The organism is Azospirillum sp. NS33 (assembly GCF_059703765.1).
In genome coordinates, this window is record NZ_BAAKJB010000025.1 from 57411 (window position 1) to 107375 (window position 49965).

A 49965-nucleotide genomic window follows, 5' to 3' on the forward strand; every position below is an offset into this window, starting at 1 on the left:
CCGGCCGGCGCCGGGCGGTTCGGCCAGCCGCAGGGCGACGGTCAGGCCGGCGAGGCCGGAGCCGACCACCACCACGTCGGCGTCGTCGAGGGCGGGCATGGGCGATCTCCGCGGCGGGGGGGGCGGGGCTCAGCGCGGCTTGACCGCCAGCATCCGCTCGACCGAGCGGCGGGCCCGGTCGGCCAGCGCCGGCGCGATCTCGACCCGCGGCTCCAGGGTGACCAGGGCGCGGTGGATGGCGGCCAGGGTGATGCGCTTCATGTGCGGGCAGAGGTTGCAGGGGCGGACGAACTCGGTCTCCGGCACCGACGCGGCGATGTTGTCGCTCATCGAGCACTCCGTGACCATGAAGACCCGCGGCGGGCGGTCGCGCTCGATCATGTCGACCATCCGCGCGGTCGAGCCGACGAAGTCGGCCGCGGCCAGCACGTCGGGCGGGCATTCGGGATGGGCGATGACCACCAGGTCGTCGAACCGGGACCGGAACTCGGCGATCTCGGCGCCGGTGAAGCGCTCATGCACCTCGCAGTGGCCCTTCCAGGCGATGATCTCGACGTCGGTCTGGGTCGCCACATGCTTGGCAAGGTACTCGTCGGGCAGCATGACGACCCGCGGCGCGTTCAGGCTCTCCACGACCTCCACCGCGTTGCCCGACGTGCAGCAGATGTCCACCTCCGCCTTCACCGCGGCCGCGGTGTTCACGTAGGCGACCAGGGGCACCCCGGGGTAGACCGCGCGCAGCGCCCGGACATCGGCGGCGGTGATCGACTCCGCCAGCGAGCAGCCGGCGGCGGCGTCGGGGATCAGCACGGTCTTGCCCGGGTTGAGCAGCTTCGCCGTCTCCGCCATGAAGTGCACGCCGGCCATGACGATGACGTCGGCGTCGCTCTCGGCGGCGCGGGCCGCCAGGGCGAGGCTGTCGCCGACGATGTCGGCGACGCCGTGGAAGATCTCCGGTGTCTGGTAGTTGTGGGCCAGGATCACCGCGTTGCGCTCGCGCTTGAGCCGCTGGATCGCGTGAACCAGCGGCGCATGGAAGGGCCACTCGATCTCGGGGATCACCCGGCGCACGCGCTCGTAGATTGGCGCCGTGGCGGCGCGGACCTCGTCGGTGTAGGCGAGGGCGACGGTGTCGTCACGGGGCAGCGCGGTGTCCATGGCATTATGCTCCCGTTGAGGAAAAGCGGTTATTCTCTCAACGAGCATAATGCATGCCCACGGCCTGTCAAGGCCGCCACGCGTGGCGGTCAGGGGTCGCCGGGCAACCCGGCGCGGGTGCTGGTGCGCTCCAGCACCGCCCGGCGCAGGAATCGGTAGAGCTCGGCCGGGCGGCCGCCGGTCTGGCTCTCGAAGGTGCCGGTCGGCTCGACCAGGCCGCCGGCGATCATCAGGCGGCGGAAGTTCTGCTTATGCAGCCGGGTGCCGGACAGGGCCTCGACCACCCGCTGGAGCTGGTGCAGGGTGAAGGTGGGGGGCAGCAGCTCGAACACGATGGGCCGGTACTTCAGCTTGCCGCGCAGCCGCTCCAGCGCCGTGGCGAGCACCCGCCGGCCGTCGCGGGCCATCGGCCGGCCCAGCGCCCGCGGCATGTCGCGGGGCGTCGCGGCACCGGGCCCGCCGGCCGACGCCTCGAGCTGGCGGTCGCGGTGCGCCTCGACCACCAGCCCCGCCTCGTAGAGCAGTTCGTAGCGCTGGAGCACGCGCTCGCCGTCCCATTCCGCGTCGTCGAGGCCGAACGCCAGGCCCGCGCGCTCCGCCCGCCGCCCGCGCGCACCCGCGTCGGGGGCGGCCTCGATCCAGCGGCGCAGCGCCGGCACGACGACCGCGTCGAGGACCGGCGGGCGTTCCTCGCGCCAATCCTCCCACGGGAAGTGATCGTAGAGGTCGCGCCACTGCGCCTGCGCGTCGCCGCCCAGCGGGCCGTCGCGCACCAGCGCCAGATAGCCCACGGTGATGGCGCGCGGCCCGCCGAACAGCTCGTGCGGGTCGCGGTGGCGGTCGGCGAAGGTGTAGAGCTGCTCGACGTAGCGCAGGGACAGGCCCGACAGCCCCTCGGCCACGGCGCGCACCCCGTCCTGCAGGGTGCGGAAGGCGGCGGGATCGAAGGGGGCGCCGGGCAGGGCGTCACGGTGGGGCGGCGGCAGGGTGCCGCCGCCGACGCCGGGCGGCGCCTCGAACCCGCTGCGCACCTCGACCACCCGGGGAACGGCGCCGGCCACCGCCACGATCACCACCGTCAGGCCGAGGCGTGGATTTGCGCTCACGAATGGTCCCCATCTTGGCCGCCGCCGCGCCGCGACCATAGCCCCGGCGGCGCGGTGCCGCCAGCCGCGACATGTGGTCGCAAGGATGCGGTGCGGTGGGTTGCCGCGCGACACCGCTGCGCGGATCGGTTACGAGAGGCGCCCCGCCCCCCTGACGCCAGGATGTGATCGACCATGGAAGATACCCGCGTGACCCTGATGGCCCTCGGCCTGCTGGTGGCCGTCCTCGCCGTGCTCGGCGGCCTGGTGTTCGCCGCGCCGACCGCACTGGTGGTGCTGGCGACCGCCGGTGCCTGGGCCAACCTCGCCTGGCTGCTGGGCGTCACCATCGGCCGCCCGGTCTGATCCCCGTGGCCCCGGCGCCGGGGCTGGACAGGACGCCCGGGGGGCGATAGACAGCGGCCACCGCGATCCGCCCCCCGACTGGTCCCTCCGGAGGCCGCCATGGACACCGCCCTTCCCGTCGTCCGCACCGTCGCCGACCTGCGCGCCACCGTCGCCGCCTGGCGGCGCGAGGGCCTGCGCGTCGCCCTCGTGCCCACCATGGGCGCCTTGCACGATGGCCACCGGGCGCTGGTGCGGCATGCCGGGTCCCTGGCCGACCGCGTGGTCGCCAGCGTCTTCGTGAACCCGACCCAGTTCGCCCCGCACGAGGATTTCGACCGCTACCCGCGTGACGAGGCGGGCGATGCGGCGACGCTGGCCTCGGCCGGTTGCCACCTTCTCTACGCCCCCTCGGCGGGCGAGATGTACCCGGAGGGGTTCGCCACCGCGATCAGCGTCGGCGGTCCGTCGCAGGGCCTGTGCGGCGCCGTGCGGCCCCATTTCTTCGGCGGCGTGGCGGTGGTGGTGACGAAGCTGTTCCTCCAGGCGCTGCCCGACGTCGCCGTGTTCGGCGAGAAGGACTACCAGCAGCTCCAGGTGATCCGCCGCTTCGCCCGCGACCTCGACATCCCGGTGCGGGTGGAGGGCATGCCCACGGTGCGCGAGGCCGACGGGCTCGCGATGTCGTCGCGCAACGCCTATCTCGACGCCGACCAGCGGGCCCGCGCGCCGGAACTGCAGCGCGCCCTCGCCGACGCCGCCACCGTCCTGTCCGGCGGCGGCCCGGCGGCGGCGGCGCTCGACGCCGTGCGCGCCCGCCTGACCGCCGCCGGGTTCGGCGCCATCGACTACGTGGACCTGCGCGACGCGGCCACGCTGGCCCCGCTCGACCGTGCCGACCGGCCGGCACGCCTGCTCGCCGCGGCCTGGATGGGCAAGGCGCGCCTGATCGACAACGTGCCGGTCCGGCCGGCCTGAACCGTGCCCGTCCGGGCGGCCCGGGCGGTCACGCCGGCTCGCCCAGCAAGGCCCGGCGCAGCGCCGCCGCGGACACCGGCTTGTGCAGGACCAGGCAGCCGGGCACGGCGGCGTCCTGGAGGGGCAGGGCGCCGGTCTCGCCGGTCAGCAGGATGGTGCGGACCGGCGGGTCGAAACGCCGGCGCACCGCGTAGAGCAGCCCGGCCCCGGTCGCCCCGTCGCGCAGGCGATGATCGGCCAGCACCACGTGCGGCCGGTCCGGGGCCATCGCGTCGAGCCGCGCCCGGGCGTCGGCCGCCGACGCCGCCTCCAGGGTGGCGTAGCCCCACCGGCCCAGCATGGCGACCAGGGCCGCGCAGACCAGGGGATCGTCCTCGACCACCAGGACCAGGCGCCCGGCCCCCTCGGGATCCGCCGGCAGGGGCGGCGGCGGGACGGGCGGCGCCATGCCGGAGACGGCCAGCGCCACCCGGACGGTGAAGGTCGAGCCCTCGCCCAGGCGCGAGCGCACGCCGACGGGGTGGTCGAGCATCATCGACAGGCGGCGGACGATGGCCAGGCCGAGGCCGACGCCACGGTCCTCCCTCGCCCCCGCCGGTCCGCCCGCCGCACCCGGATCCGGCGCCGACTCCGGCCGCGGCTCCGGCGGCTGGCCATGGTCGACCTGGTGGAACTCGTGGAAGATGGTCTCCAGGCTGCCCTCGGGGATGCCGATGCCGGTGTCGCGCACCGCCAGCGCCACGGCGTCCTCCTCCTCCGCCACGGTGACCGCGACCGCGCCCCGCTCGGTGTAGCGCAGGGCGTTCTCCACGAGGTTGCGCAGAATGCGCCCCAGCAGCTCCGGGTCGCTCGCCACCACGGCGTCGCAGCGCGCCACGCTCCAGCCCAGGCCGCGGGCGGCGGCCCGCGGCGCGTAGGCCTCGTCCAGCTCGTCCAGCAGCCGGGCGATGGGAAAGGCGACGGTGCGCGGCAGCACCGCCCCGCCGTCCAGCTTGGAGATGTCCAGCAGACGGTCGAGCAGACTGCGCAGCGACTCCAGGCTCTTCTCCAGGCGCATCAGCACCTCCAGCCCGCGCCCGACGGTGACGTGGGGGACCAGCGCCTCGGCGAACAGCACCGCCGATTGCAGCGGCTGGCGCAGGTCATGGCTGGCCGCGGCGAGGAAGCGCGTCTTGGCCTGGCTGTCGCCTTCCGCGGCACGGCGCGCCACCGCCTCCGCCCGGGCGCCGACCAGCGCGCGCTCGTGGGCACGCCGTTCCGACAGGTCGGCCGCCATGGTGACGAAGCCCGACGGGTCGCCGCCCGGCCCGTGCAGCGGCATCACCGTCACCGACACCGGCAAGCGACCGCCATCCTTGTGCCGATAGGTCCAGTCGCGCCGGTCGGGCTGGCCGCGCCGCGCCCGCCCCAGCACGGCCTCGACGCCGGCGGCGACGGGGGTGCCCAACTCGCGGCCCAGCCGGGCGGCCTCGGCGGCGATCTCGGCGGGGTCGTGGATGGCCAGCAGGCCGGCGCGGCCGACCAGCTCGCCGCGGGCGTAGCCGAGACCGCGCTCGGCCGCCGGATTCAGGTCGACGATGATTCCCGTCTCGTCGGTGACGACGACGATGTGAGGGGTGGCCGCGTACACGGCCGCACCGGCCGTCGCGGCGGGCGCCGCCGGCTCCGGTTGCCCGCGGGAGCGGGCGCGGTTGGCACCGTCGTCGTCGTCGGGCATCGCCGCCTGTCCTCGTCGTCCGCACGCCGGCTCCGGCGCGCGGACATCCCTTTCGTAGGGCAGCCCCCGGCGCGATGCAAGCCAACGATGCATGACCTTCGGTCGCACGCCGGTTCCCGCGTCATTGCCAGGCGGCCGCGGCGGCCTATACTCGCGCCAACCAACCGGTCAACACGGGGAGAATCGAGATGCCGCTGGACGCCGCCGAGAGCGCCGCCCGCCTCGGGCTGAAGGATCCGTCGCTGCTGCGCTTCCAGGCCTTCGTCGACGGGGGCTGGGTCGACGCCGACAGCGGGGAGACGGTGCCGGTCACCGACCCGGCCGGCGGCGCCACCATCGGCACCGTGCCCAACATGGGCGCGGCGGAGACGCGCCGGGCCATCGCGGCGGCGGCGCAGGCCTGGCCGGCGTGGCGCGCGCGCACCGCCAAGGAGCGGGCGGCGGTGCTGCGGCGCTGGCACGACCTGATGATGGCCAACCAGGAGGACCTTGCCCGCATCATGACGGCCGAGCAGGGCAAGCCGCTGGCCGAGGCGCGCGGCGAGATCGCCTACGCCGCCGCGTTCCTGGAGTGGTTCGCCGAAGAGGGCAAGCGGGTCTACGGCGACACCATCCCCACCCACAAGCCCGGCACCCGCATCCTCGTGCTCAAGGAGCCGATCGGCGTCACCGCCGCCATCACCCCCTGGAACTTTCCCGCCGCCATGATCACCCGCAAGGCCGGGCCGGCGCTGGCCGCCGGCTGCCCCATGGTGATCAAGCCGGCGACCGCGACCCCGTTGACGGCCTTCGCCATGGCCGAGCTGGCGGCCCGCGCCGGGGTGCCGGCCGGCGTGCTGTCGGTGGTCACCGGCTCCGCCCGGGCCATCGGCGGCGAGATGACCGGCAACCCGACCGTGCGCAAGCTGTCCTTCACCGGTTCCACCGAGATCGGCAAGCAGCTCATGGCCCAGTGCGCCGGCACCGTGAAGAAGGTCTCGCTGGAACTGGGCGGCAACGCCCCCTTCATCGTCTTCGACGACGCCGACCTCGACGCCGCGGTGGCCGGCGCCATGGCCTCGAAGTACCGCAACACCGGGCAGACCTGCGTGTGCGCCAACCGGCTGCTGGTGCAGAACGGCGTCTACGACGCCTTTGCGGAGAAACTGGCGGCCGCCGTCGCCGCCCTCACCGTCGGCCCCGGCCTGACCACCGAGGGGGCGCAGCAGGGGCCGCTGATCGACGCGGCCGCCGTCGCCAAGGTCGAGGACCACATCCGCGACGCCCTCGACAAGGGCGCGCGGGTCGTGATCGGCGGCAAGCGCCACGCCCTGGGCGGCACCTTCTTCGAGCCGACGGTGCTGGCCGATGTCACCCCCGCCATGACGGTGGCCCGCGAGGAGACCTTCGGCCCCGTCGCCCCGCTGTTCCGCTTCGCCACCGAGGACGAGGCGCTGGCCATGGCCAACGACACGGAGTTCGGGCTGGCGGCCTATTTCTACGCCCGCGACGTCGGCCGCGTCTGGCGGGTGGCGGAGCGCCTGGAATACGGCATCGTCGGCATCAACGAGGGGATCATCTCCACCGAGGTGGCGCCGTTCGGCGGCATGAAGGAGAGCGGCACCGGCCGCGAGGGCTCCAAGTACGGGATCGACGACTTCCTGGAGATCAAGTACCTGTGCATGGGCGGCGTCGACCGCTGACGGCGGGCGCGGGGCGACGGGCGGGGGCACGCGCCCCCGACGTCGGTGTCGGTACCCTTGCCGCGCCGCGCGTGGGATTTGACCGCCTCCGGTTATCCATCTAAAATGCCGGCAATGCGCTTCCGGCACCCCGCACGCCCGCATCGCGGGCGCCGGGTTGCGTGGCGACAGGTTGCGTGGCGACAGGTTGCGTGGCATCGGGGTGCGGAGGAGGGTGGGGTGCGCATCGTCTGGCGCCGCCGCAACGGCGATGAGGCCGAGCTGAGGGTGCCCCTGCTGGTCGCCGGCATGCTGGCCGTGCTGGTGCTGGTCGGCGGCACCGGGGCCGCGGTGGTCAAGGCGGTCCAGGCCCACCGCATGTTCGCACCCCCCGGACAGGCCGGCCCCAACTACGCCACGCTTCCCGAGATGTCCTTCGTCATGCCGGGGGCGCGGGCGATGGACCTGCGGGTCAAGATCGAGCTCGACGCCGCCATCGATCCCGCGGTGACCGATTCCTTCGCCACCCGCATCGCCGACCGTCTCGGCGACCGCATGCGGCTGATCGACGTCGACCGCCTGCGCGGCGCGGAGGGCGCCAAGCTCATCAAGAGCACGGTGACCGCCGTCGTCGACCGCGAGATCCGGCCGCTCAGGGTGCGAGACGTGCTGCTGGAAAGCCTCGTCATCCGGTGACGCGCCGGCGCACGCCGGGACAAGGCGGTGCCATGCCCCCTCGGCGGCCCCTCGGCCCGACGGGCGCGGGCGAATTAGATGCGCGCCCATTAACCAAACTTAACCAATTGTCGCTAGAACGGGAAGCGCGGCGGGGACGGTGATCCCGCCAAGGGTCCAATCCGCGAAACCGAGGTCATGGCAGACAGCAACGTACTGGAGGCCGAACGCGATCCGGCCGCCGCCGCAACGCCCCCGCTGACGGTGGTCGTGGACGAGCTGGAGCGTCCCCCCCACAGCGCCCTGCAATGCCTGGTCGCGGTGGCCGGCCACCACGGCGTCTCCACCACCGTCGACCGGCTGGTCCACGACAATGTTCTGCCGGCGGCCGAACCGCCGACCCACGCGCTGCTGCGCCTGGCCCGGAGCATCGGCCTGCAGGCCAAGGCCCGGACCCTGACCTGGAAGGCGCTGGTGGGGCTGGGCAAGGTGTTCCCGCTGCTGGCCCGGCTGGCCAACGGCAACACCGTCGTGGTGGTTGGCCCGTCCCTCCAGGACGAGGTGGTGAAGGTCGGCGTGCTCGACCCGCTGGCCGACAAGCGCAACATCTTCTTCCTGGACGAGGCCCAGTTCTGCGCCCAGTGGACGGGCGAGGTGGTGCTGCTCAAGCGCGCCTACCGCCTGACCGACGAGAACCAGCCCTTCGGCCTGGCCTGGTTCGTGCCCGAGATCCTGAAGCAGAAGACGGCGTTCCGCGACATCGCCCTGGCCGCCGTGGTCCTGCACCTGCTGGCGCTGTCGGTGCCGATCTTCTTCCAGCTGGTGATCGACAAGGTGCTGGTGCACCACGCCATCGCCACCTTGTGGGTGCTGGCCGCCGGCGTCGCCGGGGCGCTGGCCTTCGAGGCGGTGTTCAGCTTCCTGCGCCGCTACCTGCTGCTGGCCGCCACCAACCGCATCGACATGCGGCTGTCGCGGCGCACCTTCAGCCACCTGCTGGCCCTGCCCATCGACTATTTCGAGAGCACCACCGCCGGCGTCACCCTGCGCCACATGCAGCAGGTGGAAAAGATCCGCCAGTTCCTCACCGGCCGCCTGTTCCTGACGGCGCTGGACTGCACGGCGCTGTTCCTCTTCGTGCCGATCCTGTTCCTCTACTCCGGCAAGCTGTCGGCGGTGGTCCTGGTGTTCGGCGTCCTGATCGCCGCCGTGGTGGTGGCCCTGATCGGGCCGTTCCGCCGCCGCCTCCAGGCGCTCTACGACGCCGAGGCGCAGCGCCAGGGCATGCTGGTCGAGACGATCCAGGGCATGCGCACGGTCAAGACCTCGGCCATCGAGCCGGTGCAACGGCGCAAGTGGGACGACCGCACCGCACGCGCGGTGCAGCTCCACCTCAGCGTCGGCCAGATCTCCAACGGCGCCCAGGCGGTGACCACGCTGCTGGAGCGGCTGATGCTGGTAGCGGTGGTCGCCATCGGCGCCCAGGACGTGTTCACCGGCGGCCTCAGCGTCGGCGCCCTGATCGCCTTCCAGATGCTGGCCGGCCGGGTGGTCGGTCCGCTGGTCCAGGTGGTCGGCCTGGTCCAGGAGTACCAGGAGACGGCGCTGTCGGTGCGCATGCTGGCCCAGGTCATGGGCCGCCCGCCCGAGCGGCGCTCCGGCCAGTCCGGCCTGACGCCGCAGCTCAAGGGCGCGCTCGCCTTCGACCGCGTGACCTTCCGCTACGGCCTCAACCCGGTGCCGGCGCTGGACGCCGTCAGCCTCGACATCGCCCCTGGCTCGGTGGTCGGCATCGTCGGCCGCTCCGGATCCGGCAAGACCACCCTGACCCGGCTGATCCAGGGTCTGTACCCGGTGCAGCAGGGGGTGGTGCGCTTCGACGGCGTCGACATCCGCGAGATCGACCTGCCGCACCTGCGCCGCTCCCTGGGCATCGTGCTGCAGGAGAATTTCCTGTTCCGCGGCACGGTGCGCGAGAACATCGCCGTCACCCGCCCCGACGCCCCGTTCGAGGAGGTGGTCGCCGCGGCCCGGCTGGCCGGTGCCGACGAGTTCATCGAGAAGATGCCCCAGGGCTACGAGACGGTGATCGAGGAGGCGGCGGCCAACCTGTCGGGCGGCCAGCGCCAGCGCCTGGCCATCGCCCGCGCCCTGCTGCCGCGCCCGCGCATCCTCATCCTCGACGAGGCGACCAGCGCCCTCGATCCCGACAGCGAGGCGATCTTCCTCGACAACCTCCAGGCCATCTCGGCGGGGCGGACGGTGCTGATCGTCTCCCACCGCCTGTCCACCATCGCCGGCGCCGACACCATCATCGTCATGGAAGGCGGCCAGATCATCGATCAGGGCCACCACGCCGATCTTCTCCCCCGCTGCTCCACCTACAGGCACCTATGGGCTCAACAGAACCGCCACGGCTGACCCGGTCCGACAAGCCCAGCAAGCTGGAGCTGGAGTTCCTGTCGGAAGCCGACGCCATCGAGGCGCGCCCGCTGCCGCTGCTGGCCCGCATGACCCTGTACGCGCTGGTCGCGCTGATCGCCGCCGGCGTGGCCTGGGCCGCGGTGTCGGAGATCGACCGCGTGGTCACCGCGCGCGGCAAGCTGGTCACGACCCCGGCGACCATCGTCATCCAGCCGCTGGAGACGGCGGTGGTGCGCGACATCAACGTCAAGGTCGGGCAGGTGGTGCGCAAGGGCGACCTCCTGGTGACGCTCGACAGCACCTTCACCACGTCGGACGTCTCCCAGCTCAAGACCCGGTTGAACAGCCTGGACGCCCAGGTCGCCCGGCTGGAGGCCGAGCTGGCCGGCGGCGGCGACGCGGCGCTGCCGGAGGACACCCCCGACGAGCGGCTGCAGAAATCCCTCTACCGCGAGCGCCAGGCCTTCCGGGCCGCCAAACGCAAGCTCTACGACGAGAACGTGGGCCGCATCGGCGCGCTGCAGCAGAGCAACGTGCGCGACCAGGCGGTGCTGCGCGAGCGCGTCCAGGCGATGGCCGAGGTGGAGAGCATGCGCGAGGAGCTGCACCAGCGCCAGACCGGTTCCAAGCTGCTGATGCTGGAAAGCCGCGAGCAGCGCCTGGAGGTCGAGCAGGAGCTGCAGCGCGCGCTCAACAAGGACTTCGAGCTGCGCCAGGAGCTGGCGGTGGTCGAGGCCGAGCGCCAGAGCTTCGAGCAGGAGTGGCAGCAGAAGGCGCTGGAGGAGCTGGTCACCGCCAAGCGCGAGCGCGACAGCATGTCCGAGCAGCTCGCCAAGGCGGAACGCCGGTCGGAGCTGGTGGTGATGACCGCCCCGTCCGACGCGGTGGTGCTGGAGCTGGCCAAGCGCTCCCGCGGCTCGGTGGCGCGCGAGGCCGAGCCGCTGGTGACCCTGGTGCCTCTGGACGCCCCGCTGGAGGCCGAGGTGCAGATTGAGGCGCGCGACGTCGGCTACCTGCGCGCCGGCGACACCGCGCGGATCAAGATCGACGCCTTTCCCTTCCAGAAGCACGGCACGGTGCCGGGCTCCCTGCGCACGATCTCCGAGGACGCCTTCGCCCGGGAGCGCACCGCCGTCGGCGCGGAGCAGGGCAGCGAGGCCTACTACATGGGCCGCCTCGACCTCGGCGGCATCGCCCTGCGCGGGGTCGGCGCCGATTCCCGTCTGCTGCCGGGCATGACCCTGTCGGCGGAGATCTCGGTCGGCAAGCGCACGGTGCTCAGCTACTTCCTCTACCCGCTGCTGCGCGGCCTGGACGAGAGCATCCGCGAGCCGTGATGGGGGCCCGCGCTGCTGGGCAAGGAGCGCGGGCGTTCATCGTCGTGGCGCCGGGCGTGTTCCGCCGGCGTTTCCGGATCCGGGTGTGGTGAGGGAGTGGCTGTGGCGCGGCGACCACCGGGCGAGGCGGCGGACAACATTCCCCTGGCGGTGGGCGCGATCCTGCTGACCGTTCTGTCGCTGTCCCTGGGGGACGCGCTGATCAAGCTGACGAGCGGCCGTTTCGCCATCTGGCAGATCTTCGTTCTTCGTTCCCTCCTGGTGATTCCCGTCCTGCTGCCGGTCCTCGTCCGGACGGTGCCGCGGGGGCGGAGGGCACCGCGCGCGGCGGCGTGGGTGGTCCTGCGCAGCCTCCTGCTGGCGGCGATGTGGATCGCCTATTACGCGGCGCTGCCGCTCATGCCGCTGGCCGCGGCCGCGGCAGCCTATTACACCGCACCGATCTTCATCACCGTGTTCGCCGCCGTCTTCGGCGGCGAGCGGGTGACCGGCCTCGGCTGGGTCGCGGTGATCGGAGGGTTCCTCGGCGTGCTGCTGATCCTCCGGCCGGACGCCGGGGACGTCGGCATCGCCGCCATCCTGCCCTTGCTGTCGGCGATGCTGTACGCGGCGGCGATGATCCTGACGCGCGTCCGCTGCCGGAACGAGCACCCGGTTGTTCTGTCGCTGGCGTTGCACCTCGCCTTCGTCCTGGTCGGCGGCGTCGCCACCGCCGTGGTGGCGATGGTGCCGGACGCCGCCCGGGATGGGTTCCTCCTGGCGGGGTGGTCGCCGATGGGACCGTCCGAGTGGACGTCGATGGCCATCCTGGCGGCGGCGATCCTGGTCGGCAGCGTCGGCGCGGGGATCGCCTACCAGAACGGCCCGCCGGCCATGGTCGGGGTGTTCGACTACGCCTATGTCGGGTTCGCCGTCCTGTTCGGCATTCTCTTCTTCGCCGAGGTTCCCGACGTCGTCTCTCTGTTCGGGATGGCTCTGATCGTCGGCGGCGGACTTCTGTCGGTGCCATCCGGTCGCCGAACCGGAACGCCACGCCCAGGGACGTGACCCCGGCGGCGGCCCACCGCTTGCGGATGCTGGTCCGTCAGGGCGTCCCCGCCGGTGCGGGGCGGCCGACGGCGTTCCACCCGGCGGGGGTGAGGCACAGCACCTCCGGCCCCTGCCCGGCGGGGTTGGGCTCCAGGCGCACCAGCTCGCGGTCCTCGAACCACGCCCAGCGGCCGACCTCGGCGGTGGTCGGCTGCCAGCCGTCGGCCATCCGCTCCAGCACCGCCCGCTCGCCGTCCGGCATGCGGAAGCGGGGCTTGGCCACGGCGGCCGGCGCGGCCGCGCCGGCCCCGGCCGTGGCCGCCGGGGCGTCGTGCCCGGCGCGGGCGCGGATCCACGCGGTCTGGTGGGCGCGCAGCGCCGCCTGGACGGCGTCGAGCTGGTCCTGTGTCGGGCAGCGCAGGAAGGTCTCCACCAGGGCGCGCAGGGCGTCGGGGGAGGGTGGGGCGTCGGGACGGGGCATCGATCGGGACTCCAGCTACAGCCAACCGGTCCGCCGGAAGCGGACGTAGAGGATGCCGCACACCGCGGCGACACCGGCAAGCACGGCGAAATAGCCGTAGCGCCAGTGCAGCTCGGGCATGTGGTCGAAATTCATGCCGTAGATCCCGGCCACCGCCGTGGGGATGGCCAGGATCGCCGCCCAGGCGGCCAGCCGGCGCGTGACGTCGCCCTGGCGCATGGTCGCCAGCATCATGCTGGCGTCGAAGGCGAAGCGCAGCACCTCGCGCAGGGAATCGATGGCCTCGTTGACCCGGGTCACGTGGTCGTGGACGTCGCGGAAGTAGGGTGCCACCTCCGCGTCGATCATCGGCATGTGGAACCGCTCCAGCCGCAGACAGACCTCCAGCAGCGGCGAGGCGGCGCGGCGCAGGCTCTCCAGGTCGCGGCGCACCTGATGGATGCGCTCCACCTCCGCCGCCGTCGGCGGGCGCCGCAGCAGCCGGCCCTCCAGCCGCTCGACCTCCGCCTGCAGGGTGTCGAGGATGGGGAAATAGCTGTCGACCACGAAGTCCATCACCGCGTAGAGCACGAAGTCGGCGCCGTGGCGCAGCAGGGCCGGCGAGGCCTCGCAGCGCGCCCGCACCGGGGCGTAGGACGCCGACGCGCCGTGGCGCACGGTGACCACATGGCTCTTGCCGGCGAACACGTGGGTCTCGCCGAAGACGACGCGGCCGTGGGCAAGGCCGGCGGTGCGCAGCACCAGGAAGAGCCCGTCGCCGTACTGCTCGATCTTGGGGCGCTGGTGGGCGTGCAGCGCGTCCTCGATGGCCAGCGGGTGCAGGCCGAACTGCTGGCGCAGCGCCTCCAGCTCCGGCTCCCCCGGCTCGTACAGGCCGATCCACACCAGGTGCCCCGGCCGCTCGGTCCAGGCCCGCCCGTCGGCCACGGCGATGTCCGCCAGCCGCCGCCCCTCGGCGTAGACGGCGGCCGCGACGACCCTGCCCCCCGCGTGGTCCACCGAGCGAGCCCCCGAGGGAGCCACCGGGTCCGGGGCGGCGGCAACAGGCGATGCCGGGGGATGGGGATGGGGAGGGGGATGGGCTGGGGTGCGGGGCATGGGCGACTGTAGCGCCGCCTCCGGCGCGACGAAAGGGGCGCCGACGCTGTTGCACCGGGAGATCACCACAAGGACGCCGCCCATGATCCGCCCCGTCCGAGGCGTGGCCAAAGCCGCCGCGCCGCTCGCCGCCCTGCTGCTGGCCGCGGCCTGCGGCCAGACCCCGCGCGCCGACGCCGGCGCCCCACCGGCCGCCGCCGTGGCCCGTCCCGACGCGCCGGGCGTCGCGGATGGCGGGCCGGCGGGACCCGGCGTGGCGGAACGCCGTCAGGGCTGGGACCGCACCGACCCGGCGACCCTGCCCGGCCCCCTCGAGGGCCTGGGTCCGGACGCCACCGGCGGCACCTGAGCCACGCCACGATCGCCGAACGAGCGGTTTACGAGCGGCCCCCCGGCGCCCATTCTCCCTAGACGGGGCCGCGCCGGCCCACCACAGGAGAGCGCCCATGTTCGAGCACGGGGACCTCGGCAAGATCACGCCGGACGAACAGGCGGACGCCCTGCGCACGCTGATCGCCGTCTTCGCCACCTCGATCGCGCGGCCGGGCGTGGTGCCCCGCAACGCCGTCAGCGCCGAGATCCTCGACATCGTCGACGAGGTGCCGGCCGACGCCGCGGAATCGGTGGCCCAGCTCTTCTCGGTGATGGCGCTGCGGCTGCGCCGGCGGTCCGCGCCGCGTGGCACGGTGTTCCGCCAGACGGTGGAGACGGCTCTGCTGGCCCATTCCCACACCGGCTCGGCGCCGCCGGACGGCGAGGCCGCCTACCTCGCCGACGACCTGCCCGACCTGGTGGCCATCGACGCCGCCTGCGGCGGCCAGCTCGCCCGGCTGGCGACGACGCCGGCCCGTCGGCGCCGCGCCGCCCTGACCGCCGAGGCGATCGCCGCCGGCTTGGCCGACGCCGAGCGCCGTGGCCTGCTGGGCGGCGTCGACCGCTCCGCCGGCGATCTTGCGGTGGTGGAGTTCCTGCTGCGCGCCGCCGCCCAGTACCTCGCCGCCACCGGCGCCCGCCAACCCTGAACGCCCGGCGCCTAGCGCGGCGGTCCACCGAAGCGGTGGCCCGGCACCGTGAACAGGCCCGCCCGGAGGCTGGCGGCGGTGTGCTCGGCCCGGGCCATGGCGCGCGCCGCCATGGCCGGCGGCAGCACCTCGCGGGCGGTGGCGTCGAACAGCGCCAGCCAGCGGTCGAAATGGGCGGGCTCCAGCGGCAGCACCGCGTGGCGCATGAACATGCCGCCGCCGCCGCCACCACCGCCGCCATGCCCACCGCCATGGCCGCCCCCATCCCCGGCATGACCGTCGACCGGGAGATGGCGGCGCCAGAAATCGCGGATCACCGCGAGGTGTCCGTCCCAGTCGTCGATGGCGTCGGCGAACACCGGGGCGAGCAGCGGATCCCGCCGCGCCCGGTCGTAGAAGCGGTCGACCAGTTCGGCGATGGCGGCCTCGGTGACGGTGGCGGCGGTCGGCGGCATGGGCGGGGCCTCGCGGACGGGACGACGGGATGGCACCAGCATAGACCGGGGCCGCGCCGATCGGGGCGTCCGCGGCGATTCGTCGCGTGCGGCGCTGGAGGGCCGGGCGTGGCCGCCCCCCTGGCGACTCCACGAGGCCCCCCTGGCCGGTGCACGCCGGCAGCGATTGTTCGTATTCACCATAATTTTGCGCGAAATTCCATGGACCCCGCTCTCTTTGAGGTTCCATGCTGCAGGAGTGCTCCTGTAGAGTATCGAGCGCGGAAGGCGCGGAAAGGGGATCGTTCATGGCCCAGCCGAAGAGAGGACCGGATCCGCGCGAGGCGGACATCGCCAAGCAGATGGCGCGCAAGCTCGTCGCCGACATCATCGACATGCGCCGTCACCGCGACGCCGGGCCGCCCAAGACCCTGCCGCAGTTCCGCGACATCCGCACCAAGCACCTGGAGATCCAGGGGCTGATCGTCTCCATCGGCGAGCGCATTCCCCTGGCCGGCTCGCTGGTGCCGGACAACATGGCGCAGTGGCTGGTGCGCCAGACCCTGACCGAGCTCCAGGCCTTCACCGACATCAGCCACGGCTTCATCGGCGACCCGCCGCTGGCGCTCACCCAGTCGCTGGGCGCCTTCGACGTCCTGCGCTCGGAGCACGACGCCTTCACCGAGGTGCTCGGCTATTTCGACCAGATGCTGATGGAGGCGGGCATCGACGACAAGACCGCCGACGAGCTGGACGCCACCCGCGGCAAGATCGAAGAGATCCTGAAGATGATCGACACGCTGCTGGAGCGCAGCCCCAAGGTGCTGGAGGAGTTCGAGTAGCCGCTGCGGGTTTGCCGCGCGCCGCCCCCGCCCCACCTTCCTGGTGATCCCCCCAAGGGGGGCCGCCAGCGAGGAGAAGGAACCATGACCATGGCGCGGCCGCCGGACCGACCGGCGCGGGCGATGACCGGGACGGACACCATCCTGCTGGCCGACGATGGCCGCATTCCCAACAACCCGGAGCTGCCCCTGGTGCTGCACCGCCGCGCCCTGGTGCCGGGGCCCGGCGGCGACCTCGCCGCCGCGTTCGAGGAGGCGTTCGCCCGCAACGGCTGGCGCGGCGGCTGGCGCAACGGCATCTTCGGCCATCACCACTACCACGCCACCGCCCATGAGGCGCTCGGCATCGCCGCCGGCCGGGCAAGCGTGCGCTTCGGCGGCGAGGGCGGGGTGACGGTGGAGGTGGCGGCGGGCGACGTGGTGGTGATCCCCGCCGGGGTCGGCCACAAGAACCTGGGGGCCACGCCGGATTTCCTGGTGGTCGGGGCCTACCCCGCGGGGCAGCACCCGGACATGAACACCGGCACCGCGGACGAGCACGCCCGCGCCCGCGCCACCGTGCCGCGGGTGGCGCTGCCCGCCGCCGACCCGGTGTTCGGCAGCGACGGGCCGCTGATCCGCGCCTGGGGACGAAGCTGCTGAGGTGAGGGAGGGGCCGGCGGCGGGGCGGGCGTCAGGCCGCCGCGGCGTCGCTGTGGCGGACCAGGGAGGCCACCAGGCCGGCGATCTGGCGCACCGAGCCGAGCTGGTCGAGCTCCAGCTCGTCCAGCGGCACGGTGACGTGGAACCGCTCCTCGACGACCATCACCAGCTCCACGAAGGTCACGGAGTTGATGAGCCCGCTGTCGATCAGGTCGGTCTCGGGATCGGGGACCGCGACGTTGAGATCGGTCGCGAAGATGTCCATCAGATCGGTTTCGATGGATTGGGACGTCGCCATCGTTGACACCTCAGGCAGCCTGGAAGGAAAGGGACGTGGCGGCGGACAGACGGTCGCCGGGGCGCAGCAGGGTCGCCGCGGGAACGCGGCGCCCGTCGACGGCGAGCTTCTCCACCAGCAGGGCCTCGTCACCGCAGGCGACGCGGGCTCCGGCGGCGTCGACGGCAAGCACCAGCCCCGCCGGGGCCGCCGCCGGTTCCCCGGTCAGCGCCACCCTGGTGGGCATCACGGTTTGGCCGCGGAGGTCGGCGAGCGGCAGTCCCCAGGCGCCGGGGAAGGGGCCGAAGTCGCAACCGCGCACCAGGCCCGCCACCCGGGCCGCCGGCCACGTCCAGTCGATCCACCCGTCGTTGGGGGGGCGGCGGCCGTGGACGCGGCGTCCCGCCTCGCCCGGCGCAATCGCCGGCAGGGCCGCCGGGTCGGCCGCCAGCGTCTCCACCACACGCTGCATCAGCGGCACGCCCAGACGGGTGCACGTCACGTAGAGCGTGAGGGCGCTGTCGCGCGCGGCGATCGGGAACCGCTCGACATAGGCCACCGCGCCGGCGTCGACCCGCGGAACCATGCGGTGGACGGTCACCGCGTGCTCCGCCTCGCCGTTGAACAGCGCCCAGCTCGGCGCGTTGAGGCCGGCGTAGGCGGGCAGCGGGCCGGGGTGCAGGTTGAAGGCACCCAGCGCCGGCGCCTCCAGCACCTCCGGGCACACCAGGTGCAGGGAGTGGGCGTTGAGCAGGACGTCGACCCGGCTGGCGCGGACGGCTTCGGCAAACTCCGGCCGCCGCACGAACGCCGCCGGCCAGGTGGCGATGCCCAGCCGCCGGGCCGCCTGCCACACGCTGGGCCCGCCCGACGGCGTGCCGCCCGGGGACGCCAGCACGCCGATGATGCGGTGCTCCGTCCGGGCCAGCGCCTGGAGGAGTTGCAGCCCGGCCGCCTCCTCCACCGCCAGCAGCAGGTTCAAGGCCGTGCGCGGGCCCGTCATGCGGCACCCCGCTCGGCCATGGCGACCGGGGCGGCGACCGGGGCGGCGACCGGGGCGGCGACCGGGGCGGCACCCCGCGGGGCGGCCGGCGCGAACACCTCGTCCTGCAGGCGGCGGCGGTCGATCTTGCCGTTGGCGTTCTTGGGCAGGGGGTCCATGGCGTGCCAGCGCGTCGGCAGCATGTAGGCGGGCAGCCGCGCCGCCAGCAGGGTGCGCAGCTCGGCCGGCGGCAGCTCCAGCCCGTCCCTGGTCGCGTAGGCGCAGCAGATGGTGGCCCCCTCGAAGGCATCGCGGTCGACGGCGACCACGGCGTACTCCTTGAGGCGGTCGACGGCGCCCAGCGCCGCCTCGATCTCGCCCAGCTCGATGCGGTAGCCGCGGCTCTTGATCTGGGTGTCGGCGCGGCCGACGAAGTGGATCACCCCGTCGGCGCCGCGCCTGGCGAGGTCGCCGGTGCGGTACATGCGGCCGTCGCCGTCGACCGCCGGCACGAAGGCGGTCGCGGTCTTCTCCGGGTCCTCCCAATAGCCCTCCGCGAGCCCCGACCCGGCGATGAAGAGGTGGCCGGTCGCGCCGTCGGCGGCCGGCCGGCCGGCGTCGTCCAGCACGAACATGCGCTCGCCGGCGCAGGGCGTGCCGATGGGGATGGTCTGGCCGGCGTCCTCGGGAACCGCCGCCACCGTGTGGAAGCTCGAGGCGATGGTGGCCTCGGTGGGACCGTAGAGGTTGGTGAAGCTGGCGTGGGGCAGGCGGCGCATCCAATGGATGAGGGCCGGGGTGGGCAGCACCTCGCCGCACCACAGAACCCGCTTCAGGCTGGGAAAATCGCCGTCCCGCACGGCGTCCATGCGGGCCATGAAATTCATCACCGACGGCACCGAGAACCACTGGGTCAGCGCGCGCTCGCGGATGAAGGCGGCCAGCTTGGCCGGCAGCAGGTTCAGCTCGGGCGGCACCAGGTGGAGCTCCGCCCCGGTGCTGAGCGCGCCGTAGACGTCGAAGGTCGACAGGTCGAAGTGGAACGGCGCGTGGCCGGACACCCGGTCGCCCGGGCGGTAGCCGAAGTGAGCGGTGGCCCACGCGACGAAGGCGACGACGCTGGCGTGGGGGATGACCACGCCCTTGGGCAGCCCGGTGGAGCCGGAGGTGAAGAGGATGTGGGCGTTGGCCTGGGGTGCGCCGGACAGCACCAGGGGGGCGGCGGACTGGGCGTCCGCGTGGTCCTGGGTCAGGGCCGCACCGGCCGGCGCGTCGTCGCCCAGCCAGCCCACGATGGCCGCGGCGGCGGCGGGGCTGGCGGCCCGCACCGCCTCCAGCAGGGGGCCCGCGGGCTTGCCGGCCAGCAGCACCCGCGGCCGGCAGGCGTCGACGATGCGGGCGGCGCGCGGCGCCGGGTTCTGCACGTCGATCGGCACGTAGAGGCAGCGCGCCTTCAGCGCGCCGAGCATGGCGATCACGGCGTCCGGTGATTTGGGCAGCATCAGCCCCACCCGGTCGCCGTCGCGGCAACCGGCGTCCCGCAGGACCCGGGCGAGGCGGGTGCTGGCGTCGTCGATCTGGCGGTAGGTCAGCCGCCGGTCGCGCATGACGACGGCGGTCGCGGCGGGATGGCGGGCGGCCGCGTCGCTCACCAGCTCATGCAGCAGCTTGGGCATGGCTCACCTGTTTCATGGCTAGGTCGAAGGCGATGTTGATGTGCTCGAACTCCGCCGCCGAGGGGGCGATGTCGAGGATGAAGGTCCGATGCCCCTTGGCGATGTAGCGGGCCAGCTCCGCCGCCACATCCTCGTGGGTGCCGACGAGGTAGGGGCAGAACGTCTTGTAGCTCTGAAAGGGTCCCAGCCAGTACGGGCTGTCGGGCCCGGCCGGCCGCTCCTCCAGGTCGGAGAGCTGGCGGTGCCAGACGCTGTCCGACACCTTCATGGCGAGGCGGTGCATCAGCTCCCCCTGGCGGGTCGACGGGAAGCGTTCCGCCGCCACCCGCCAGGCGCGGTCGGCGCTGTCGCGGGCGACGATGCCGACACGCACGCCGCAGCGGACGCCGGCCAGCTCGGCCTCGCCGGCCTCCTGCTCGGCCGGCTTCGGATAGCGCACGGCGGTGGCGCCGATGGCGCGCGCCGCCTCCATCCCCGCCGCCGAGGAGCCGGAGATCAGCAGGTCGGGAAACAGTGCCTCGGGCAACGCCGGCGCCAGGGTGAGATGTGCGACGTCGTGGTAGGCGCCCTTGAGGGTCACCGGCTGGCGCCCCTCGAGAAGGCCGCGGACGATGGCGGTGTACTCCACGGTGCGGCGGTAGCGGTCGTCGTGGGGTGTGTCGTCGCCCAGGGCCACCAGGTCGTTCTTGAAGCCGCCGGCCAGCATGTTCAGCGCCACCTTGCGGCCGTGCAGGTGGGCCAGGGTGGCGATCTGCTTGGCCACCCAGTAGGGGTGCATGTAGACCGGCTGCACCGCCACCAGGGGCGCCAGGGAATCGGTCTCGGTGATCAGCGCGTGGGCGACGTGCCACGGGTCGACCAGGCCGTTGTCAGTGTAGAGCAGCATGCCGGCGCAGCCCGCCTCCTCGCTCCACTGCGCGTGCCGCACCGCGGTGCGGAGGTAGTCGGCCTGGGGCACGTCCTTGGACTGCGGGCAGGTCGAATAGACGGTCAGGCCGTCGGGGGCGCGTATGGTCATCGGGATCACCGCCAGTTCGCTGTTGCCGGCGTGGCCGCGTCACCGCGGGTGCGGCCGGCCTCGGCAAGGACATCTAGGATGGGCCGCCGGACGTCCGCCATGGCGCGGGCGGAGGGTGACCCGGATGAATCGCCGCTGTTCGAAGGGCGGAGCGCGCCGCGTTCGAACACGCCGGACGGGGGATGCGGGGTGGCGGAGGTGCCCCGGCCGGATGAGGCCGGCCGGAGCCACCCCCTTCTAGTCACGGCCCAGCTCGCGAAAGCCGATGTCGCTGTCGGCCGTGGTCAGGAACCAGTTGGCCGGATCGTCCAGCAGCGGCTTCAGGTCCTCGCGGCCCGGGCTGGCCCGGGCGACCACGCGCGTCGCCTTGTTGAGTCCCTCCTTCAGGCAGAGGAAGCCCATGGGGCGCAGGGCCGGGGCCGCCGCGGCGTTGACGGTGCGGCACAGCAGCGCCGCCGCCCCCTCCTGGCGGGCCCAGTCGACCAGCAGCGCGAAGGCCGGGCGCAGCGCGCCGGGCACGGCGAGATAGTCGACCACCACCGCCACGGTCACCCCCTTCCAGCGGTCCAGCCGGACCACCGCATGGGCCGCCGTCCGGCCGCGCCGGGTGACGTAGAACCGGCGGTGGCGCGCCGCCGCCGGGCAGCGGTCGAAGCGCCAGCGAAGAAAGGCGCTGTCGCGCTGGGCGATCACCGGATGGTGGGGCGCCGCCTCCGCCCACAGGGCATCGGAGCGCTCGTCGAAGCCGTCGACCTCGACCAGGCGCGCGCCGCCCAGACGCGCCGCCGCGGCGAAGCCGGCGGCGGCCAGGCCCAGGGCCGGGCGCGCCGCCTGGGCGGCGAGGCGCCGGGCCGGCCGGTCGTGCCCGGCCGCCGCCAGGGCGGCCGGCGCGTCCAGCACCCGCAGCCAGGTCGGCATGGCGCCGAGGTCGTACCAGCCGGACCGGATGTAGGACTTGTAGGCCGGGTCGGTCATGCCCAGCGAGACGGTGACCTCGCCGGTGTTGGCGTGGGTCTCCGTCAGGGCCGGCCCGACCCCCCGCAGGCGCCATTCCGGCGCCACCATGAGGTCGATGCCCCACGACGCCCGGGCCGTCCGGTCGCCGGCCTTCAGGCGGAAGGGGATGCCCGCCTGCTGGCCGACGATGGCGTCCTTGCGCCGGCACAGCCAGAGCTGCAACCCCTCGGCGTCGGGGTGCGGCACCTCCTCGTAGACCCAGCGGAACCACGCCGGGTCGGCCTGCAGGGACCCGGCCCCGAAGAAGCGGCGGTGGAAGTCCTCGAGCTCCGGGCGGTCGTGCGGCTGGCACCGCCCGATCCCGCGGCTGGCCGAGGCGATGATGCTCATGCCAGCGCCCCCTGCATGTCGATCGCCTGCACCAGCACGGCGTCGCGCAGGATGCGGGCGGAGGTGCGGCGCTTGGCGACGATGTCGCGGTAGACGCGGTGCACCTGCTTGGGCTCGATGCCCAGGCCGCGGGCGGCCGCCTCCTCCGAGACGCCGTTGCCGAAGGCGAACAGGGCGAGGTCCAGCTTGTCGAAGGGGAGCGCGTAGTAGAACTCCTCCTGGGTCTGCGGCAGGGTGTAGGTGTCGGTGCTGGGCGCCTGGTTCTGGATGTCCTCCGGCAGCTCCAGCCACGCCGCCATCTGGTAGACCTGGCTCTTGTAGAGGTGGGCGATCGGCTTCAGGTCGGCCAGACCGTCGCCGCCGCGCACGAAGAACCCCAGCTCGTACTCCAGCCGGTTGGGCGTGCCCAGAACCGCATGGTTCAGGGCGTCGGCGTGGGTGTATTCCATGGTCTTGCGGACGCGCTGCTTCAGGTTGGTGGCGGCCACCACCTCGAGATAGACGTCGACCGGCATGCGGACCGTCGTCATCTCGCCGTCCGGCGACTGAACGGTGATCGTGAAGTAGTTGACCCGGTCATGGTCGAGCAGGCCACCCGCCAACCCGATCTTCTGCTTCCACCCCGGGCCGAAGCCGGGGATCAGCCGGCCGATGGCGGCGTCGCGCCGCTGGTAGCAGCCGAGCGCCTCGAGCGGGGCGGTGATGTTTTCCATCACCGGCTCGACGCCGAGCTGATGGCACAACAGGCGGCCGCGCTGGGTGCTGCTGTCGGAGGATTCCTTTTCCGGCATCAGCAGCAGGCGGACCCGCTCCGCCCCGAGCGCACGGACGGCCAGCGCCGCGCACACCGAGGAATCGATGCCGCCGGACACGCCGAGCACGACGCCCTGGCGGCGCAGGTCGACGGCGACGGCGTCGCGGATGGACTGCTCGATCGCCCGGGCGGCGGCGGCGCAGTCGAGGTCGAGGACGCGACGGTCGAAGGGGTGCAGGTCGTTCAACATGGGTGTGGTTCCCCGGTTCGCGTGTGCGGTGGTGGTCGGAGGTGGTGGTTGCGGTGGTCAGGCGGGGGGGGGGCCCCCCCGGGCGGCCCGGCCGCCCGCCGCGCGGTCTTCCAGGACGTGGACCGGCGCCGTCTCGAGCCGGCCGCGGGCCAGGGCTGCGTGGTGGCGGAAGTCCTCGCGGTAGGCCTGGGCCAGCATCTGCAGGGTCAGCGCGCCGACCAGGGCCATCTCCTCGCGCTCCCCGGCCATGCGGCCGTCCTGGCGATGGGCACGCTGGGCGAGTTGGGCGATGGCGGCGCTGTCGACCAGACCGAAGCGGTCCAGCGCCTCCGGCGACAGCAGGTCGTGCACGTAGTCCGGGGCGTCGGCACCGAACAGCGCGGTGGTCATCGGCGCCCGGTAGGGCCGCTTGGGCCGGTTGCCGATCTCCTTGGGCAGGAGGCGCCCGGCGAACCGGCGCAGCGCCAGCTTGTCGCGCAGCCCCAGCATCTTGACCCGCTCCGGCAGGGCGTTGCACAGCTCCACCACCTCGGGATCGAGGAACGGGTAGCGGACCTCGATGCTGTTGGCCATGGCGACCCGGTCGCCCTGGCTGGCCAGCAGGTAGGGGGTGAGGAAGGTGTCCATCTCGACCATCTGCGCCCGGGACATCGGCGTCCAGCGCGCCCACTCCTCGGGCAGGCCGGCGCGGATGGCCGCCTCGACCCGGGCGCCGTCGTAGGCGGCGCGCACGTCGGGCGACAGCAGACGCTGGGTCCAGGCCGTGTTGGTCCAGCGGATGCGGTGGGCGTAGAACGGATCGTCCTGGTCCTGGAGGCCGCGGCGGAAGAAGCTCTGCCACAGGCCGCTGCCCTTGTTGCCGCCCATCGCGGTGAAGGCGTGCACCCGGCTCATCAGCTTGGCGCGCATGGGGGACTCCGGCTGGCGCGCCCAGAAGCGGCGCACCCGGTCCTCCTTGAAGACGTCGTAGCCGGCCAGCAGTTCGTCGGCGCCCTCGCCCGACAGGACGACGCGGATGCCGTTGTCGTGGACCAGGCGCGACAGCATGAACATGGGCGCCGGTGCGGTGCGCAGCAGCGGCGTCTCGGCGTGCCAGACCACCTGGGGCAGCGCCTCCTGGATCTCCTTGGGCCCGACCACGATCTCGTGGTGGTCGGTGCCGGTGACGCCGGCCACCATGCGCTGCTGCGGCGTCTCGTCGAAGGCGGGGTCGGCGAAGCGGACGCCGAAGCTGTGGACGCCGCCGGTCTTGCCCCAGCGCACCAGCCCGGCAATGACGGAGGAATCGAGGCCCCCCGAAATATACACGCCGACCGGCACGTCGGCGCGCAGGCGCAGGCGAACCGCATCGTACAACGTTTCACCCAGGGCCTCCGCCGCCTCGTCCACGGACAAATGGGCCAGCGACGGGTCGCTCTCCAGGTTGGGGGTCCAGTAGCGCTCGGCGCGGATCGCCAGGGTCTCGTCGATGCACAGGGCGGTCGCCGCCGGCACCGCCTGCACCCCGGCGAACACGCTGCCATGGGGGGCGACCGACCAGTGGGCGAACACCTGGGCCAGCCGCCCCCCGTCGAACTGCGGCGCCACATGGCCGCCGGCCAGCAGCGCCTTGACCTCGGAGCCGAAGACCACGCGGTCGCCGACATGGGCGTAGTGCAGGGGCAGGATGCCCATGCGGTCGCGCACCAGCCACATCCGCCGCTCGATGGTGTCCCACAGGGCGAAGGCGTACTGGCCGTTGAAACGCGCCCAGGCGCCCGATCCCCACTCCTCGTAGGCGTGGACGATCACCTCGGTGTCGGTGTCGGTGTAGAAGCGATGGCCGCGGCCCTGCAGGTCGCGGCGCAGCTCCACATGGTTGAAGATCTCGCCGTTGAAGGAGATCCACACCGTGCCGTCCTCGTTCCGGATCGGCTGGAAGCCGCCCGCCAGGCCGACGATGCTGAGGCGCGCGTGGGCCAGGCCGGCATGGTCGTCGCGGTACAGCCCGTAGCCGTCGGGCCCGCGATGGCCGAGCATGGCGATCATCCGCCGCAGCTCCTCCAGATCGGGCGGCTCGGCACGCGGGCCGCTCAGGACCCCGGCGACACCACACATGGGCGCTCTCCTTCTCTCTTGCTCGGGTCGTCGACGGTCGGGTCGGTCAGGCGGTCTCGGCGAGCAGCGCGCGTTTGAGCTTGCCGGACTCCGTCTTGGGCAGCTCGGTCCGCAGTTCGACGAACTTCGGGACCATGTGGCTCTCCAGGCGGCCGCGGCAGTGCTGGCGCACCTGGGCCTCCGTGATCGCGGCGCCCTCGGCGGGCACCAGGAACGCCTTCACCGCCATCCCGTCCACCGGGTCGGGGACGCCGGTGACCCCGGCCTCGGCAACGCCGTCCAGCTCGCACAGCACCGCCTCGACCTCCTTGGGGCTGACCTTCTCGCCGCGACACTTGAAGACGTCGTCCTTGCGGGCGACGAAGTGCAGGAAGCCGTCGGCGTCGGCGTAGAACAGGTCGCCGGTGTGGTAGCGCTTGCCGCCGCGCGGGTCGTCGCGCAGCCGCTCGGCCGTGGCGTCCGGGCGGTTCCAGTAGCCGAGCATCACGTTGGCGCCGCGCACGACCAGTTCGCCGACCTCGCCGGGGGCGGCCGGGCGGCCGTCCTCGGCCAGCACCGTGGCCTCGCAATTGGGGATGGCGCGGCCCACCGACGCGATCTTGTCGTCGAGGCGGGCCGGTTCCAGATAGGCCACGCGGGTCGAGCACTCGGTGCAGCCGTACATCGAGAAGAAGGCCGCCCGCGGGAACAGCTCCCGCACCTTGCGGATGTGGGCCGCCGGCATCGGGGCGGCGGCGTTCGTCAGATAGCGCAGCCGCCCCAGATCGGCGGTCCGCACAGCCTCCATCTGCAGGAGCGTGGCGAACAGGGTGGGCACGCCGGCCAGGCCGGTGATGCCGTGCTCGACCATGCGGGCCAGCGTGTCGGCGGGAAAGGCGAAGGAGCGCTCCAGCACCAGGGTGAAGCCGACCAGGGCCGACGTGACGACCTGGGACAGGCCGTAGCCGAAGGTCACCGGCAGGACGCACATCACCACGTCCTCGGGCACGTTGGCGAGATAGGTGGCGATGGAGCGGTTGGTGGCGCACAGGTTGGCGTGGCTGAGCATCACCCCCTTGGGCCGGCCGGTGGTGCCGGAGGTGTAGAGGATCGCCGCCAGATCCTGGTCGATCAGGCCGGACTCCGCCGGCCGCCCAGCGGCCGCCACCGCCGCGGTGTAGGACGCGGCCCCGGCACGCTCCGGCACCGCCGGCCCGACCCACAGGGTCGCCGTCACCGTCGGCGCCGCGTCGAGCGCGGGCAGAGCGCTGCGGGCCAGGGCGGTGGGCACGACCAGCGCCCGCACCCCGCAGTCGCCCAGGATGTAGGCCAGCTTGTCGGCCTTCGTCGACGGGTTCACCGGCACGTAGACCGCCCCGGCCTTCAGCACGCCGAAGAACGCCGTGACGTACTCCGCGCCGTTCTCCAGCATGATCGCCACGCGGTCGCCCCGGCCGACCCCCTGCCTCTGGAGGGTGGCCGCGACCGCGTCGCTGTCGCGGTCCAGCTCGGCGAAGCTGCGCCGGACCCTGCCGGCGATCAGGGCGGTCTTGTCCGGCATCCGCCGGGCGGTGTCGCGAAGGAAATGCTGAACCAGGAAGGCCATGGGTCGGCTCCGTGCTGTCGGCCGTCGTCGCGGGTCGGCGGTGCCGGCCCGGTGGTCGGTCAGGCGGCGTCCTTGAGCGCCTGCTTGCTGCGCACGAAGGCGGCGATCCGCGCCACCGAATCCAGGTTGTCGGCGACCAGGTCGTCGTCGTCGATGTCGATCCCGAAGCTCTCCTCCAGGAAGGCCACCACGTGCATGATTCCCGTGGAGTCGACGATCCCCGTCTCGAGCAAGGAGTCGTCGTTGGCGAAGCCGGAATCCTTGCCGAGCAGGAAGTTCTCGACGATGAACGAGCGGACCTGCTGGGTGACGACGGCCTCGACCTTCGGCTCGGTGTTGGTGGTGGTCAGCATAGGAAATCACCTCTGTTGAGAACGTCTGGGAACGGTGTCGGCGGTGACCGCCGGATCAGCAAACGAGCCCCACCCCGATAGTGCGACGCGTGGTCGCTCCAAGAAACGGTGTAAGGACGGTAACCCCCTGTTATTCTTGGATAGGCCAGCCCGATAGAAGGGGGTAGCCGCCATCCCCGGGGTAGATCTTCCGGGGTGCGCCGTTCAGCGCCGCACCCCGGCCACGCCGGCGGAGGCGGGCGCCGGAACGCCGGCCGCGGCCGCCGCCACGGGGGCCAGCCGAAGGGCCGAGCGCAGCAGGCGCAGCCAGCGCGGAAAGCCGGTGAGCTGCACCTCCAGCCACGGCACCGTCGCATCGTCGGAGACGATGAATCCCTTCAGGCGCATGGGATCGGCCTCGGGGCCATTCCAGCCCGGTTCGATGGTGCGTCCGGTGCGGTAGCCGGCCCGGCGCAGGATGTCCACCTCGCGCGCGCCGTAGTCGCCGTTTGGAAAGGCGAAGTGGCGGCACGGCGCGCCCGCCAACGCCTCCTCCAGCTCGTCGCGGCACACGGTGATCTCCTCCTCGGCCAGGACGTCGCTGCAGCGCGGCAGGATGGGGTGGGTGCGGGTGTGCGCGCCGTAGTCGACCGCCGTGCCCAGGCGTCGCACCTCGTCCCAGCTCATCGCCTGGGGCTCGGCGCCCTCGCGATCGGGGTCGTCGCCGGCCGCGGCCAGCCGCACCCGCCGTTCCCCGTCGGCGACACCCTTGAGCGATTCGACGCCGAGCCGCTCGGCGGCCACGGTCTGCCACCAGTACGGGCGGCGCGTGCCGACGATGCGGCTGCACAGGTAGATGATCGGCCGCACGCCGTGGCCGCGCAGCACCTCCTCCAGCTCGGCGTTGCCACGATGGCCGTCGTCGAAGGTGACCACCAGCGGGTAGTCCGGCAGGGCGTCCCAGCGGCCGCTGTCCAGGGCGTCGGCCACCGCGTCCATGGTGGTGAAACGATAGTGGCGGGCGTAGAAGGCGAGATGCGCGCGCAGCACCGACGGCGCCGGGTCGTGGTAGACGACGATGGTGACACGGCGCCTGGCGAACAGGAGCCGCAGGCAATGCCCCAGTCCGGTCCACCGCACCACTGCGCTTGCGAGATCCTTCTTCATCCGCCTCTCCCTCCGGGTCTACACCCCTGCCGAACCGGGGCGTGGGGCCGGACAAATAGCCGACTAATATTCTGAAACGTCTTTGTGATCTTTACTTGTTTCCCTAAATAAGAACACCGCAAGTAATCGGCAACGGAGCGTGGGGGTTACGCAGATAAGCCAATCGCGTTCGCCGCAGGCCATACGCATCGCGGCACTCCCCCCGAAAGCGGTCCGGCCACCACGCAAGAGGGCCGCGCCCGAAAGCGCGGCCCCGGCTGGAACGGCCAGAGGTTGTGGTGGATCAACTCCCTTCGCCCTTGAGCACGACGAACACCGTCTTCCACAGGATGAAGAAGTCGAACAGCAATCCACAGTTGCGGACATAGAAGACGTCCATGGCCACCCGCTCCTGAAAGCTGGTGCGGTGGCGGCCGGACACCTGCCAGTAGCCGGTGAGTCCGGGGCGGACCGTGCCGATCAGCGCGGCCGACTCCCCGACTTCGGGCAGTTCGCGCGGCATGTAGGCCCGGGGCCCGATCAGGCTCATCTCGCCGGTCAGGATGTTCCAGAGCTGCGGCAGCTCATCCATCGAGGTCTTGCGCAGGAAGCGCCCGAACGGCGTGATCCGGGGATCGTAGGTCAGCTTGTGGTAGATCTCGTACTCCCGCCGGGCCTCCTCGTCGCGTTCCAGCAGGCGCTGGAGCTGCTCCTCGGCGTCGACATGCATGGTGCGGAATTTCAGCACGTCGAAGGTGCGCTTGCCCCCGGCCCAGCGCTGCTGGCGAAACATCACCGGCCCGCGGCTGTCCAGCTTGACCAGCACCGCGATGCCCAGCATCAGCGGTGCGAACAGCACCAGCAGCGACCCCGCCAGGACGACGTCCATGGCCCGGCGTATGCGCAGGTAGGCGGTCTGCGGGCGCAGGCTGACGCGCAGGGTCGGCGAGCCGTAGAGGTTGTGGTAGCTGGCGTCGAGGCTGCTGACGCTGCCTTCGCCCAGCACGCAGTAGACCTGGCGGAAGGGCAGGGAGCGGACCAGCCCGGCCAGATCGGCACCGTGCCGGCCCACCTCGGCGACGATCGCCGCCTGCGCCTGGGCGGCGTAGGCGGGATAGTTGCGCAGGCTGTCGGGCGGGCCGATCACCGGCAGGTTGGCACGGCGCGTGTGCCACAACGACTCGTCGTCGTCGACGAAGCACACCGGCCGCATGCCGAGCCACGGCAGCCGCTGCAGCTTTTCCGCCAGTGCCACACCCTGCGGACCGGCGCCGACGATCACGACGGGCCGTCCCCGCTGCCCGGTCAGCGCCATCAACCCCTGCACCAGCAGCAGGTCGACCACGAAGGTCACCACGAACCCCACCAGCGCCACCACGAGGGCGAGGCCGAAGAAGGAGCGGAACCCCTCCATGACCACGAACGGGACCAGCAGCACGGCGCCGCACAGCACCGCCGCCTGGAAGGTCCGGCGCACCCGCTCCCCATAGTCGAACCGCCCCAGCGCATAGATGCCGAACACCGACTTGATCAGCGGCACCAGCATCAGCCCGGTCAGCAGCGCCTGCTGGGCGAGGTCCGGGTCGCTGGAGATCGCCACCGCCGCCCCCTCGACGCTCAGCACCCACCCCATCGCCGCAAGCGCGGTGCCGTCGGCCAGCGCCAGAAGCAGCCCCAGCCCGAGCGCCGGCACCGCCGGCCGTCGGTCCGGCGCCAGATCGTAGATCACTTCCGGTTCCGATTTGCTCATCGCATGGCCCCGTAGGTTCCTTTTGCTTCCGCCGCGTCGGTGCGGCCGCGTGCTTTCGATCAACCGCCGCGTGCCCTTCCGCCCCCCCTGCGCCGCCGCGGCGCCCTCCGCCAGTGGCAAGTTGTTCGCGGGGCAGCGCTGGATTAATCGGAAGAACACACGGTCCAGTGCTGCGAACGACTTAAGAGCGGGACCGATTTCCATCAAGAAATCTTTCGGATGCAAATATCCCTTGGCGATACTCCGTGAAAACAAAAGACTGAGCGAAGAACGTCCGGGCGGACGCGGTGGAGGAGGAGGACCCTCGAAGGGGGTGCGGCAAGCGGCGCCGAGGCCTCGCCGGCCGGGGCATGTTTCCGCGTAAATTAGCGCGAATTGTAGGTATTGCCGGTGCAAACCAGGGGGTCGCGCCGTGCCCGCCCCGGGTTTTCGCCGTCCGTGGCGCATCGAACGGATCGCCCGTCGCGGCCGGGGATGCCCTCGGAAGCGGCGCCCGCGGCCCTACGGGGGCGCAGGGTTGATCTCCATTGCGTCATTGCCGCAACAGTGGGTGGGGAACATCCTGGGGATGTGGTGGTGGAGCCCCACCGGCTCCGGGCGACCGGGACGGCGGGGTGGAACCGGCACCGCATCGCGACGACAGGGACGCCGTCCGATGCGGTGCCGTGCTCCGGTCCCGCCGGGGCCGGCGCCGGCCGCGGTGCCGGCCTGCTCAGGCCACGCCGCGCAGCTCCTCGGCCGCTTGCAGGTCGACGCTGACCAGCCGCGACACGCCGCGTTCCGCCATGGTCACGCCGAACAGGCGGTCGACCCTGGCCATGGTCAGGCGATGGTGGGTGATGATGAGGAAGCGGGTGTTGCCGTCGCGCGCCATGGCGTCCACCAGGTCGCAGAAGCGGCCGACATTGGCCTCGTCCAGCGGCGCGTCCACCTCGTCGAGCACGCAGATCGGCGCGGGGTTGGAGCGGAAGACCGCGAACAGCAGGGACAGCGCGGTCAGCGCCTGCTCGCCACCCGACAGCAGCGACAGGGCCTGCAGCTTCTTCCCCGGCGGGCTGGCGTAGATCTCGAGGCCGGAATTCAGCGGGTCCTCGGCGTTGACCAGTTCCAGGTGCGCCTTGCCACCGCCGAACAGGGTGGTGAACAGGTCCTGGAAGTTGCGGTTGACGGTCTCGAAGGAGGCCACCAGGCGTTCCCGCGCCTCGCGGTTCAGCGACGCAATCCCCTGGCGCAGCCGGGCGATGGCGGCGATCAGGTCCTCGCGCTCGCTGCGCATGGAACCGATCTGCTGGTCCAGCTCGGTCACCTCGATCTCGGCACGCAGGTTGACCGGCCCCATGCCGTCGCGCTCGCGCGTCAGCTTGTCCAGCCGCTGCTCCACCGCCCCGGCTTCGGGCAGCGTCTCATCGGCGGGAATGTCCGCGGCGGCGAGGCATTGCTCGGGCCGGCAGCCCAGCCGCTCGGCGATCCGCTCCGTCAGGGTGCGTTCCTGCTGCAGGGCGGCGCCCACCGCGGCTTCGGCCCGGGCGCGCGCCTCGCGGGCGTCGGCGAGGCCGGCCTCCGCCTCCTTGAGGCGGGCCTCCCGCTCGGCCAGGGCCGCCTCCCCGGCGGCCAGGGCGTCGGCGGCGCGGGCCCGGGTGCGTTCGGCGTCGGCGATGCGGCCCAGCAGCTCCTGGCGCTCGGCGGCGATGGCGGCGGGACGGGTGGCCAGCAGCGCCAGTTCCGCCTCGGTATCGCCGGCGCGCGCCTGCAACTCCTCCAGGCGGCCGCCGGCGCCCTCCGACCGGCCGGACCACGACGCCACCTCCTGGTCGATGGCGGCGATGCGCTGGCGCCGCGCCTGGGCGTCCCGGGTCAGGCGGTCCAGGGCGTTCTGCTTCTCGGCCAGGACCGTGCGGCGCTCCGCCATCACGGCCCGCAGCTCGTGCAGGCGCTCGCGGCCGTCGCGCGGCTCGGGCAGCGCGTCGAGGGCCGCCTGGGCCTCGGCCAGCGCCGCCTCGGTCTCCCGCCGGTCGCCCTCCAGGCCGGCGATGCCCTCCACCAAGGCGGCCAGCCGCGACCGCGCGGCGTCGGCCTCGCGGGCCAGCCGGGCGTAGCGGTCGCGCGCCGTGTTGGCCGCCGCAAACGCGTCGCGCACCGCGTCGCGGGCACGGCGGTCGGCGATGGCGGCGTCCTCGGCGGCCTGCCGGGCGATCTCCAGCGCGGACCGCGCCAGCGCCACCGCGTCCTCCGCGCCGTCCAGCTCGTCGCGCAGCTCGCCCAGGCGGTTGCGCTGCTTCAGCCGGACCGCGGCGGCCGTCGGGGCGCCGGCCTGGACGGTGAGGCCGTCCCACCGCCAGGCGCCGCCATCCCGGCTGACCAGGATCTGTCCCGGCCCCAGGCGGGGCGCCAGGGCGGCGCCGTGGCCGCCGCCGGCGACCACGCCGATGTGATCCAGCGCGCGCGCCAGCGCGGCCGGCCCCTGCACGGCGCCCGCGAGCGGCTCGACGCCGTCCGGCAGCGCCATCCCGCCATCGAGGGCGGGGAGGGTGCGCCAATGGACCGGGGCCGCCTCGTCCAGCGGGGCGGTGAGGTGGTCGCCCAGCGCCGCGGCCAGCGCGCCCTCGTAGCCGGGGGCGACGGTGACGGCATCGATCAGCGGCGGGAACAGATCCCCCGCGCCGGTCGCGAGCAGGTCGCCCAGGGCCTTCTCCTCGGCCTTCAGGCGGGTGCGCACGGCCTCGGCGGCGTGCACGGCGTCGCGGGCGCGGGTCTGGGCCGGCTCGGCGTCGGTCTTGGCGCGCTCCGCCGCCTCGGCCGCCGCGCGGGCGTCCTCGAGCCTCTGCTCGGCCACCTCGACGGCCAGTTCGGCCTCGACGACGTCGCCGCGCGCGGCGATCTCCTGCTCCAGGGCGGCGCGCTGCGCCTGCTGTTCGGCGATGCGGCGGGTGAAGCCGGCGACCCGGCCGGCGATGTCCTGGGCCTGGTGCCGCAGGGCGCCGCGCCGGGCGTCGTCGGCGGCGACCTGCTCGGTCAGGCGGGTGAGTTCGCGGTCCTGGGCGTCGACGCCGTCGCGCGCGTCCACCAGGGCCTCGCGCGCGGCCTCCTCCAGCGTCTCCTCGTCCTCGCGGTCCGCCGCCAGGCGGTCGCGCTCGGCCTGCAGCCGGGCCAGCGCCTGGTCGGCATCGGCCGCCAGCGCCTGCTCGCGCCCGAGATCGCCGGCGATCTGGCGCAGGCGCGCGTCGAGGGCGCGCCGCTGCTCGGCGACCCGCGCCTCGCCGGCGTCGAGCTGCTCGCGGGCGATCACCAGGCGCTGCAGCGCCGCCGCCGCCGCCGCCTCGGCGCGGCGCAGGTCGGGCAGGCCGGCGGCGGCGGCGGTGCGCTGCGTCTCCAGCGCGGCCACCGCCAGCATCAGCTCGCGCACCGTCTCCTCGGCCGCCGCGAAGGCGCGCCGCGCCGTCGTCAGGTCGCCCTGGGCGGCGAGCCAGCGCAGGTGCCAGAGCACCGCCTCGGCGCGGCGGATGCCCTCCGACAGGCTGCGGTAGCGGGCGGCCTGGCGGGCCTGCTTGCGCAGCCCCTGGAGCTGGGTGTCCATGGCCCCAACGACGTCGTCGAGGCGCGTCAGGTTGCCCTCGGCCGCCTTCAGCCGCAGCTCCGCCTCGTGGCGGCGCGAATGCAGGCCGGTGATGCCCGCCGCCTCCTCCAGCAGGACGCGGCGCTCCTGGGGCTTGGCGGAGATGATCTGGCCGACCTTGCCCTGACTGACCAGGGCCGGGGAGTTCGCGCCGGAGGCGTTGTCGGCGAACAGCAGCTGGACGTCGCGGGCGCGCACCAGCTTGCCGTTGATGCGGTAGTCGGAGCCGGAGCCGCGCTCGATGCGCCGCACGATCTCCAGCTCGTCGGCCTCGTTGAACCCGGCCGGGGCGGTGCGCGCCCGGTTGTCCACCACCAGGGCCACCTCGGCGAGGTTGCGGGCGGAGCGGCTGGACGTTCCGCCGAAGATGACGTCGTCCATGTCGCCGCCGCGCATCCGCCGCGCCGAGGTCTCACCCATCACCCAGCGCAGCGCCTCCACCAGGTTCGACTTGCCGCACCCGTTGGGACCGACGATGCCGGTCACGCCGGGTTCCACCACCAGGTCGGTGGTGTCGACGAACGACTTGAAGCCGGACAGGCGCAGGCGCGTGAAATGCAAGGGAGGGCTCCGTGGGTGAAGGGGCCGCCGGGCCGCGGCGGCTCAGTTCGCCAGCTTGTCGATCGCCTCGGCGAAGCGCTCGAACGACTGGGATCCCTCGATCCGCTCGGCCCCGTCGTTGAGGATGAAGGTCGGCGTGGCCTGGACGTTGTCCTCGTTCTGGCCCTTCATGCGCATGGCGAGGATGGCGTCGGCCAGCTGCTGGTCGTTCCAGCAGGCCTCGATGGCCGATTCGCTGATGCCCGCCAGCTTGCCGATCTGCATCAGCGCCTTGGCGGGGTCGGCCGCGCTCGACCACTGGCGCTGGGTCTTGAACAGCACGTCGAGGATCGGGAAGTAGCGCTCGGCGGGGGCGCAGCGCGCCATCATCGCCGCGCGCAGCGCCCACTGGTCGAAGGGAAAGTCACGGAACACCAGCTTGGCCTTGCCGGTGTCGATGTAGCGCTCCTTCAGCTTGGGCAGCGTCTCGGTGTGGAAGACGGCGCAGTGCGGGCAGGTCAGCGATGAATAGTCGACGATGGTGACCGGCGCGTCGGGCTGGCCGAGCACCCGCTCCCCGCCCGCCGCCGGAGCGGTGTCGGGGGTGGCGGTCTCGGCCGCCTGGGCCATGGCGATCATCGGGAAGGCCGCGATGGCGGCACCGTCCGGCCGCGCCGTGGCCCACCACGCAGTGGCGAGGGCAGCGGCGGCGACGAGGATGACTCCCAAAAGCTTGCGGTTCACTAACCCCTCCTACCTAGATGTAGTTACTAATACGCCTGTGCTCCGGCGCCGGCAAGGCCCTGGACGGCCCTACCGACCGCCCCGGCGCGGCGGTGGCCGGCCGATCAGGGAGCGGCCGAACCGTTCCAGCGCGTCGCGCAGCCCATCGTCCTCGACCGTCGCGGTGGCGTCGCGGAGCGCGCTCTCCTCGTCCAGGGACAGGGTCCGCGGGGTCGGCGGGCGCGGCGCGGCGGCGGCCACGGCCCCCCCATGCACCAGCCTGAGCCGGGCGACCGCACGGTAGCCGAAGAAGCCGTTGATCTTCTCGACGATGAGCGGCTCGAGGTGCTGCAGTTCCAGGGCGACGGCGCCGGAGGCCCGGATGTGCAGGGTGGCGTCCTCGCGGGTGCCGCGCGGAAACGCCAGCCGGTCGGGCTGGGTGCGGTGGGCGAGCTGGGCGCCGACGATGCTCGGCCACTCGGTGATCAGCGCGCCGAACGCCAGGCCGCGCTTGCCCAGCGCCTTGCCGGCGATCTGGGGCACGGTGTGGCCGATGCGTCGTGGTCCTGCCATGGCGCCGAATCTCCCGCCCAATTGTGGCGGGACGGTAGCGCACTCGTCGCCGCCCCGCCAGGGGACGCCGGCGGACCGCGTCGAAGCCGCTTCCGCCGGGGCACGCCATGGCCTATCTCCCTGGGCCATGACCGACCCGTCCGCCACCGCCCCGCGCCTGCTCGCCTGGTACGACCGCCACCGCCGCCACCTGCCCTGGCGCAGCGCGCCGGGGGCACCGGCCGATCCCTACCGGGTCTGGCTGTCGGAAATCATGCTGCAGCAGACGACGGTGCCGGCGGCAACCCCGTATTTCCTGGCCTTCACCGCGCGCTGGCCGCGGGTGGAGGACCTGGCGGCGGCGCCGCTCGAGGCGGTGCTGGTGGCGTGGGCCGGGCTCGGCTACTACGCGCGGGCGCGCAATCTTCATGCCTGCGCCCGCACCGTCGCGGCCGAGCACGGCGGGCGCTTCCCCGCGGACGAGGCGGAGCTGCTGGCGCTGCCGGGGGTCGGCGCCTACACCGCCGCCGCCATCGCCGCCATCGCCTTCGACCGGCCGGCGACGGTGGTGGACGGCAACGTGGAGCGGGTGGTCGCCCGGCTGTTCGCGGTGACCGAGCCCCTGCCCGGGGCCAAGGCGGCGCTGCGCCGCCTCGCCGCCACGCTGACGCCGCGGCGCCGCCCCGGCGATTACGCCCAGGCGATGATGGACCTGGGGTCCGGCGTGTGCACGCCGCGCAAGCCCAAATGCATGCTGTGCCCTTTGGCCGAGGGCTGCGCCGCCCGGGCCGCCGGCACCGCCGAGTCCCTGCCGCGCAAGGCGGCGAAGCCCGACAGGCCGACGCGGCGTGGCGTGGCCTATTGGCTGCTGAATCCGGACGGCGCCCTTCTGCTGCGCCGCCGCGCCGCCGAGGGGCTGCTCGGCGGCATGACGGAGGTGCCCTCGACCGCCTGGGCCGAGGGCGAGGCGCCGCCCGAGGCGGCCTGGCGGGCGGCCGCGCCGGCGGCGGCGGCGTGGCGGCCTCTGCCGGGACTCGTGCGCCACACTTTCAGCCATTTTCACCTGGAGCTTGGTGTGGTCGCGGCCCGTGCGGACGGCGACTGGCCGTCGGCCCATGGCTTCTGGGTGCCGCTCGACGCGCTGGCGGGGCAGGCCCTGCCATCGGTGATGCGCAAGGTCGTCCGTCACGCGCTGGCCCACGCCTGACCCCCCCCAACCCGGTGCGCCCCATGCCGCTCAGACGCGCGTTCCTCGTCCTTCTCGCCCTTCTCGCGCCGCTGGCCGCCGGCGCCGGCGGCGCCGCGGAACGGCGGCTGCCGCCGGCGCTGGAACTGGTGCTCGCGATCGACGGGTCGGCCAGCATCACCAGCGGCGCGCTGGAGTTCCAGCTGCGCGGCCACGCCGCGGCGCTGAGCGATCCCGAGGTCGGCGCCGCGGTGGCCGCCAGCGGCGGCATCGCCGTCACCCTCGTCGCCTTCTCCGGTCCGCGCTCGCTCAAGGTGCTGGTGCCGTGGACCGAGCTTCGCGACGCCGCCGGCGCGGCGGCGTTCGCCGCCCGCGTGCTGGCCGCCCCGCGCGCCTTCCAGGCGGATTCCACGGCGCTGGGCAGCGCCATCGACGAGGCCTCGGCGCTGTTCGACGGCAACGGCATCGAGGCGCCGCGGCGCACCATCGACATCGTCTCCAACGGCTTCAGCAACGCCGGGGGCGACCCCGCCGCGGCCCGCGACCACGCGACGGCACGCGGCATCACCGTCAACGCGCTGGCCATCCTCGACGAGTTCCCCTGGCTGGAGGCGTACTATCGGGAGAACGTGATCGGCGGCGACCGCGCCTTCGTGCGCACCGCCATGGACGGCGACAGCTTCGTCGACGCGCTGCGGCAGAAGCTGATCCTGGAGATCGCCGCCGCCGATGGCGTCTTGACGCGTGTCGCCGGGAACCATTACCCCTGATCGCAACCGCCGGGGAGGAGCCATGTTCGACCTGTTCAAGCGGCGCCGGACGGCGGTGGCCGAGCCGCGACCGCCGCAGGACGACGCCGGAGCCGAGACCGGGGCCGGTGCCGACTCCGACCGCAGCACCGCCACCCGCGCCACGTTGGCCCCCGCCTGGCAGGCGTCGAGTCGCCAGACCACCTGGGTGGCGGCGCCCGGAATGATCGACTACGTCAACCGCAACGTGTCCGGCCGCGGCCTCGACGAGGGCGGGCACTGGGCCATCCACGCCCGCGACCGCCACCTGGCGCCGTTGCTGGAACGGCGCCGCGCGGCCGGCGCGGCCGGCCTGTCGATGCTGTCCCTGGGCTGCGGCGCCGGGGCGATGGACGCCCGTCTGCTCGGGGAGTTCGCCTGGCCGGTCGACCGCTACGTCGGCCTCGAGTACGACGACTCCCTGCGCGCGGCGGCGGCGGCGGCGATGGCCGCGGCGGCACCCGCGTGCCGCAGCGCGTTCCGCTTCTTCGATTTCAACGCCGGAACCGCCGCCGACGAGACGTTCGACGTGGTCTTCACGTTCCAGGCGATCCATCACGCGGCCGACATCGAAGGGCTGCTGCGCTTCATCAACGCCAGCATGAAGCCGGACGGGCTGCTGCTGGGGGTCGACTATTTCGGCCCGACCCGCTTCCAGGTCGAGCACGACGTGCTGCCCCTGCTCCGCGACCTGTTCGACACCCTGCCAGCGGAGTTGCGCCGCGACCTCTCGCACCCGGACCGGCCGGTGACCGAGCGCTTCGAGCCGGATACCATCGCCATGGTGGCGGGGGCGGACCCCTCGGAGGCGGTGCGCAGCTCCGATCTCCGCACCCTCCTGTTCGCCACCTTCCCGGTGGTCGAGATCGCCGAGCGCGGCGGCACCCTGCTGCGCTGGCTGCTGCAGAACCGGGCCGGGAACTTCCGCGCGGACGACGCCAACCACCGCGCCATCCTGCGCCTGCTGCAGATCCTGGAGCGGGAGCTGATCGCCACCCGGCGCGTGCGCTCCGACGACCTGTTCTTCGTGCTTGGAAGGAGCACGCGCGTCTGAGGGATCGCGCGAGGGTGGAACGGCGGCGCCACGATGCGACGATGGGTTCCGTATTAAGAAACATTAAACTCTGCTTAGAGTACGTTCGTTCCCAGTCAAACCCAAACGGGCGGTGATCCGATGCAGGTCAGCGAATTGACGGCGCAGAAGGCGCCTACGGCGACAGCGATCCTGGTGAACGGGGCGGTGACGCCGGCCAACGACAAGAAGCCCGTGGCGACCGCCAGCACCGAGGCGAAGGCCGCGGCCAAGACGGAGGCCAAGGACAAGACCGATGGCAAGGCCGATGGCAAGACCACCGGCACGCTGAAGCCGGTCGAGGATCCCGCGTTCACGATCTCGGAGTCGATGGAGAAGCTGCTGGACGGCCTGAGCGGCAAGTCCTCCAGCGCCCTGGAGAGCCCCGAGCTTCTGCGCGCCAAGCAGGCGGAGCGGATGATGCGGGGCATCCAGCAGATGAGCAAGGCGGTGACCGAGGCGACGACCCGCGCCCTCGACATGCTGAAGGGGAACCTGGGCAAGACCCTGGGCGGCTTCGGCATGCCCTCGGACCGCATCAACGACATCCTCGGCGCCTTCGACGACCACCTTCAGGACAAGCTGAAGGGGCTCGATTTCGGGGGCGCGTCCCTCGACATCACGCAGTCGAGCACGCAGATCTCCCTGGAGTCGCGCGGCATCGACCTGGTCATCGAGGACGGCGACCGCAAGATGAGCATCTCCTTCGCCAAGTCGACCCTGGCGTTCGCGCGCGACGATCAGCGTCTGCAGGCCGAGATGGGTGCCGACGGCAGCTTCCAGTTCGCGTTCGGCCAGAGCAGCGTCACCGCCAACGCCAAGGCCACGGGCATGATCGTGCGGGCCGACGGCTTCTCCGCCGAAGAGATCGAGGGCGTGCTGGAGAAGCTGAACGGGATGATCGACACCGGCGCCTTGAGCGGCATGGACGGAACCGCGGTGATCCGCCCGGAGAAGACCGCCGACGGCATCATGAAGCTGAAGCTCGACCTGTCCGTGGTGCTCGACACCGCGGGCGCGGCCGACGACGCCCCGGCCGCCGCGCCGACCGCGACGGGGTCGCCGGCCAAGGGATCGCTGAACCTCATCGCCTGACCGGCCTGACAAAAATCCGGCGTGGCCTAGCGGCGGCGCCGGACGATTTCCACGCCCACCGCGGCGGCGTCGGGGAAGATGTCGAGCTTCTCGACACGCACCGTCGCCGACCGCACCCGCGGATCGGCCAGGACACGCTCCGCCAGCCGCTCCGCCAGGGTTTCGGCCAGGGTCACATGGCCCCGGGCGACGACGGCGCGGGCGAGGTCCGCGGCCTCCGCGGTGCTCGGCCCCCCGTCCGGTGTCTCAAGATCCAGGGTCACCCGGATGCGCTGGGCGTTCGCACGCTCGTGCGCGTAGACGCCGAGCAGCGCGTTCATCACCAGGTCGCGCACCACGGTCCGGGCGCCGCCGTCGTGGGGCAGGGCCGCGCCGGAGGCCGGCTCGGGCGGCGCACCGTCGGGCGCCGGCCCGGGATCGGCGGCGGTCACCGCGGCGAAAAGCTTGCTCATGGGCGCTACAGGTAGCATTTCGCCCCGGCACTGCCAAGCGCGTGGGGCACCGCCGGTGCGTTCAGTGCAGCTCCGCGCGGAGCTGCTCGCGCAGGACGTCGATGGGCAGCAGCTCGCCGCGCTGCTCGAAATGCCAGAAGGTCCAGCCATTGCAGGCGGGCAGGCCGGTCATCGCGGCGCCCACCTGGTGAATCGAGCCGAGGTGGCGGCCCCGCGCGTTCTCCCCGGCGAGCGTGCCGTCGGCGCGCACCCGGGCGACGCAGCGGCGGCGCTGGTCGAACAGCGACGTTCCCGGCTGCAGCAGGCCGCGCTCGACCACCCAGCCGAACGGCACCCGCGGCTGCTGGCGCTTGGGGGGCGTGTCGAGCACAGCGAGGTCGGGGACCTCCTCCACCGCGGCGATGCGTACCTGGGCGGTGGACACGTAGCTTTCGTCACGCTCGATGCCGATCCACTGACGCCCCAGCCGCTTGGCGACGGCGCCGGTCGTGCCGGTGCCGAAGAACGGGTCGACCACCAGGTCGCCGGGCCGGGTCGACGACAGGATGACGCGGTAGAGCAGCGCTTCCGGCTTCTGGGTGGGATGCGCTTTGCGCCCCTGGGTGTCGCGCAGACGCTCCGGGCCGGAGCAGATCGGCAGCAGCCAGTCGCTGCGCATCTGCAGATCCTCGTTGAGATTCTTCATCGCCTCATAGTTGAAGCGGTAGCGCGCGTCCTTGTCGCGCGCCGCCCAGATCAAGGTCTCATGGGCGTTGGCGAAGCGGGTGCCGCGGAAGTTCGGCATCGGGTTGGTCTTGCGCCAGACGATGTCGTTGAGGATCCAGTAGCCCAGGTCCTGGAGCGTGGCACCGACCCGGAAGATGTTGTGGTAGCTGCCGATCACCCACAGCGAGCCCTCGGGCTTGAGGATGCGCCGCGCCGCCGCCAGCCAGTCGCGGGTGAAGCGGTCGTAGGTGGCGAAGTCCTGGAACTTGTCCCAGGCCTCCTCCACGCCGTCGACCCGGGTCTGGTTCGGCCGCAGCAGTTCACCGCCGAGCTGGAGATTGTACGGCGGGTCGGCGAACACCAGGTCGACCGACTCGGCCGGCATGGCGTTCATCAGCTCCACGCAGTCCCCGACCGCAATCCGATTCGGCTCGACCATTTCCACCACCTCTCAGCGAATCACCCGCCGCGACAATGAGTCATGCCCGAGTCGCCGTCAACGGCTTTTTGCTGAAAGAGTCTGCGGACTCAGAGAGTTATAGGGACTCTCTCAGACAGAGCTCCAAGATCTGGGGACGCGCGTCGCCGGGAGCGCAAGGGATAGCGTGACCGTGGCCGTCCGGACTCACCCGGGCGCCTTCTGTCAAGCGATGGCGGCCAGCGCCTCGCGCACCGGCGCGAAGCTGCGGCGGTGATGGGGCGTCGGGCCGAGGCGGAGCAGGGCGGCCCGGTGGGCGGCGGTGGGGTAGCCGGCGTTGCGGTCCCAGCCATAGCCCGGGAACGCGGCGTGCAGGGCCAGCATGGCGCGGTCGCGCTCCACCTTGGCGACGATGGAGGCGGCGGCGATGGACAGGCAGGTGGCGTCGCCCTTGACCACGGTGCGCACCGGACAGCGCAGGTCCGGCGCCCGGTTGCCGTCGACCAGGGCCAGGGTCGGCGGCACGGCCAGCCCCTCGCAGGCACGGCGCATGGCCAGCATGGCGGCGTGCAGGATGTTCAGGGTGTCGATCTCCTCCACGGTCGCGATGGCCACCGCGACCGCCAGGGCGTGGTGGACGATCAGCGGCGCCAGCTCCTCGCGAACCGCCTGGGAAAGCTGCTTGCTGTCATGGATGCGCCCGGCGATGGCGGCGGGCAGGCCGTCGGGGGGCAGCACCACGGCGGCGGCCATCACCGGCCCGGCCAACGGTCCGCGCCCGACCTCGTCGACGCCGCAGACCACCGCACCGGGGCCGGCGGCGCGTTCCAGGGACAGGTCGGGCCGGCGGGGCGGGGGCGGGGCGGGGATGCGGGCGGTCATGCGTCTTCTTAGCCGAGCCGGCAGCCGCTGTCAGCCCCGCGGCCGCCGGTCTCAGGCGGGGAACACCCGCACCCCGCGGAGCTGCACGGTGCAGCGGTCGCCGACCGCCACGCCGAGCGCCGCGACGGCGGCGCGGTCGAGCTCCGCCTCCAGCGGCTGGCCGGCGAGGTCGAGGTCGACGCGCGCGGCGGCACCGACCACCCGCGTCGCCAGCACCCGGGCGGCGCCGTGAGGATCGGCCACCGGCAGCACGTCGCGGGGGCGCACGAAGGCCATGACCGGGCCGCACCGCACCGCGGCGTCCGCGGTGGCCGGCAGCGGCATCGTCAGGGCACCGCCGGCAAGCCGCAGTTCGCCGCCGTCCGCCGTTCCGTCCAGCCGGTTGACCGGCCCCAGGAACTCGCAGACGAAGGCGGTCGCCGGGTGGTCGTAGACCTCCGCCGGGGTGCCGAGCTGCTCGACCCGGCCGAGGTTCACGATGGCGATGCGGTCGGCCAGCTCCAACGCCTCCTCCTGGTCGTGGGTGACGAACACGCTGGTGATGCCCATCTCGTCGTGCAGGCGGCGCAGCCAGCGGCGCAGCTCCTTGCGCACTTTGGCGTCGAGCGCGCCGAACGGCTCGTCCAGCAGCAGGATGCGCGGCTGGACCGCGAGCGCGCGCGCCAGCGCCACCCGCTGGCGCTGGCCGCCGGAGAGCTGGGCCGGGTAGCGCTCGGCCAGCGGCGCGAGCTGGACCAGATCGAGCAGGTCGCCGACCCGGCGGCGGATCTCGTCGCGCGGCGGCCGCTCCGCGGCGGGCAGCACGTCCAGCCCGAAGGCGACGTTGTCGGCCACCGACATGTGGCGGAACAGCGCGTAATGCTGGAACACGAAGCCGACCCGGCGGTCGCGCGGCGAGCGGTGCAGCGCGTCCTCGCCGTGGATGGCGACGCCGCCGCCGTCGGGACGCTCCAGCCCGGCCATGATGCGCAGCAAGGTCGTCTTGCCGGACCCGGAGGGGCCGAGGAGGGCCATCAGCTCCCCCGTGCGGACCTCCAGCCCGACCGCGTCGAGGGCGACGAAGTCGCCGAAGCGTTTGGTGATTCCCGTCAGCGATATGGCCATACGACACCCATCATTGCCGCGCCCGGCGCGGCCGCGCCGGACCGGTCCCGTGGCCCGTGCGCCACTCCAGCACCGCCTTGGCGGCGAGGGTGACGAGGGCCAGCAGGGCCAGCAGCGACGCGACCGCGAAGGCGGCGACGAAATTGTATTCGTTGTAAAGGATTTCCACATGCAGCGGCATGGTGTTCGTTTCGCCCCGTATGTGGCCGGACACCACCGACACCGCACCGAATTCGCCCATCGCCCGGGCGTTGCACAGCAGCACGCCGTAGAGCAGGCCCCAGCGGATGTTGGGCACGGTGACGCGGCGGAACGTCTGCCAGCCCGAGGCCCCCAGGACGATGGCGGCCTCCTCCTCGTCGGTGCCCTGCGCCTCCATCAGCGGGATCAGCTCGCGCGCGACGAAGGGCAGGGTGACGAACACGGTCGCCAGGACCAGGCCGGGCAGGGCGAACACGACCTGCACGTCATGGGCACGCAGCCACGGCCCCAGCGCGCCGTGCATCCCGAACAGCAGCACCCAGACCAGGCCCGACACCACCGGGGACACGGAAAAGGGCAGGTCGATGAGGGTGACGATCAGCGTGCGGCCGGGACAGCGGGCCTTCGTCACGCACCAGGCGGCGGTGAGGCCGAAGGCGACGTTGAGGGGAACCGCGATGGCCGCCACCAGCAGGGTGAGCGCGATGGCGGCCCGGGCGTCGGGCTCGACCAGGGCCGCGGCGTACGCGCCGACGCCGTGGCGCAGGGCCTCCACCGCGACCACCGCCAGCGGCAGGACCAGGAACAGCGCGAGGACGGCCAGCGCGGCCCCGGTCAGCAGCCGGCGCACCGCCGGCGGTTCGCCCAGGATGGGACAGTCAGCGGCCATCGTCCCCCCTCTGCCGGCGCTGCAGCCGGTTGATCAGCAGCAGCAGGACGAAGGACGCCGCCAGCATCAGCGCGCCCACCGCGGCCGCACCGGCGTAGTCGTACTGCTCCAGCTTCACGACGATCAGCAGGGGCAGCACCTCCGACACCCCGGGCAGGTTGCCGGCGATGAAGATCACCGAGCCGTACTCCCCCACCCCGCGCGCGAAGGCCAGGGCGAAGCCGGTGAACAGGGCCGGCCGGAGCGCCGGCAGAACGACCCGGACGACCGTGCGGAGCCGGGACGCGCCGAGGCAGGCGGCCGCCTCCTCCTCCTCCACCGGCAGGTCGCGGAGCACCGGCTCGACCGTGCGCACCACGAAGGGCAGGCCGACGAACATCATCGCCACCAGGATGCCGAGCGGGGTGAACGCCACCTGGAGCCCGGTCACCGCCGCCAGCGGCGCGCCGATCCAGCCGTTGGGCGCGTAGAGGCTGGTCAGGGCGATCCCGGCGACCGCCGTGGGCAGGGCGAAGGGCAGATCGACCAGCGCGTCCACCACGCGCTTGCCCGGCAGGGGGTAGCGCACGAGCACCCAGGCCAGCAGCAGCCCGAACGCCGTGTTCGCGGCGGCCGCCAGCAGGGCCGTTACGAAGGTGACCCGGAAGGCGGCGAGCACCCGCGGGTCCGCGGCGGTGGCGAGCACCCCCGCCCAGCCCGGCCCGGAGGCCTCCACCAGCAGGGCGCCGAGGGGGATCAGCACGATCAGTCCGAGATACCCCAGGGTCAGGCCCAGGGTCGGGGCGAGGCCCGGGATGACGCGGTGCGGCGCCGGCCGCCGGGGCGACCAACGGGGGCGGAAGCGGGCCGTCGCCATGCCTCAGCGCCCGACCCGGCTGAGGCGGTCGTACACGCCGCCGTCGGCGAAGTGGCGGGCCTGGGCCGCCCTCCAGCCGCCGAAGACCCCGTCGACGGTGACCAGCCGCAGGTCCGGGAAGCGCTCGGCGTGCCGCGCCGCCACCGCGGCCAGGCGCGGACGGTAGAAGTGGCGGGCCGCCAGCTCCTGGCCCGCGGGGCTGTAGAGGAAGCCCAGATAGGCTTCCGCCAGGGCACGCGTGCCGCGGCGATCGACCACCGCGTCGACCACCGCCACCGACGGCTCGGCCAGGATCGACAGCGACGGCACGACGATGTCGAAGGCGTCTTCCCCCAGTTCGCGCCGCGCCAGATGGGCCTCGTTCTCCCAGGCCAGCAGGACGTCGCCGATGCCGCGCCGGGTGAAGGTCAAGGTCGCGCCGCGGGCGCCGCTGTCGAGCACCGGCACATTGGCGAACAGCGCCGCCACGAACGCCTCGGCCTTGGCCTCGTCGCCGCCGTCGCGCTCCAAGGCGTAGGCCCAGGCGGCGAGATAGGCCCAGCGGGCCCCGCCCGACGTCTTGGGGTTGGGGGTGATCACGCCGACGCCGGGCGTCACCAGGTCGTCCCAGTCGTCGATTCCCTTGGGATTGCCGTGGCGCACGAGGAAGACGATGGTCGAGGTATAGGGGGCGCTGTTGTCGGGCAGCCTGGACTGCCAGTCCCTGGCGATCAGCCCCGCGTCGGCGATGGCGTCGATGTCGTAGGCCAGCGCCAGCGTCACCACGTCGGCCTCCAGCCCGTCGATCACCGAGCGCGCCTGCTTTCCGGATCCGCCATGGGACTGGCGGATGCGCAGCTCGCCGCCGGTGCGCGCGGACCATTCGCCGGCGAACGCGCCGTTGACCTCGGCGTAGAGCTCCCGCGTCGGGTCGTAGGACACGTTGAGCAGCGTGTCCGATGGCGCGGCGATGGCCGTGCCCCAGATCGTGACGACCAGTCCCGCGACCAGGGCGGGCAGACGGATCGGCATGGACATGACGCACCTCTTATTTCTACCTCACCAATAGAGAATGAATGCGAATTCCCTATTTGTGAAGTAGGCAAATGAGGTGCGATCCGCCCCCTCCGAACGAGGGAGCTCCGCTCCGGTCAGATGTCGAAGCTGCCGGGAACCTCTCCGTTGGCCTGGCGGTGGCGCAGCGCGTCGGCCAGGGTGCGGTTGTCGAGCACCGCCGCCGTGGCGTCGCGAACCTGGATCATCAGCCAGCGCACCGAGCAGGTCTCCGGGTCCACGCAGTCGGCACACGGCCGGAACGCCGCCTTGCTGGCGCAGGGTAGGGGGGCGAGGTGACCGTCGATCAGGCGGATCACCTCGCCGAACGAGATCTGCGCGGCCGGGCGCGCCAGCCGGTAGCCGCCGCTCTTGCCGCGCTTGGCGTAGAGCAGGCCGCACTTGCGCAGCTCGACCAGGATCGCCTCCAGGAACTTGCGCGGGATGTTCTCGCGCTCGGCGACCTCGGCGATCAGCACCAGGTCGTCGGGCGGCCGTCCGGCCAGCATGATGAGGGCACGGAGCGCGTACTTGGCCTTCTGGGACAGCATTTCCGGTGTGGTCGTCGCGGATCGGATCGGGCCGCCACTGTCGGGCCTATCGCCGGGGGCGTCAACCGCGGCCGTGCGGTCCGGCCCGGCGGCCGTGCCAGCGGCTGCCGGGCGCCGCTCAGGTGCCGCCGACCCGCCCCGGGCCGGCCAGCGCGCGCCGGCGCTCGTGCAGGATCTCGTCGTAGAGGGCGGTCATGCGCGCCTGCACGCTGCCCATCGCGTAGCGCTCCACCACCACCGCGCGGGCGGCGGCGGCGATGGCGGCGGCCTGCGCGGGATGGCGCAGCAGGCCGAGGATGCTGGACTGCAATGCCGCGACGTCGCCGGGGCGGATCAGCAGGCCGGTCCGGCCGTCCTCCACCGCCTGGGGAATGCCGCCGACCGGCGTGGTGACCACCGGGACCTCGTAGGCCATCGCCTCCAGCAGCGCCATCGGCAGCCCCTCGGCGTAGGACGGCAGAAGGAACACGTCGGCGGCGCGCAGCGCCGCCTCCTTGTCGGCCCCGGCCACCCAGCCGAGAAGCCGGACATGGGAGCCCCAGGGCTTGCCGTGCAGGCGCCGGCGCACCTCGTCCAGCTCGCCGTCGCCGCCCAGCCAGAATTCGGCGCGGGGGAAATGGCGGAGCACCGCCGGCACCGCCTTGAGAATATCGTAGGTGCCCTTGTTGGGGCCGAGCCTCCCCAGGCTCAGGATCACCGGGCCGGGTCTGGCGACGCCCGCCATCCCCGGCGACATCGGGGCCGGCGACATCGCGGCCGGCGGAATCACGGCCGGCGGAATCACGGCCGGGTTGGGGATCACCACCGGCTCGCTGCGGGTGTAGAGACCGCGATAGAACGCCGCCCATTCCGTGGACAGCACCACCAGCCGGTCGAGGCGGGCGAGGACGAAACGGACGTAGGCGCGGCGCAGCGGCCCGCCGCTCTGGTAGAACCCCGGGAACAGCCCGGAATGGGCATGGCCGACGACCGGCACGCCCGACGCGGCGGCGGCGAGGATGAACGCGGATTTCCGATAGAAGCTGCCATTGGCCGCGAAGTGAACGTGAACGGCGCAGGCCTCGCGGCGGGCGATGCACCCCAGCATCCCGCCGGCGGCGCGGCCGGCCGCCGCCAGCTTGGCGACCCGACCGCCCTCGGCGTGGGTGGCGAGGTGGCGGATGGCGTAGCGCTCCGCCGTCCAGTTCTCCGTCAGCACCTTGAGCACCGAGGAGACGCCGCCCAACCCGGCCGCGGACGGCCCGAGCACGAGAACCGTGCGGCGCCCGGCCGCCGTCGCCGGCCGCCCCGACCGGCCCAGCCGCAGCGCGAGCAGGCCGGGGAAGTCGAGAAAGGACCGCAGGGTCGTCCACACACCGATCGTCATGCCGAGACAAGCTCCCATGCCACGCCGCGCCGTTCGACGCGGGACCGGACGTGGCGACGGACGCGGCGGCCGGCAAGCGCCGCCGGGTGAGGCAATGGGCGTACTCCCGGCCCGCCGCCAGACCCCGATGGAGCGGAAACGAAACGGGGGCGGCCCGCCGGAAACGGGCCACCCCCGGGTCGGGGCGGGACACCGGTCAGATCCCGCCCGTCTCGGCGCCGGTCGTCAGATGACCGGCGTGTCGGTGTGGACGAAGTCGTCGACGTAGACGTTGTGGCCGATCTGGAGGTCCGTGGCCGCGGTGTTGTCGAGCACCAGGACCGTCTCGCCGGCCATGGCGCCGGCGGCGCCGTCGACGTCGATGCGCAGCTCGGTCGCCGCGCCGACCTGGACGAAGGCCAGGAAGTCGGGCGGCAGGTCGTCGCCGATGGCCGCCCGGATGTCCGCGGTCAACGCCCGCAGGTCGAGCGTGTCCTCGGTGGCGGAGAAGTCCGTCACCCGGTCCGCTCCGTTGCCCAGGCGCTCCACCACGAAGGTGTCGGCACCGCTGCCCCCGGACATCACGTCGACCGCCCCGCCGGGGGTCAGGTCGATGCCGCCGGTCATGGTGTCGGCACCGTCGCCGCCCATCAGCACGTCGGCACCGCCGCCACCGTCGACCGCGTCGTCGCCCTCGTCGCCGTACAGCGTGTCGCCGCCCAGGCCGCCGAACAGCTTGTCGCCGTCGAGGCCGCCGTACATCAGATCGGCCCCGGCCCCGCCGTAGACCTGGTCGCCGCCGGCGCCGCCGGCCAGCACGTCGTCGCCACCGCGGCCGTAGAGGACGTCGTCGCCCTTGAGGCCGCGCAGCTTGTTCGCGCCGGCGTCACCCATCAGCTCATCGGCCTGGTCCGAGCCGATGACGTTCTCGATGCCGACGACGGTGTCGACGTTGCCGCCGCCGCCGTCTGCCGCGCCGGCCGCCAGGTCGACCTTCCAGCCGCCGCTCTCGGCGCCCAGGTCGAGGAAGTCGACGCCCTGGCCGCCGTCGATGGTCTCGCCCTCCGCGGTGCCGGTCAGCTTGTCGTCGCCGGCGGTGCCGACCACGGGCGGCGGGCCGGGCGGCGGGGGCGCGACGACGTTGGTGCCGACGCTCAGCGCCGCGGGTGCGACGTTGTCGAGGACCAGGACCGTCTCGGACACCCCGTTGGCGGTGACCACCACCTCGGTCGCCGTGCCGTTGGCGACGAAGCGGACGTAGTCGGCGCCGAACCTGGCACCGGAGGCCACCAGGGTGGCGTGCAGGGCGCTCAGGTCGAGGACGTCCTCGCCGGTGGCGAAGTCGGTGACCCGATCGGTGCCCAGGCCAAGGCCCTCGACGACGATGGTGTCGCCGCCGGCGCCCAGCGTCACGGTGTCGGTGCCGGCCCCGGCAAGGACGGTGTCGGCGCCCTCGTCGGCGACGATCGTGTCGTCGCCCGCACCGCCGTACAGCAGGTCGCCGTCGCCGCCGCCGTACATCAGGTCGGCACCCTGGCCACCGTAGACGGTGTCGCTGCCGGCGCCGCCGGCCAGGACGTCGTCACCGGCGCGGCCGTCGATCAGGTCGTCGCCGTCCATGCCGCGCAGCTTGTTGGCGCCGGCGTCGCCCAGCAGATTGTCGGCGGCGGTGGAGCCGATGACGCTCTCGATGTTGACCACGGTGTCGACGTTGGCGCCGCCGCCGTCCGCCGTGCCGACGGCGAGGTCGACCGTCCAGCCCGTCGTCGCCGCCGACAGGTCGAGGAAGTCGGTGCCGTCCCCACCGTCGATGGTGTCGGCCCCCTCGGTTCCGACCATCTTGTCGTCGCCGGCGGTGCCCATGATCGCCTTGGGCTGAGGCGGTTCGGGGGCGATGACGTTGGTGCCGACGCTCAGCGCCGCGGGCGCGACGTTGTCGAGGACCAGGACCGTCTCGGACACCCCGTTGGCGGTGACCACCACCTCGGTCGCCGTGCCGTTGGCGACGAAGCGGACGTAGTCGGCGCCGAACCTGGCA

At 72.9% G+C, this 49965-nt stretch carries 46 protein-coding genes (1 of these 46 cut by a window edge); 15 read left to right on the forward strand and 31 right to left on the reverse strand.

Annotated elements, in window-relative coordinates; translation table 11 throughout:
* From AC6H2I_RS20865 to AC6H2I_RS20875, 3 genes are all read right to left on the reverse strand, one after another.
* Positions 1–99, reverse strand: the beginning of a protein-coding gene (locus tag AC6H2I_RS20865; protein WP_497502632.1) for an L-aspartate oxidase. Its footprint begins 1551 nt before the window's first position; only the first 99 of its 1650 coding nucleotides appear in the window; its start codon is at positions 97–99; its stop codon lies off the left edge, out of view.
* 30 nt (positions 100–129) lie between these two features.
* A complete protein-coding gene (nadA, locus tag AC6H2I_RS20870) occupies positions 130–1158 on the reverse strand; it encodes a quinolinate synthase NadA (protein WP_497502633.1) in 1029 nt (342 codons plus the stop codon).
* An 89-nt stretch (positions 1159–1247) separates the two neighbouring features.
* Positions 1248–2264, reverse strand: coding sequence for an NUDIX hydrolase (locus tag AC6H2I_RS20875; protein ID WP_497502634.1), 1017 nt, complete (start codon positions 2262–2264; stop codon positions 1248–1250).
* A 174-nt stretch (positions 2265–2438) separates the two neighbouring features.
* Between AC6H2I_RS20875 and AC6H2I_RS20880 the strand changes: the two genes are divergently transcribed.
* Complete coding sequence (locus AC6H2I_RS20880) at positions 2439–2609, forward strand: hypothetical protein (RefSeq protein WP_497502635.1); 171 nt, start codon at positions 2439–2441, stop codon at positions 2607–2609.
* 99 nt (positions 2610–2708) lie between these two features.
* The gene (gene panC / locus AC6H2I_RS20885) at positions 2709–3566 is read left to right on the forward strand and encodes a pantoate--beta-alanine ligase (RefSeq protein WP_497502636.1); all 858 of its coding nucleotides are present in this window, start codon (positions 2709–2711) and stop codon (positions 3564–3566) included.
* A gap of 28 nt (positions 3567–3594) precedes the next feature.
* Here the strand turns inward: panC and AC6H2I_RS20890 are convergent, their stop codons facing one another.
* Positions 3595–5283, reverse strand: a complete 1689-nt coding sequence (locus AC6H2I_RS20890; protein ID WP_497502637.1) for a PAS domain-containing sensor histidine kinase — start codon at positions 5281–5283, stop codon at positions 3595–3597.
* A gap of 188 nt (positions 5284–5471) precedes the next feature.
* Here AC6H2I_RS20890 and gabD point away from each other — a divergent pair, with 188 nt between their 5' ends.
* From gabD to AC6H2I_RS20915, 5 genes are all read left to right on the forward strand, one after another.
* Positions 5472–6965, forward strand: coding sequence for an NADP-dependent succinate-semialdehyde dehydrogenase (gene gabD, locus AC6H2I_RS20895; protein WP_497502638.1), 1494 nt, complete (start codon positions 5472–5474; stop codon positions 6963–6965).
* 219 nt (positions 6966–7184) lie between these two features.
* Entirely contained in the window at positions 7185–7640 is a 456-nt protein-coding gene (locus AC6H2I_RS20900; protein ID WP_497502639.1) for a flagellar basal body-associated FliL family protein, read from the forward strand.
* A 177-nt stretch (positions 7641–7817) separates the two neighbouring features.
* Positions 7818–10040 carry a peptidase domain-containing ABC transporter gene (locus tag AC6H2I_RS20905; RefSeq protein ID WP_497502640.1) on the forward strand — a complete coding sequence of 741 codons (2223 nt, stop codon included), beginning with the start codon at positions 7818–7820 and terminating at the stop codon, positions 10038–10040.
* Positions 10013–11380, forward strand: a complete 1368-nt coding sequence (locus AC6H2I_RS20910; protein WP_497502641.1) for an HlyD family type I secretion periplasmic adaptor subunit — start codon at positions 10013–10015, stop codon at positions 11378–11380. Before AC6H2I_RS20905 ends, AC6H2I_RS20910 begins: the two co-directional genes overlap by 28 nt.
* Positions 11381–11482: 102 nt before the next feature.
* Entirely contained in the window at positions 11483–12427 is a 945-nt protein-coding gene (locus tag AC6H2I_RS20915) for a DMT family transporter (protein ID WP_497502642.1), read from the forward strand.
* A 37-nt stretch (positions 12428–12464) separates the two neighbouring features.
* Here AC6H2I_RS20915 and AC6H2I_RS20920 read toward each other — a convergent pair whose 3' ends face one another.
* On the reverse strand, positions 12465–12890 hold the full coding sequence (locus tag AC6H2I_RS20920) for a hypothetical protein (protein ID WP_497502643.1): 426 nt from the start codon (positions 12888–12890) through the stop codon (positions 12465–12467).
* 15 nt (positions 12891–12905) lie between these two features.
* Complete coding sequence (gene corA / locus AC6H2I_RS20925) at positions 12906–13889, reverse strand: magnesium/cobalt transporter CorA (RefSeq protein WP_497502644.1); 984 nt, start codon at positions 13887–13889, stop codon at positions 12906–12908.
* 181 nt (positions 13890–14070) lie between these two features.
* On the opposite strand from corA, the gene AC6H2I_RS20930 reads away from it, so the two are divergent.
* Both AC6H2I_RS20930 and AC6H2I_RS20935 read left to right on the forward strand, forming a co-directional pair.
* Positions 14071–14337 (forward strand): hypothetical protein, encoded by a 267-nt coding sequence (locus AC6H2I_RS20930; RefSeq protein ID WP_497502646.1) that lies wholly within the window; start codon positions 14071–14073, stop codon positions 14335–14337.
* Positions 14338–14434: 97 nt separating this feature from the next.
* Complete coding sequence (locus tag AC6H2I_RS20935; RefSeq protein ID WP_497502647.1) at positions 14435–15010, forward strand: hypothetical protein; 576 nt, start codon at positions 14435–14437, stop codon at positions 15008–15010.
* Between the two features lie 11 nt (positions 15011–15021).
* On the opposite strand, the gene AC6H2I_RS20940 is transcribed toward AC6H2I_RS20935, so the two are convergent.
* Complete coding sequence (locus AC6H2I_RS20940; RefSeq protein ID WP_497502648.1) at positions 15022–15465, reverse strand: group III truncated hemoglobin; 444 nt, start codon at positions 15463–15465, stop codon at positions 15022–15024.
* Between the two features lie 287 nt (positions 15466–15752).
* Here AC6H2I_RS20940 and AC6H2I_RS20945 point away from each other — a divergent pair, with 287 nt between their 5' ends.
* Both AC6H2I_RS20945 and AC6H2I_RS20950 read left to right on the forward strand, forming a co-directional pair.
* Positions 15753–16286, forward strand: a complete 534-nt coding sequence (locus AC6H2I_RS20945; RefSeq protein WP_497502649.1) for a hypothetical protein — start codon at positions 15753–15755, stop codon at positions 16284–16286.
* An 84-nt stretch (positions 16287–16370) separates the two neighbouring features.
* On the forward strand, positions 16371–16928 hold the full coding sequence (locus AC6H2I_RS20950; RefSeq protein ID WP_497502650.1) for a cupin domain-containing protein: 558 nt from the start codon (positions 16371–16373) through the stop codon (positions 16926–16928).
* A gap of 31 nt (positions 16929–16959) precedes the next feature.
* Here the strand turns inward: AC6H2I_RS20950 and AC6H2I_RS20955 are convergent, their stop codons facing one another.
* The 14 genes from AC6H2I_RS20955 to AC6H2I_RS21020 all read right to left on the reverse strand — a co-directional run bounded on the left by AC6H2I_RS20955 (position 16960) and on the right by AC6H2I_RS21020 (position 35591).
* Positions 16960–17226 (reverse strand): acyl carrier protein, encoded by a 267-nt coding sequence (locus AC6H2I_RS20955; RefSeq protein WP_497502651.1) that lies wholly within the window; start codon positions 17224–17226, stop codon positions 16960–16962.
* A 10-nt stretch (positions 17227–17236) separates the two neighbouring features.
* A complete protein-coding gene (locus tag AC6H2I_RS20960) occupies positions 17237–18208 on the reverse strand; it encodes a methionyl-tRNA formyltransferase (RefSeq protein WP_497502652.1) in 972 nt (323 codons plus the stop codon).
* The gene (locus tag AC6H2I_RS20965; RefSeq protein ID WP_497502653.1) at positions 18205–19863 is read right to left on the reverse strand and encodes an amino acid adenylation domain-containing protein; all 1659 of its coding nucleotides are present in this window, start codon (positions 19861–19863) and stop codon (positions 18205–18207) included. The genes AC6H2I_RS20960 and AC6H2I_RS20965 overlap by 4 nt, the downstream gene beginning before the upstream one ends.
* On the reverse strand, positions 19844–20881 hold the full coding sequence (locus AC6H2I_RS20970) for an LLM class flavin-dependent oxidoreductase (protein WP_497502654.1): 1038 nt from the start codon (positions 20879–20881) through the stop codon (positions 19844–19846). The genes AC6H2I_RS20965 and AC6H2I_RS20970 overlap by 20 nt, the downstream gene beginning before the upstream one ends.
* Before the next feature lie 237 nt (positions 20882–21118).
* On the reverse strand, positions 21119–22228 hold the full coding sequence (locus AC6H2I_RS20975) for a GNAT family N-acetyltransferase (protein WP_497502655.1): 1110 nt from the start codon (positions 22226–22228) through the stop codon (positions 21119–21121).
* Positions 22225–23232 (reverse strand): NAD(+) synthase, encoded by a 1008-nt coding sequence (gene nadE / locus AC6H2I_RS20980; RefSeq protein WP_497502656.1) that lies wholly within the window; start codon positions 23230–23232, stop codon positions 22225–22227. Before nadE ends, AC6H2I_RS20975 begins: the two co-directional genes overlap by 4 nt.
* Positions 23233–23289: 57 nt before the next feature.
* On the reverse strand, positions 23290–25329 hold the full coding sequence (asnB, locus tag AC6H2I_RS20985; RefSeq protein ID WP_497502657.1) for an asparagine synthase (glutamine-hydrolyzing): 2040 nt from the start codon (positions 25327–25329) through the stop codon (positions 23290–23292).
* Positions 25330–25375: 46 nt separating this feature from the next.
* Complete coding sequence (locus AC6H2I_RS20990) at positions 25376–26914, reverse strand: class I adenylate-forming enzyme family protein (RefSeq protein WP_497502658.1); 1539 nt, start codon at positions 26912–26914, stop codon at positions 25376–25378.
* Positions 26915–26973: 59 nt separating this feature from the next.
* Positions 26974–27267, reverse strand: coding sequence for a phosphopantetheine-binding protein (locus tag AC6H2I_RS20995; protein ID WP_497502659.1), 294 nt, complete (start codon positions 27265–27267; stop codon positions 26974–26976).
* Between the two features lie 204 nt (positions 27268–27471).
* The gene (locus AC6H2I_RS21000; protein WP_497502660.1) at positions 27472–28413 is read right to left on the reverse strand and encodes a polysaccharide deacetylase family protein; all 942 of its coding nucleotides are present in this window, start codon (positions 28411–28413) and stop codon (positions 27472–27474) included.
* Positions 28414–28696: 283 nt separating this feature from the next.
* Entirely contained in the window at positions 28697–30142 is a 1446-nt protein-coding gene (locus AC6H2I_RS21005; protein ID WP_497502661.1) for an exopolysaccharide biosynthesis polyprenyl glycosylphosphotransferase, read from the reverse strand.
* Positions 30143–30854: 712 nt separating this feature from the next.
* Positions 30855–34316 (reverse strand): chromosome segregation SMC family protein, encoded by a 3462-nt coding sequence (locus AC6H2I_RS21010; RefSeq protein WP_497502662.1) that lies wholly within the window; start codon positions 34314–34316, stop codon positions 30855–30857.
* A 42-nt stretch (positions 34317–34358) separates the two neighbouring features.
* Positions 34359–35039: a DsbA family protein gene (locus AC6H2I_RS21015; protein WP_497502663.1), complete on the reverse strand. Its 681-nt coding sequence runs from the start codon at positions 35037–35039 to the stop codon at positions 34359–34361.
* A gap of 69 nt (positions 35040–35108) precedes the next feature.
* On the reverse strand, positions 35109–35591 hold the full coding sequence (locus tag AC6H2I_RS21020; RefSeq protein WP_497502664.1) for a DUF721 domain-containing protein: 483 nt from the start codon (positions 35589–35591) through the stop codon (positions 35109–35111).
* Between the two features lie 127 nt (positions 35592–35718).
* On the opposite strand from AC6H2I_RS21020, the gene mutY reads away from it, so the two are divergent.
* From mutY to AC6H2I_RS21040, 4 genes are all read left to right on the forward strand, one after another.
* Positions 35719–36777 carry an A/G-specific adenine glycosylase gene (gene mutY, locus AC6H2I_RS21025; RefSeq protein ID WP_497502665.1) on the forward strand — a complete coding sequence of 353 codons (1059 nt, stop codon included), beginning with the start codon at positions 35719–35721 and terminating at the stop codon, positions 36775–36777.
* 23 nt (positions 36778–36800) lie between these two features.
* Complete coding sequence (locus AC6H2I_RS21030) at positions 36801–37526, forward strand: DUF1194 domain-containing protein (RefSeq protein ID WP_497502666.1); 726 nt, start codon at positions 36801–36803, stop codon at positions 37524–37526.
* 22 nt (positions 37527–37548) lie between these two features.
* Positions 37549–38598, forward strand: a complete 1050-nt coding sequence (locus AC6H2I_RS21035) for a class I SAM-dependent methyltransferase (RefSeq protein WP_497502667.1) — start codon at positions 37549–37551, stop codon at positions 38596–38598.
* A 120-nt stretch (positions 38599–38718) separates the two neighbouring features.
* Complete coding sequence (locus tag AC6H2I_RS21040; protein WP_497502668.1) at positions 38719–39711, forward strand: hypothetical protein; 993 nt, start codon at positions 38719–38721, stop codon at positions 39709–39711.
* Between the two features lie 26 nt (positions 39712–39737).
* Here the strand turns inward: AC6H2I_RS21040 and AC6H2I_RS21045 are convergent, their stop codons facing one another.
* From AC6H2I_RS21045 to AC6H2I_RS21090, 10 genes are all read right to left on the reverse strand, one after another.
* Positions 39738–40163 (reverse strand): dihydroneopterin aldolase, encoded by a 426-nt coding sequence (locus tag AC6H2I_RS21045; RefSeq protein ID WP_497502669.1) that lies wholly within the window; start codon positions 40161–40163, stop codon positions 39738–39740.
* Between the two features lie 61 nt (positions 40164–40224).
* On the reverse strand, positions 40225–41307 hold the full coding sequence (locus tag AC6H2I_RS21050) for a site-specific DNA-methyltransferase (RefSeq protein ID WP_497502670.1): 1083 nt from the start codon (positions 41305–41307) through the stop codon (positions 40225–40227).
* Between the two features lie 204 nt (positions 41308–41511).
* Positions 41512–42168 (reverse strand): ribonuclease HII, encoded by a 657-nt coding sequence (gene rnhB / locus AC6H2I_RS21055; protein ID WP_497502671.1) that lies wholly within the window; start codon positions 42166–42168, stop codon positions 41512–41514.
* A 51-nt stretch (positions 42169–42219) separates the two neighbouring features.
* Positions 42220–43272 (reverse strand): sulfate/molybdate ABC transporter ATP-binding protein, encoded by a 1053-nt coding sequence (locus tag AC6H2I_RS21060; RefSeq protein WP_497502672.1) that lies wholly within the window; start codon positions 43270–43272, stop codon positions 42220–42222.
* Positions 43273–43282: 10 nt separating this feature from the next.
* Positions 43283–44143 (reverse strand): sulfate ABC transporter permease subunit CysW, encoded by an 861-nt coding sequence (cysW, locus tag AC6H2I_RS21065; RefSeq protein WP_497502673.1) that lies wholly within the window; start codon positions 44141–44143, stop codon positions 43283–43285.
* Positions 44133–44999: a sulfate ABC transporter permease subunit CysT gene (gene cysT, locus AC6H2I_RS21070; protein WP_497502674.1), complete on the reverse strand. Its 867-nt coding sequence runs from the start codon at positions 44997–44999 to the stop codon at positions 44133–44135. The genes cysW and cysT overlap by 11 nt, the downstream gene beginning before the upstream one ends.
* Before the next feature lie 3 nt (positions 45000–45002).
* Positions 45003–46010: a sulfate ABC transporter substrate-binding protein gene (locus AC6H2I_RS21075; protein ID WP_497502675.1), complete on the reverse strand. Its 1008-nt coding sequence runs from the start codon at positions 46008–46010 to the stop codon at positions 45003–45005.
* Positions 46011–46129: 119 nt separating this feature from the next.
* A complete protein-coding gene (locus AC6H2I_RS21080) occupies positions 46130–46582 on the reverse strand; it encodes an RrF2 family transcriptional regulator (RefSeq protein WP_497502676.1) in 453 nt (150 codons plus the stop codon).
* A gap of 118 nt (positions 46583–46700) precedes the next feature.
* Positions 46701–47948 (reverse strand): glycosyltransferase family 4 protein, encoded by a 1248-nt coding sequence (locus AC6H2I_RS21085; RefSeq protein WP_497502677.1) that lies wholly within the window; start codon positions 47946–47948, stop codon positions 46701–46703.
* A gap of 225 nt (positions 47949–48173) precedes the next feature.
* A partial coding sequence (locus AC6H2I_RS21090) for a calcium-binding protein (RefSeq protein WP_497502678.1) occupies positions 48174–49965 on the reverse strand: 1792 nt, incomplete at its 5' end.

Coding starts and splice junctions, on each gene's coding strand:
- AC6H2I_RS20995 (WP_497502659.1), bottom strand. CDS start 27,267: ATGCTGACCACCACCAACACCGAGCCGAAGGTCGAGGCCGTCGTCACC.
- AC6H2I_RS21030 (WP_497502666.1), top strand. CDS start 36,801: ATGCCGCTCAGACGCGCGTTCCTCGTCCTTCTCGCCCTTCTCGCGCCG.
- AC6H2I_RS20880 (WP_497502635.1), top strand. CDS start 2,439: ATGGAAGATACCCGCGTGACCCTGATGGCCCTCGGCCTGCTGGTGGCC.
- AC6H2I_RS20965 (WP_497502653.1), bottom strand. CDS start 19,863: ATGCCCAAGCTGCTGCATGAGCTGGTGAGCGACGCGGCCGCCCGCCAT.
- gabD (WP_497502638.1), top strand. CDS start 5,472: ATGCCGCTGGACGCCGCCGAGAGCGCCGCCCGCCTCGGGCTGAAGGAT.
- AC6H2I_RS20935 (WP_497502647.1), top strand. CDS start 14,435: ATGTTCGAGCACGGGGACCTCGGCAAGATCACGCCGGACGAACAGGCG.
- AC6H2I_RS21000 (WP_497502660.1), bottom strand. CDS start 28,413: ATGAAGAAGGATCTCGCAAGCGCAGTGGTGCGGTGGACCGGACTGGGG.
- panC (WP_497502636.1), top strand. CDS start 2,709: ATGGACACCGCCCTTCCCGTCGTCCGCACCGTCGCCGACCTGCGCGCC.
- AC6H2I_RS20955 (WP_497502651.1), bottom strand. CDS start 17,226: ATGGCGACGTCCCAATCCATCGAAACCGATCTGATGGACATCTTCGCG.
- AC6H2I_RS21060 (WP_497502672.1), bottom strand. CDS start 43,272: ATGGCCATATCGCTGACGGGAATCACCAAACGCTTCGGCGACTTCGTC.
- AC6H2I_RS20990 (WP_497502658.1), bottom strand. CDS start 26,914: ATGGCCTTCCTGGTTCAGCATTTCCTTCGCGACACCGCCCGGCGGATG.
- AC6H2I_RS21020 (WP_497502664.1), bottom strand. CDS start 35,591: ATGGCAGGACCACGACGCATCGGCCACACCGTGCCCCAGATCGCCGGC.
- AC6H2I_RS20970 (WP_497502654.1), bottom strand. CDS start 20,881: ATGACCATACGCGCCCCCGACGGCCTGACCGTCTATTCGACCTGCCCG.
- AC6H2I_RS21080 (WP_497502676.1), bottom strand. CDS start 46,582: ATGCTGTCCCAGAAGGCCAAGTACGCGCTCCGTGCCCTCATCATGCTG.
- AC6H2I_RS20890 (WP_497502637.1), bottom strand. CDS start 5,283: ATGCCCGACGACGACGACGGTGCCAACCGCGCCCGCTCCCGCGGGCAA.
- nadE (WP_497502656.1), bottom strand. CDS start 23,232: ATGTTGAACGACCTGCACCCCTTCGACCGTCGCGTCCTCGACCTCGAC.
- cysT (WP_497502674.1), bottom strand. CDS start 44,999: ATGGCGACGGCCCGCTTCCGCCCCCGTTGGTCGCCCCGGCGGCCGGCG.
- AC6H2I_RS21085 (WP_497502677.1), bottom strand. CDS start 47,948: ATGACGATCGGTGTGTGGACGACCCTGCGGTCCTTTCTCGACTTCCCC.
- AC6H2I_RS21005 (WP_497502661.1), bottom strand. CDS start 30,142: ATGAGCAAATCGGAACCGGAAGTGATCTACGATCTGGCGCCGGACCGA.
- AC6H2I_RS20930 (WP_497502646.1), top strand. CDS start 14,071: ATGATCCGCCCCGTCCGAGGCGTGGCCAAAGCCGCCGCGCCGCTCGCC.
- AC6H2I_RS20960 (WP_497502652.1), bottom strand. CDS start 18,208: ATGACGGGCCCGCGCACGGCCTTGAACCTGCTGCTGGCGGTGGAGGAG.
- AC6H2I_RS21045 (WP_497502669.1), bottom strand. CDS start 40,163: ATGAGCAAGCTTTTCGCCGCGGTGACCGCCGCCGATCCCGGGCCGGCG.
- AC6H2I_RS20920 (WP_497502643.1), bottom strand. CDS start 12,890: ATGCCCCGTCCCGACGCCCCACCCTCCCCCGACGCCCTGCGCGCCCTG.
- mutY (WP_497502665.1), top strand. CDS start 35,719: ATGACCGACCCGTCCGCCACCGCCCCGCGCCTGCTCGCCTGGTACGAC.
- rnhB (WP_497502671.1), bottom strand. CDS start 42,168: ATGACCGCCCGCATCCCCGCCCCGCCCCCGCCCCGCCGGCCCGACCTG.
- AC6H2I_RS21035 (WP_497502667.1), top strand. CDS start 37,549: ATGTTCGACCTGTTCAAGCGGCGCCGGACGGCGGTGGCCGAGCCGCGA.
- cysW (WP_497502673.1), bottom strand. CDS start 44,143: ATGGCCGCTGACTGTCCCATCCTGGGCGAACCGCCGGCGGTGCGCCGG.
- AC6H2I_RS20950 (WP_497502650.1), top strand. CDS start 16,371: ATGACCATGGCGCGGCCGCCGGACCGACCGGCGCGGGCGATGACCGGG.
- AC6H2I_RS21075 (WP_497502675.1), bottom strand. CDS start 46,010: ATGCCGATCCGTCTGCCCGCCCTGGTCGCGGGACTGGTCGTCACGATC.
- AC6H2I_RS20940 (WP_497502648.1), bottom strand. CDS start 15,465: ATGCCGCCGACCGCCGCCACCGTCACCGAGGCCGCCATCGCCGAACTG.
- AC6H2I_RS20945 (WP_497502649.1), top strand. CDS start 15,753: ATGGCCCAGCCGAAGAGAGGACCGGATCCGCGCGAGGCGGACATCGCC.
- AC6H2I_RS21050 (WP_497502670.1), bottom strand. CDS start 41,307: ATGGTCGAGCCGAATCGGATTGCGGTCGGGGACTGCGTGGAGCTGATG.
- nadA (WP_497502633.1), bottom strand. CDS start 1,158: ATGGACACCGCGCTGCCCCGTGACGACACCGTCGCCCTCGCCTACACC.
- asnB (WP_497502657.1), bottom strand. CDS start 25,329: ATGTGTGGTGTCGCCGGGGTCCTGAGCGGCCCGCGTGCCGAGCCGCCC.
- AC6H2I_RS21040 (WP_497502668.1), top strand. CDS start 38,719: ATGCAGGTCAGCGAATTGACGGCGCAGAAGGCGCCTACGGCGACAGCG.
- AC6H2I_RS20905 (WP_497502640.1), top strand. CDS start 7,818: ATGGCAGACAGCAACGTACTGGAGGCCGAACGCGATCCGGCCGCCGCC.
- AC6H2I_RS20910 (WP_497502641.1), top strand. CDS start 10,013: ATGGGCTCAACAGAACCGCCACGGCTGACCCGGTCCGACAAGCCCAGC.
- AC6H2I_RS20975 (WP_497502655.1), bottom strand. CDS start 22,228: ATGAGCATCATCGCCTCGGCCAGCCGCGGGATCGGGCGGTGCCAGCCG.